Consider the following 45,781-nt stretch of genomic DNA (forward strand, 5'->3'; position numbering starts at 1 on the left):
AAATGGGAAGAAACTAATCTATACAAGTTTGATGAAAACAACTTAGAAAAGAAACTATATGTTCTTGAAATGTTTTCTTATCCTTCAGGTGCAAAACTTCATGCTGGTCATTGGTTCAACTATGGCCCTGTAGATTCTTGGGCAAGATTTAAAAGAATGCAGGGATATAATATATTCCAGCCTATGGGTTTTGATGCTTTTGGACTTCCAGCTGAAAATTATGCAATAAAAACTGGTATACATCCAAAAGATTCAACTTTCAAAAATATTGATACAATGGAAAAACAACTTAAGGCTATGGGCGCTATGTTTGATTGGAACCACGAAGTAATAACATGCATGCCAGATTACTATAAATGGACTCAGTGGCTATTCCTCAAGCTTTATGAAAAAGGATTAGCTTATAGAAAAAAAGCACCAGTAAATTGGTGCCCTAGCTGTAACACCGTTCTTGCAAATGAACAAGTTATCGACGGATGCTGTGAAAGATGCAGCACTGAAGTTGTAAAAAAAGATTTAACTCAATGGTTCTTTAAAATAACTGATTATGCTGATGAACTTTTAGAAAAGCTTGACGATATCGATTGGCCTGAAAAAACAAAGGCAATGCAAAGACACTGGATAGGTAAATCTAAAGGTGCAGAAGTTACTTTTAAAATATGTGACAGTGACAAAACCTTTGATGTATTCACAACAAGAGTAGATACACTATATGGTGTAACTTATGTTGTACTCGCTCCTGAAAGCCCACTTGCTAATGAACTTACAAAACCTGAATTTAAAGAAGCCGTTGAAGAATATAAAAACCATTCCCAAAAACAATCTGAAATTGAAAGACAATCTGTAACTAGAGAAAAAACGGGAGTATTTACAGGCTCTTATGCTATAAACCCCGTAAACGGAAAAAAAGTTCCTATATGGATTGCAGATTACGTAATATACAGTTATGGTACTGGTGCAGTTATGGCCGTTCCTTCACATGATGAAAGAGATTTTGCTTTTGCTACAAAATATAATCTTCCTATTATAAGGGTCGTTGAAGGTGGAGAAGAACTTCCTTACGCAGGTTATGGAAAACTTGTTAACAGTGAAGAATTCAATGGTCTTAAAGGTAATGAAGCTAAGGAAGCTATCGTTGCAAAATTATCCAAAGAGAACTTAGGAAGATGGAAAGTAAATTATAGACTTCGTGATTGGCTTGTATCAAGACAAAGATATTGGGGTGCTCCTATTCCCGTAGTTTATTGTGACAAGTGCGGTATAGTACCTGTTCCAGAAGAGCAGCTTCCAGTTGAACTTCCTTATAACGTTGAATTTGCTCCTGATGGTAAATCCCCTCTTTTAAAGTCCGAGGAATTCATCAACACTACATGTCCTAAATGTGGTGGTCATGCAAGAAGAGAAGCTGATACATTAGATACATTTGTATGTTCATCATGGTACTATTTAAGATATGCAGACAATAAAAATAATGATAAAGCCTTTGATAAGGACGTAATTGATAAAATGCTTCCTGTAGATAAATATGTAGGTGGTCCTGAACATGCTTGTATGCATTTGTTATATGCAAGATTTATGACAAAAGCCCTTAGAGATATGGGATATCTTAATTTCGATGAACCATTCTTGTCACTAAGACATCAAGGTTTAATTCTAGGTCCTGACGGTCAAAAGATGAGTAAATCAAAAGGAAATACCATCTCTCCAGACGATTGTATAACTGAATTTGGCTCCGATGTTTTCAGAATGTATTTAATGTTTGGCTTTGATTATGCTGAAGGTGGCGCTTGGAGCGATGACGGCATAAAATCAATTGCTAAATTTGTTGACAGAATAGATAGAATAGTTTCTTCTTATAAAGAAGAAATGAGCAAAAAATCTAACTCAAACTCCAATTTAGGAAATGCTGAGAAAGAACTTAATTACACAAGAAATCATTCAATAAAATCAATTACAAATGATATGGATAAATTTCAATTTAATACCTGCATAGCAAGAATGATGGAATTTGCAAATGCTCTATCAAAATACTTGAATACAGAAAATAAAAATCTTGCATTTTTAAAAGAAGCAATGGTAGACTTTATAAGACTTCTCGCTCCTTTTGCTCCTCATTTTAGTGAAGAACAGTGGGAAGCTATTGGTATGGATTACTCCGTATTTAATGAAAAATGGCCTAAATATAATGAAGCTGCTTTAGTTAAAGATGAAGTAGAAATTGCAATTCAGGTTAATGGAAAAATTAAAGCAAGAATCACTATTCCAAGTAACCTTAAAGATGAAGAAATAAAAAGTATTTCTCTAGATAATGAAACTGTAAAAGCTGCTACAACAGGAAAAAATATTGTTAAAGTAATTGTTATAAAAGGAAGACTTGTAAATATAGTTGTTAAATAAAGAATTAGGAAGTAACGGTATTTTTTAATGTTAAACACTGTTACTTCTCTTAAATTTTAATGCAATTTTAATATTCTAAAGTTAATATGGGAGAACAAAATATTTTTAAAATTTTATATATAGTAAAACTTGAAAATTGTAAATTCGGAGTTTATCAAGACAAATTAGAAATGTAGGCTTTTCAATAATATATGTTGGAAATCATTATCCTTCAAATATTATTTATGTATATATTATGGTATTTGTTACAAACTATTTATATAATTTATTATTTATTTTAAGCCGTAATGAGAGTAGGTGTATGTTATTATATCAAATTCAAAAAAAAGCAGTGTAAATCGCAATGTATTCCATAAAGGTTTTGAAATTGCAATATTATTAAAAGCTATAGATGGTATTTTAGAAATTATAGGTGGAATTTTGTTAGTCTTTCTAAATCCAAGTAGATTAAATAATTTATTAGTTTGGTTAACACAGCATGAGTTATCAGAAGATCCAAGGGATGTTATTGCCAATTTTATGATAAAGTTAAGTGCAAAATTTACTATGAGTACGCAATACTTTGGAATTTTTTACTTGATCTCCCACGGAATAATTAAATTAATTCTTATAATCTTTTTATATAAAAGAAAAATTTGGGCTTATCCACTTACTATAATATCATTAATTATGTTTATAATATATCAAATTTATAGATATATACTAAATCCTTCTATTGGGCTACTAATACTAACTATTTTTGATGTTATAATGATAATATTAACCTTTATAGAATATAGAAGAATAAAAAGCGCTTTTATCTAATCAGAAGAAGCTATTGATGATAACTTAAAGTGGATAAAATTTAAAGATTTTACCCACTTTTGTCTCGTCATGTGTTTTGCTGGTAATATTCATCGTATTCCTAATAGAATGATGCTGATTTTCCACCTCCCTCAATTGTAACTACTGGTTCAATATTAAGCTGTGTTTTTTGTATCAAATTTTTCCTTCTAATTTTATATTTGTTTTCGAAATCATCCTCAATATTAAATATATCTATACCCTTTTTCTTAAATTTATTAAAAATCTTATTAGCATTATTAATTAAATTTTTATCAGCATTTATTTCTATTTTTTTAATATTTTCTTTACTTAAATTTATCTCTTGCTGACTTTCAGCTATAGATGCCCTTACATTCATTTTCTTAGTTAAGTACACCTTATTTTTATCATAACTTATATCTGTTTTAGTATTATTCCTAAGTACTTCAAGTGAGATAAATTTACTTTTGTTTGTCGGACTTATAACTTCCATTACTCCTGAACTAATTCTGTTAACAATAAAGTTATATGCTTCTGTTTCCGATTTTTCGATAACATCAATCATTTTATCATTTACAAAAACAGCTCCACCATTAAGTTCAACAGAATTTTTATATTTATTTTTCCCATGACTTATGACAGTCATTATACTTGCCCTATCAAGTTCAGTTCTTTGATTTAAAAAATCTGCATATTGAATTCTTACTGCTCTCGCTGAAACTCTTACATTTTTCATCAAGTCATTTATTAGAATACCTACATACTGTTCTTCTTTAAAACCACCTTGTAAAATTTCTTCAACATTTCCTGTATAAACAGCCATATATGGCTTTAAATAAAATTGAGGATTTCTTGTCAAAACATCTATAAATTGCTTAATTCCGGCTCTTGCTGCCTTTTCAGAAAATATTATAGCCTTAATTTGAGTATAATTTATTTCATATCCAGATTGTAAACTTATATCCCTTATTGCCTCAAATACAGTCTTTCCTCTTCCTCTAAATATCAATCTTTGAGACTTTTCACTGCCTTTAGTTAAAGTTCTTTGTGATTCGAATGCCTCTAAATAAACCAAAACATTATTGTCTGGATCTATATCATATACTAAAGCAGTGGCAAAAACAATTTTATCAATATCTCTATAATTAAAACATCCCGTAAACGTAGTAATATAAATTAAAATTAAAAATATAGATAAATATCTTTTCTTCATATGTTATCATCCTTTTTCAATGATTGATTACTTATTTCATCAAGATCACCTCTTAACACTTGATCATCATTTCTAACATCCCTCATTGTTTTTATTGGATATATATAAGGATAGCCCATTGTTTTAAGAGAACCTACATGTGAAATAAATACAAAAAAACCAACATAAAGCCCAGGAAGTCCACAAAATCCCGCAAGTAATGTTATTAATAATGACCAAATAGAAATAGCTCCATATAGTTTTGGAATCAAAAATGATGATATAGAACTAAGTGCTACAACTATGATTGTTATTTCTGATGCTAAGCCTGCACCAACTGCGGATTCACCTAAGATTAAAGCACCGACTATGCTCATTGCCTGACCAACAGGCTGCGGAAGTCTTATTCCGGCTTCTCTTAATATTTGAAAAAACAATGCCATCATAAGTATTTCAACTATTGTAGGAAATGGAACTCCTGCCCTTGAAAGAGACAATCTAAAAATAAATAATGATGGAATCAAAGAAAAATGATAAGTCGTAATTGCAATATACAGTGCCGGCAATAGTAAAGTTATCATAAATGCAACCCACCTTAAAACTCTTGTGCAATTAACAACATATTTATTGAGATAATAATCATCTGCTGCTTGAAAGTTCTCATAAAAAAAATACGGTGCAGTTATTACAAATGGTGTTCCATCAACTATTACTCCAACCTTTCCTTTTAGAATTTTAGCTGCTGCTATATCTGCCTTCTCTGTATAACCAACCGTATCAAATACTGTGCCTCTACTTTTTAGCTTATCTTCTATATAGTTAGTATCAAGAATATACTCTGTACTAATTTGCTTAATTTTATTTTTCACATCATTTACAAGTCCTTCTGGAGCAGTACCTTTTAAATATGCTACAACCACTACTGTCTGTGACTTATCTCCAACCATAACACTTTCAAATTTTAAATTTCCATCTCTTATTTTTCTTCTTATAAGTGAAATGTTATCTACAAAAGCTTCTGTAAATCCTTCTCTTGGTCCTTTTAGAACATTCTCTGTTATTGGTATACTTACAGATCTTCTTACGAATCCTTTAGCCTCACAGAACATCATTCCTTCACAAAAATCACATATTATAACCACATCACCAAGTAATATATGAAGGATTGCATCCCCTTTATCCTTAACATCACCTATAGAAAATGCAAAAAGTGAATTATTTTTAATATCCTCCAAACTCTTAATATTATCTTTATATTCAAGTATTGGAGCTACTATATATTCACTTATAAAATGTGAATCACAAAGATTATCTATAAAAATCATAGTTATAGTTCCATTTTCAGATTCAATAATTCTATACTTTACATCTACATTTCCCTTGAATTTTTCCTTTATATATTTGAGTTTATCTTCATTCATATTTACCACCCAAACTTATTATCCTCTAGAAATTTGAATAATATTCATTGGGTTAGAAAATAATAAATCCATACTGAATTTTTATTGAAAGGAACGTTTCAAATATGAAAAGCCTTAACAAAAATTATCTTATACCAATTATTATAGCGGTCCCAATGCTTTCAATGAAAACATATCCGACAATTATGACAGCACTAGGTGGAAGAGATACTTGGATAGCTGTTATTGTTGCGACAATGCTTTTACTATTATTTTGCTTATTAGTAATAAAAGCATTTAAATGTAATAATCATGATGATGACTTAAAAGCTATATATTGCACTTCTTTAGGAAAACCATTAGGTGTGCTTTTTCTTACGCTATTTGCAATATGTCTAATTTTAACCTTAATCGAATGTTCGTCGGTTGAAGCAAACCTTTTACATGTTAATATCTTATTTGAAACGCCTCAGTGGTATTTTGTCATATTTTTTATACTTCCAACATTATATACTGTCTATAAGGGGGAAGGAGCAATATTATCAGTAACTTTAATTGGAATTCCTCTTATAATGTTATCAGGAATAAACTTATCTTCATTGCTTATAAAATACAGGCATGCTAGGTATCTCTTTCCAATTTTAAAAAATGGATTTGATAAAAATTTGCTTATGTGCTCCTTAAAAGGTTTTGCAATGTATTCAGGATTCGGAATAATATTTCCTATAATAAATAAAATTAAAACAAAAAATAAATTGGCTAAACCTATCTTGATAGGCTTAACCATACTCGCAGAAATTCAAATTTTTACATCTATAGGCCTTTTAATGACATTTTCAGAGAAAAGATTAACTAACATGTATTATCCAAGACTTATACAAACACAACTTATAAATTATTTTGATTTTATTGAAAGCGGTGAATTTTATGTTCTCTTTCAAGTAGTTGGAGGTTGGTTTATAAAATATATATTAACTTTTTATTCGCTGCTAATACTGCTAAAAGGCACCAAACTCGATGGTAAATATACTGTATATATCATAAGTGCCATTGTCTTTGTTTTTTCTTGTATTCTAAGCCAAAATACAGTTACACTTTTTAAGATACTAAATTACTACACATACATATCATTTGCAAATTTCATACTGCTTCCAGCTATAGTATTTATAATTTACATTTCGAAAAGTAAAAGTGGCAAACCAAAAACGCTTTCTAAATAGCACAAAGATTTATTTGTGAAGCAATTTTTCAGTATCCTTTAATAAATTATTTAGCTCATTTACCTCTCCTTTTTCAATGAGCAAATTAAGCTTATTTCTAAATCTTGAAGCATCCTTAGCCTTGCCTGTAGATGAAATGAGTGAAATATTATTTATAATGTTAGAAATGAGACTTGATTTTATTTCAAATAATTTTTGAGCATCCATAATTTCATCTTTTATTTCAAGCATTTGCTCATCTAACTGAAAAGCAGCATCTGCAGCCATTTTTAATTTTCCCTTTATATTTTCAGGAATATCTTGTTTATATTTATAATTCAACGAATGTTCTATAGTTGCCCAAAAGTTCATAGCCAAAGTTCTTATTTGTAATTCTGCAAGTATTTCTTTTGGTCCATCTGCCATATTTATTGGATATTTTATAACCATATGATAGCTTCTATATCCACTTTTTTTTACATTAGCAACATAATCCTTCTCATACATTATCTGCATATCTTTTCTTCCACGTATTATATTAACAACTTTATTTATATCATCAACAAATTGGCACATTATCCTTATGCCAGTTATATCCTCCATTTCATATCCAATTCTATCCATAGGAATATTAAATTTATTGGCCTTTTCAAGTATACTAGAAATTTCCTTTACCCTTCCTGTTACAAATTCTATTGGTGAATACTCGTTTCTCCTCCTATATTCTTTTCTTATGCTTTTAAACTTAACTTTTAGCTCTTCTACTGCCTGCTCATAAGGTATTAAAAATGCCTTCCACTCAAATTTTGTCATACAGCTTTCTCCCTCTTAAACAAATATTTTAAATAAATACTATAATATATTATAATATATGGATTATTTTTTCAATGTAATTAAATATAAAATTATATACATATAGAAAATACTGAACTCCTATCAAAAACTTGTGTCATATAAATTATTTTTTGTTATAATAATATTATGCATTATTAAACATTTTTGCATGGTAACTTAAATAAATTAACTATTATGTAATCCATTTGATGAGGTGATTTTGTGGACAACAATATTAATACAAAGAATGAAATTGATCAATCAATTTATTTATATGATAAAACTGTAACTTGTCCTGTTTGTGGAAATGTATTTAAGGCAAGATCTGTAAAAAAATCTTCTTATAGAATTTTAAAACAAGATAGTGATTTCTTTTATGAATATAAAAATATAAATCCATATTTTTATGATGTTTGGTTATGTAATATATGTGGATATGCTTCCATGAAAACTGATTTTAATAAAATAAGAGAATCACAAAAGCAGCTTATTATGGAAAAAATATCAATGAAATGGCATGCTAAAAATTATCCAGAAGTCTACAATATAAATATAGCCATAGAAAGATTTAAGATTTCTTTATTAAATTATGTAACACTAGATGCTAAAAGCAGTAGTAAAGCAATGAACTGTTTAAAAATTGCCTGGATGTATCGTATGCTCGGAAATTCTAAACTTGAGACTTCCTACATGAAAAACTCAATTGATGAATTTAACAAGGCATATTTTAATGAGATGTTTCCAATATACGGCATGTCAAAATTTGCTATGATGTATTTAATTGGTGAATTAAACAGAAGAGTTGGTAATAATAAAGATGCCTTAATCTGGTTTGGAAGAGTACTAGGTGAAACGAACGCTCCTCAACGATTAAAAAATAAAATTAGAGATCAAAAGGATTTAATAAAATCCACATCAAAAAACGATTCTGATTTAGAAGAGCATCATGATCCGAACGATGAAAAGAAAAAAAGTCTTTTTTCAAAATTTTTCTAATCCCCCTGTTCAGTTTATATTTTATTATACGAATATTTTATAAAGAGTAAAATATATAATTCGGAGGAAAAATTATGTTTTTTAAAAAAAGTTCCACAAATAAATCTTCAAATTTGCAGGTATCAACATCTGTAGAAGAAAATGATGAACCATCTAAAACTGAAGCTTCCCGTAATGACGTGTTAGATAAAGCTCTCGATGAAATTTCCAAAAGTAGTGAAGAGATTTCTTCTAAAAATTCATCGATATGTTCCTCATTTGATAAGCTCTATTCATTAAGTGAATCTAAATCAACTCGTGTTTCAGATTTTCTTACTATGCTAGATGGGCTTGGTAAAAATATTAATAATTTATCTGGGAAAACACAAAAAGTTCTTGAAACAATAGAAAAAAGTGATTCTTTAGCTGATAACGGACTCCAAAGCATAGAAGATTTACATTCATCTTTAAATGAGTTTGAAACTGTTTTCAAAACTTCTTTTTCCATCGTTAATGACATGGTATCGAAAATAGAATCAGTTAACTTAATAACAGACTCTATAAGTGAAATAGCAGGTCAAACAAATTTATTAGCGTTAAATGCCGCTATTGAAGCTGCAAGAGCCGGTGAAGCTGGCAAAGGATTTGGAGTTGTTGCCGATGAAATAAGAAAACTTGCTGAAAATACAAAATCAGCTGTTGAAAACAGTACAAAAATATTAGGTGAAATAAAAAATGACATAATGAACGCATCTACTTCTATGTCGTCAGCTGAAGATAGTATTAAAACTCAAAATACTACTATAACTAGTACAAAGGAAACTTTATCATCAATGAAGTCTTCAATTGATTATTCTAAATCTGAAACTTCAAATGTATGTGAATCACTTTCTGAATTTTTAGGTACAAAACAAATAATGTATGATGGTATAAATAATTTATCAAATGTATCTAATGAATTTGATGAGTTAATTTCTACGGTTTCTACTGAATTAGATTCTCAAAATTCTAATGTAATTAATTTAAGTACATATATAAATAATTTAAAACAAAAATAAAGCTAGTGTTAAACTAGCTTTATTTTCATAGGGTTAAAATTAAGATAATCACAGGATGTTAATATATATTCAACATTATTCTTGATTAAATAGCCATTAACACTTTTTAATGCTGGTCCATGAATATGACCATAAATCACCTTTTTAACTCCATAACTTTCCATAACATCTGTAAGATCAGAATCCTCATATTTATCGTTAAATGGAGGGTAATGAAGCATAACTATAATTTTCTTATATCCAGCTTTTACTGCCGAGTCTAAAGATAGTTTAAGTCTTAAAATCTCCCTATTGTATATTTTATCATCGTGCTCATCGAAACCATCCGAATCTCTACTTACCCAGCCTCTTGTTCCACAAATAGCATAATCTTTATAACAAAAAAAATTGTTCTGTATAAATGATATATTTTCATACATATTATTTAGTTTACTTATACTTGTCCACCAGTAATCATGATTTCCCTTTGAAATTATTTTTTTCCCAGGAAGCATATTTATCCAATCAAAATCTTTTTTTCCTTCGTCAATATTGATAGACCATGATATATCCCCTGCAATAAGGATAGTATCTTCATCATTTATACAATTGATCCAATTTGTTTTTATTTTCTCATCATGATTATTCCAAAACTCGCCAAATACATTCATAGGCTTATTTCCGTTAAAATCTAAATGTAAATCTGAGATTGCATATAACGCCATTAATTCACCTTCTTACATTGCTATCTATATCCATAATATAACCAATTATTTCAGCTACTACATCGTATAATTCATAAGGTATATCAGTACCAACTTCAACATTTGAGAGCAAATTTGCAAGTTCCTTGTTGTACACAACTGGCACTTCATTTTCAGCGGCTTTTTCAATTATTTTATCAGCAACAAAGCCCATTCCCACAGCGGTGACAATAGGAGCTTTATATCCAATTTCATATTTTAATGCTGCTGCTTTTTTTCTTTCTTTCTCCATAAAATCACCTCATTACATGCACTGTGTTATACCCTTACATCAATTTTACTATAAGAACTATTGTCATTAAAAAAGCTTCTGCAACTGACTATATTTACTTCCTCTTTTTCTTCTTTTTTATCAACTCGCATACTAATATTATATCCCATATTTGATATTTTACCAATTATAGTGTCTTTAGATTTATTTAAAATTTTTACCCACTCTTTTTCGCATTTTAAATTAACATTCATATTATTATCAAATAACTTTATATATGCATCTACAACACCCATATTCACGGTTTTCACGGAAGTAATCAATTTAACATTTCTGCTATCTATTCTTTTTCCTGATTTTCTATCATCTTTGATTATAAGCTTACATTGATAATCTTTTTGATTATTAGTTACAGGTATATCCATATAATAATATTCATTGCTTATGTTGTTAAACACCTTAAAATCATTTATATTATTTTTTATAATATCATATACTCTTTGACTCAAATTTACATTATCGCCTTTATTAGCTTCAACTAAATTACTTATGAAACTTTTCATATTTTCTATTTTAAGATTTATCTGTTCTTTAACATTTTGAGCAGAATTAACTTCTACTTTGCTTCCACTTACTGGCTTAACTAAGTTTTTTATTAAATTTGCAGTTTCTTCAAGTTTAATATTGCTTGTAGTGTTTTTAACCTCACCTTCTTTAAGTACATTTTTGTTTGTTTCTTGCATATCTAAATTTTGAAGTGATTTTAAAATATCATTTGCACTGTTATCACTAAGTTCTAAATTAGACTCAACGCTTTCCATCAATTGTTTTATTACATCTTTACTGTCAATATTTTGAAGTTCACTGGCATTTTGAAGTATATAGCTTTTTATCCTTCCAATAACTTCTTCATTATTATTACTAAAAATATTATTAGAATTCTCAACTACCTTGCTTAAATTGTCTAATACTTTTATATTATTAATCAAATTTAATTTTTTATCTTCATTTATATTTTCACTTGACTGATTAATCAAATTTATAATTTCTTCTGAACTCACTGCTTTTGAATTATTGCCTTTATCTATAGTTAGATTAGGCTTTATATTATTTTCTTTATCTAAGATATTTGATTCTATGTTTTTATTGTGATTCTTAATGCCTTCAAAAATATCCTTAGCCACATTTTCAACAGTATTCTTACCATTTAAATTTTTATTATCCACATGTGATTTTAAATTATACTCATCTATTGATTTATTTATATCTTCTAATTCTTTATATAGTGATACTTCTCCTTTAAAAAGTTTATTAAAACTTTTTATATTTTCTTCATTTAACTCAATCTTATTTTCAAAAAATGTAATTATATCTTCTGAACTGAGTTTTTTAAAATCTTCAAAAAAATCCTTTAACTTACTGTAAATAGCTTGACCTTCATCACTTTTTATATCTATATTTCTATTTTCAAGAAACTTGACTATAAACTCATCCGCCTTATTAGGGTTATCATTTAGCTCTTTCTTAAAATCTACTATACTTTTCATCTTAGAAATATTTTCTTGAGTTAGTGGCATATTATGTTCAATTAAAGCTTTTAACAAATCAATATTTTCTTTTGAATCCGTAAGCCCTAATTCCTTAAGCAATTCATTGTCTATTATTTGCTGTCCATCCGACTTCTTTTCTTGCATATCAAGAAGTTTTATCATTATCTTGCCATCTTTTACACCGTCTACTACAAACTTGCCGTTTCCACTAAAGCTTTCCATTTGGTTGAAATTTTCAACCTTTGCATTAAACTTCCATCCATCTGAAGTCCTTAAAACAACTTCACCTGAATCATTATCTCCATCTAAAATTTGAGCTGTAAAAACTTCTCCTATATCAAAAGAAATCTTTTTCTTTGTTATTAAATTATCGCTCTTAGAATAATTATTTACATTTGTAATATTTGCCATAATACCACCTCTAAACCTATAGATATACATAAACCACTTCAACTATTAAAATTCATTTGTATTATAATCCCAGAAGATGGCATTTTGGTACAAATAATTTTCAAGTTTCAGTGTGATTTATCTTTAAAACATCTAATCATATTATCGTAAATACATTAATACAAATCAATACCCATTATATAAAAATATGAAGGAATAGTATTTCAAAATGTCAAATACCATTCCTTCATCTAAACGGAAATCAATGAAAATTTTTATAATTTCTTATAGAAAAACTTATAGATTCTAAAGATGTTTTCATTAATATACTTTATTTAATACTTAATTTAAAGAATTTTTTCTTTCCTTTTTTTATAATAGCATATCCGTTCTCTTTAAAATCTTCTTCTGAAAGAACTCTATTAAAGTCTTCAACCTTTTCATTATTTAAAGTAAGTCCACCCTGCTGAATTAACCTTCTACCTTCACCTTTTGATGGTAAAATTTTGGTATAAACCATAACATCAAGTATACCTGTATTCTCCATATCTTTAGGTATAAACACCATAGGAACATTCTCCATGTTGCTTCCGCTGCCAAATAAAGCTTCAGATGCACTTGCCGCCTTTTTAGCTTCTTCTTCTCCATGAACAAGTTTTGTTACTTCATACGCTAAAACTTTCTTTGCCTCATTTATTTCTTTATCTTGGAGAGCTGAAAGCCTTCTAACCTCATCCATGGGTAAAAATGTAAGCATTGCAAGACATTTCCCAACATCAGAATCATCTATATTTCTCCAGTACTGATAAAAATCATATGGAGATGTTTTCTTTGGATCAAGCCATAGAGCTCCCTTTTCAGTCTTACCCATTTTCTTGCCTTCGCTGTTTGTAAGAAGTGATGAAGTCATTGCATAAGCAGATTTATTTTCTTTTCTTCTTACTAATTCTACTCCTGCTATCATATTAGACCACTGATCATCTCCACCAAGCTCCATTATGCAATCATAATCCTTATTTAATTTATAAAAATCATATCCTTGCATAAGCATATAGTTAAACTCAAGGAAAGAAAGTCCTTTTTCTAGTCTCTGCTTAAAACATTCTGCTGTAAGCATTCTATTAACTGAAAAATGCACTCCTATATCCCTTAAAAATTCTATATAATTTAATCCCATAAGCCATTCAGCATTATTTGCAAGAATGGCCTTACCTTCGCTAAAATCTATAAATCTTTCCATTTGTTTTTTTATACTTTTAACATTACTTTCAATTTCTTCTCTGGTAAGCATTTTTCTCATATCTGTTTTTCCACTTGGATCTCCTACCATCGCAGTTCCACCACCCATAAGTACAATAGGTCTATGTCCTGCCTTCTGCATATGAGACATAAGCATAAGTGCTATGAAATGACCTACGTGAAGGCTATCTGCTGTTGGATCAAATCCTATATAAAAAGTTATCTTCTTTTTTTCAAGTAACTCTCTTATTTCAGTTTCATGAGTATATTGTTTTATATATCCACGCTCTATTAATTCATCGAGAACATTTGCCATAATAAATACCACTCCTTTTAATGCATTCACCTATATATTAAATCATAATAGCATAAAAATTTCAAATTTTAAGTGTTAGGCTGAAACAATCTTATTCCTTCCAGACTTTTTAGCTTTGTAAAGCATAGAATCTGATACATTTAAAACTTTTTCAACAGTACTACCATTTTCAGGATAATAGCTTATTCCAAAACTTGCCGTTACAGATTTCTCTATTTCGCCATACTTTACTATATTATCATTAAGTTTTCTTCTCATATCATCAACAATTCTAAAAACAGTTTCATGAGAACTTGCATCATCTATATATATTACTATCTCTTCTCCACCATATCTGGCTATTTCATCTTTTTTCTGGTCAATATTCTTAGATAATATTCTAGCAGTTTCTATTAAAACCTTGTCTCCAAATTGATGTCCATAGGAATCGTTAAAGCTTTTGAAGAAATCTATATCCACCATTACAATTGCGAAACTTTTCTTAGGATACTTTAACACTTTTTCCTCTATTACATCAAAGAAGTGCTTTCTATTACTTATTCCAAGCAAGGCATCCCTAATTGAAGCTTCCTTAATTCTTTTATAAAGAATATTATTTTCTATAGCAATACCTATCTGATTAGCAATTGCTGATATAAATTTTATGTGACCATGTCCAAAAAAATCAAATAAAGTATGCTCAACAACTATATAGCCCATAAATCTATCCCTTAAAGTTATAGGCACTCCTATAACAGAATGTATGTTAAGTTTACCTTTAAAGCCATTAAATATTGGTTCTCTCGAATTTATGACTATGGGATCTTCTGATCCAAGCAGTGAAAAGATTGTATTTGCTATTATATTATAATTTGCTACCTTGATATTACAAGCCTTAACAATAAAATCTCCCTTAGCTTCTTTTAGATATATGGTTGAATATGTAACTCCCAAAATTCCTATAATCATATCATTAATCATTGGTATTAAATTATCATCACTTATATTGGAGTTTATATACTTGCTTACTTCTACTACATTAGTAAGTACATCCAGCTTTTTTTCTAACTCTGTATTTTTTTCGCTCATTGTTTGTATTTGTTTTTCAGCAAAGTTTTGATAAGTGCTAAATTCTTGTTTTAGCTTTAAATACTTTTCATAGAGTTCTTCATGATTTTCCACATTAATCTCCCTTTTCTTAATCAAAATAACTACATCACCATATCTTATTACAGCCCTATCACATATATATTATTATATTAAATTCTGCAATTTATCACAAAATCCTTTATTGCCTTACTAATATTTTACCATTAATTGTACTCTTATTATATTGAATTTTATCTATTTTGTGATATAATAACATTATATTTATATTATTAGGTTAATTATCAAGGTATTGTTTTATTGACTCCTTAAATTTATAGGAGATAGAAACTTTGTCCAAGATTAATTATTCCTATGGTTTAAGGAGGATTTATCATGGCAGATAAAGTAATTGTTTGTAAAGATTGTGGAAAGGAATTTACTTTTACAGAGGGTGAGCAGGAATTTTATAAAGAAAAAGGATTTGAAAATGATCCTGTAAGATGTCCTGAATGCAGAAAAGCTAGAAAAAATAAGAGAAATAGTTTCCACAAAGATTTTTCTAGATAGTAAAAGAGAGGTTATCCTCTCTTTTTATTTTAGCTTTTTTAACCTAGCTTTGTTTTATTATATTAGCTTTTTTAATTATTTTACTTACTGGTACAGCTATTATTATTCCCACTACTACTTGAGCTACGTCTGGCGCTATATGAGTTGCTTGTATAAACCAAGCTTGGCTCCAAGGAAAGTTCATTAAATAATGATCTAATACCACTCCAGATAAATAATAAGCTCCTATCATCCATATTCCACCAAGAATAAAACCAAATATATTGTTAATCATACTTTCACCTTTATAATCATTTCTATATGCAATACTAGCTGCAATATAAGCCATTCCCCCTTTTATAACAAGCGTAAATGGCGTCCACATAGGAGCTGTTGATAATAAATCAAATAATCCCATTCCAATAGCCGAAGCTAAAACTGCATTTCTTCTTTTAAAAATTATAGCGGCTATAAATATCATGCTATCTCCAACATGTACAACTCCTTTATATCCAAGTCCAACTGGTATACCAGTAAGCTTAGTTGCTACAAAAACTATTGCGGCCATAACCGATATTTCAGCAATATCTCTTATACTATACTTTGTGTTAGTAACTCTCTGTTCCATTTATTTATCCTCACCTTACCTTATTATTTACAAATGAATTCATTTAATAATTATATTATAATTTTATAAATGTTATTGCAAATGTATCCATACAATTTTATGAATATTAATTTTTATAATACAAATACTATAGTTGATTTACTTTGAAAATGACATAATTTCTAGAACAGGAGATGATTTCATGAATATATTCAGATGGATTTGCAGTTTCAGTTTTTTAATATGGATTTCAGTCTTAATAATAGGAACAGGAATTAATGCTATAAATGTATTATTATCTATATCAGCATTTGTTTTCATTGTAGATGCTATGCTGCATGAAAGAAAAAGTTCATAATTAAATTTTTTCATTTCAACGGCTGTTGTAAAAATTTTTTATAGTATTAATTTCTTTTCTTATTTTACAACAGCCTTAATTTTAATTAATTCCATTATATTACATATAGTCTTTATGGAACTTAATGTAAATTCAATTATAAAAATGGTTAATGTAATCAAAGTGTAAATATTTGTTACTCATCTGTTAATTCCCCTACTAAATCCCGTATTTATCCCAAATTTTTAAGCATATTTGTTTTATTTATACTAATTTCCACAATTCAATAGTCAAATTTTATTGCTATTTTAGTTAACTTTACATATTTAATATGTTATAATTTACTCTGTCATGGAGGTGAATTAATGTTAAGTTTAAACAGACAAGCTACATTAAATAATTTTAAGAAGATTTTTAACTTTGTAGAAGAATATTATCCTATAATTATCGGAACAATACTTTTTATAAATACACTACATGTTTATTTGGTTAATGCAACTCCTGGTTATAAAGTTATTGCATCAATTTATTGGTTTATCTTTCTTACTGCATATAAAGACATGAGAAAAGATGTTAAGTGGCTTCCATTTATTCTTCTTTGTATACCACTTGCAATTTTTTTATGGTATATAAATAAAAATGGCTATGCAATTTGGGGACAAATGCTAAACCTAGAAAGAAAACTTAAAATAGTCGTAGATTTTAACCCTATATTTAAAAAAATACCTTTTAATAATGGTGCCATTTTTAGAATGTATAAAAGCGATAACTTAACTTGGTTTTTTAGGCTAGTTTATAATAATGGTTTTATACTTCCACCAATGATATGCATATTAAGATCTGCAATAATACGAGATTATAAGAAAATGATTAAATATATTTGTTCTGCTCATGTATTTCAAATTTTCCTTATAAGCCCATTTTATATAACTTTTCATCTTCAAGAAGTATGGTTCGTATTAGGTGAACCTGATGGTCTTGCAAGACATTTTCATTCATTCGCCGAAAAGTCTGGTACTGCACTTAATTGTTTTCCATCAATGCATACTTCTATAGCTTTTGCAGCATTTTTACTTGTTTTGCGTGAAAAGGATAAATTATTTAAATGTGTATGGGGATTTTTCTGCTTAAGTGTTATTTACTCAACACTATATCTTGAAATACATTGGGTACTTGATGTATTCGGCGGTTTGATTTTAGCATACTGTTCTGTTAAATTAACAGATTTTGTTATTGGAAAGATGCAGAAAAAGGTACAGCCTCTACTCGATAAATACTACTACAGAAACAATACTTCAGCTTTTGAAATAGACAACAATTCTATTTCATCTTAAGAAATTACGAAGTAACAACGCTTCGTCGCGTTAAAAAAATCCTATAAATCTAAGATTTATTAGGATTTTTTTAAATCGTTCCTTCAGCATTGTTACTTCGCTCCTACGGTGGTACAAGGAAAAAATTCCTCCGTGCCTACAGAATTTAGACGTGAATCTTTATAATGTATTATTTATGCTTTTATTGTTAAAACTTATTCTCAGCGTATTTTTCGTAAAAAAACTGAGAAAGCTTTTACCTAAACCTCCAGTTATATAAAGTAATAATATAGCAGAACAGTTTAAATAAAGGTCATAAATCTTGGAAGCTTTTAATAATTAGCCTCTTAGATTTATGGCTTTCATTTAATATCTTTCAATAGAGTGAATCACATGGGCTTCGCCCAAACCTCCCAGCTTAATATGACTAATTTATTAGTTTTTCCTCTATTATAGTGAGGACTAATTTATTGTTCTCAAATCACATGGGCTTCGCCCAAACCTCTATATGTTTACTCATCACTTTTCGCGACACCGGATAATGTTAAACCTTTGTTATGCTCAAGTGCCCATCCTATTGACCATTCACTTTGGAATAGCAAAAGATTTCTATCTTTCATATCTTTTACACGTTTGGTATCTGAAGTTAACGTTAAATCGTCCATGTTTACATCTTCATTTTCTATCCATCTTATGCTTTTATATGGAAGCATATCCATTTTAATTTCAACATTGTATTCACTCTTGAGTCTATATTGAAGAACTTCAAATTGAAGTACACCAACTACACCAACAATTAATTCTTCTATTCCTATATTTGTTTCCTTAAATACTTGTATTGCGCCTTCCTGTGCTATCTGTGTTACACCTTTAATAAATTGCTTTCTCTTCATTGTATCTATTGTTCTAACCCTTGCAAAATGCTCTGGCGCAAACACTGGAATTCCCTCAAACTTAAATTTATCGCTGCTTTCACAAAGTGTATCTCCTATACTAAAAATTCCTGGATCAAACACACCTATTATATCACCAGCATAAGCCTCCTCTATTATTTCTCTATCCTGTGCTAAAAACTGCTGAGGCTGTGTAAGTCTAATTTTAGTATTTTTCTGTACATGAAATACTTCCATGCCCTTTTTAAACTTACCAGAACAAATTCTCATAAAGGCAATTCTATCTCTATGTGCTTTATTCATATTTGCCTGTATTTTAAATATAAAAGCTGAAAACTTTTCATCAAATACATCTATTTCACCTTTATCAGATGTTCTTGGAAGAGGTGGCGAAGTTAATTTTAAAAATTCCTCAAGAAAAGGCTTAACACCAAAGTTAGTAAGAGCACTTCCAAAAAATACAGGAGTAAGTTCACCTTTTCTTACTTTCTCTATATCAAACTTATCACCAGCAACATTTAATAATTCTATATCTTCTATAAGCTTATCATGAAGTGAATCACCTAGTAGATCTCTGAAAATATTATCATCTACATTTCCTTCTAATGCTTCAACTTCAGTTTGACCATGATTTCCACCATCAAACACTTGTACAAGCTTATTTTCTCTGTCATATACTCCTTTAAAATCTTTACCTGAACCAATTGGCCAATTAATAGGATAAGACTTTATTCCAAGTTCATTTTCAATATCCTGTAAAAGTTCAAATGGGTCTCTGCTCTCTCTATCCATTTTATTTATAAAAGTAAATATAGGTATTCCTCTAAGACTACATACATTAAATAGCTTTTTAGTTTGAGCCTCTATACCTTTAGCAGCATCGATTACCATTACCGCACAGTCGGCGGCCATTAATGTTCTATACGTATCTTCACTAAAATCCTGATGTCCTGGAGTATCGAGAATATTGATACAATACCCTTCATAATTAAATTGCATAACGGATGAAGTTACAGATATTCCTCTTTGTTTTTCTATTTCCATCCAATCTGAAACTGCGTGCTTTGAAGCTTTTCTTGCTTTAACAGAACCTGCTAGCCTTATAGCTCCACCATATAACAATAACTTTTCTGTAAGAGTTGTTTTTCCTGCATCTGGGTGAGATATTATAGCAAAAGTACGTCTTTTTTCTATTTCATTTATAAGATCAGCCATTTTTTCTCTCCTTTACATATAGATAAACCATTTCAACTGTCAAAATCAATTTACAGCATAATACTCAGAAGACAGCATTTTAGTACAAATTAATTTCGAAGTTTCAAATGGTTTATCTTTATTTCATTACAACAAAAAAGCCTGAATCAATACAGACTTTAATAAAGTGAAAACACTGTGAAACTTAATCTGTATGTGCTCCAAAATACCAATATTTAATGGATCATGGTACATATATAGATTGTAGTTGAACTAGTTTCACTATATATCTATATAATAATTCTAAATCAATGCAATCTCAATTTAATATTCATCTCCTAATTAATTACGATTCAGCATCAACTAAATTTTCTAGCTAAACAAAGTAATTATATCAGTTTATTATTTTTTTTTCAATAAAAAAGATTAGTAAACGTGCACATTAAAACTTTGGGGTTATCTTAGCCTTATATATGATGATATAATATTATTATGTAGAAACATGCAATTTAACTTTAGCAGTTTAAAAATATTGCTAAGTAACAATGCTTCGTCACATTAAAAAAATTCTACAAATCTAAATGGTAATTTTAAGCGATTATTTGCTTAATGTATAGAAGGATAATGATCATGCACGGGGTTTGGGATGTAAGCCCATTATCCTTCTTTAACTTGTATTGCGCATATATATATTAGCCCAAACCTCATGTATGTTCACTTTCAATATACGAAAATCTTATATTAAATTAATTGGAGGATTTGCTATGTACAAACTAATTGCACTTGATATGGATGGAACTCTCCTGAAAGACGATAAAACAATATCTAAAGCGAATTTTGACGCAATAAAAACAGCGAAAGAAAATGGATATAAAGTAGTTCTTGCTACTGGAAGACCAGCAAAAGGAATTGAAAAATATTTAAAGCAACTAGATTTAATGGGAGATGACGATTATGCAGTAGCCTTTAATGGTGCTGTAGTTCAAAAAACAAAAACTGGCCATATAATAGCTGAGAATTTAATGAAATATGAAGATTTACAGGAAATATACGATTTAAGCTTAAAACTAAACTTAAATGTTCATACACTTACTACCAATGAATGTATTACTCCAAAAATAAACCCTTACAGCGAGCGTGAAGCTTACATGAATAACCTTTCTCTCATTGAAAAGCCATTTGATGCTATTGACAGAAATGAAAGCATAATAAAAATAATGCTTGTAGATTCAAAAGAAAACTTGGATAGAGCAGAAAAATTGGTACCTCAAAAATTTCATAACAAATATACTGTTGTGAGAAGTGAAGATATTTTTCTAGAATTTTTAAATAAAAAAGTAGACAAGGGATTTGGGGTAAGCCTTTTAGCCAAAAATCTAGGTTTGAGCCCTGATGAAATTATATGTGTAGGCGATGCTGGTAACGATATTGCTATGGTAAAGTATGCAGGACTTGGAGTCGCTATGGGCAATGCTTTTCCAGAAGTAAAAAAAATATGCGACTATGTTACAAAATCAAATGAAGAAGACGGAGTAGCTCATGTAATTCATAAGTTTATGTTGAGCCAAGCATCCTAAAAAAATATGACGAAGTAGCAGTATCTTGAAATATTAAATACTGTTACTTCGACTAAACTGAAATCATTGAAGAAATTATTTAATAAGCCCTTTGCTTCTTAAGAAATCATCTGCAACTTTTTCTGGTTTTTCGCCACTATCCACTCTATAATTTAATTCTCTCATTTCACTATCAGTTATCTTATCCTGAAGCTTTTCTAACACACCTTTGAGTTTAGGATATTTCTCTAATGTTTCTTTCTTTACTAAAGGAACTGCATAATAAGGTGGAAAAAAGTTTTTGTCATCTTTAAGAGTTTTTAAATCAAACTTTTTAAGAAGCCCATCCGTTGAAAAGGCATCAGTAACTTGAGTTTCGTTTTTATTAAGTGCAGAATATCTAAGTCCTCCATCAAGTCCCTTCGTATTTTTGAAATTAATATTATACGTTTTTTGAAGTCCTAAATATCCATCAGCTCTATTTAAGAACTCCATGGTACTTCCTAATGTAAAGTTATTACTCATCTTCGATAAATCTGATATTGTATTTATATTATATTTATTGGCAAGTTCTTTTTTCATAGATAAAACATAAGTGTTATTAAAACCAATTGGTTTAAGCCACTCCATATTATATTCTTTATCAAAATAATCTTTTACCATGTTATAAACCTTATCTTTATCTGAAATACTATTTCGTTTCATTATATCCACAAGTCCTGTTCCTGTGTATTCAACATATAAATCCACATCACCACTTTTCATAGCGCTAAAGACAACATTGGTTCCCCCTAAGTTCAACTTTTTTTCTACTTTATAATCTGTATCATGTTCTATAAGTGATGCAACCATATTTCCAAGTATAAGCTGCTCATTAAAATTCTTAGAACCTATTACTATAACTTTTTTATTTCTAGAATTATAAAATGCAACACAACTCACCACAACTATTATCACCGCAAGTACTGCAGCTAAAATTTTATTAAACTTTCTATTTTTAATCTTTCTCCTCTTGATTTTTTCACCCTTAGAAATTCTAATTCCTTCTGGAACAACATGTTCTTCAACTTTTCCTATTATAAAATCTAAAAATAAAGCAAGAAAACAAGCTGGAATTGCACCTGCAAGTATCATATAGTTATTTACTGTCTGCACCCCTGAAAATACTAAATATCCAAGACCACCTGCGCCAACAAATGCTGCTATTGTCATAAGTCCCACTGCTGTTACAGCAGATATTCTTATACCTGACATTATAATTGGCATAGCAAGAGGAATACTTATTTTTAAAAGGATCTGGCTTTTTGTAAGCCCAACCCCTGTCGCCGCTTCTATTATAGGCGCATCTATATTTATAAGTCCTGTATAAGTATTTTTTATAATTGGGAGCAGAGAATATATAACTACCATTATTATTGATGGTTTACTACCTATTCCAAACACAGGAATTAAAAATCCTAAAAGTGCCAAGCTTGGTATTGATTGAGCTATATTAGCAACTGCTATTACAGGAGTAGAAAGCTTCCTTACTCTTGTTATTAAAATACCTAGTGGAACCCCTACAATTATTGAGACTAAAACTGCAAATATTGTGAGTTCTATATGCTGCAAAAATAGAGTGAATATTTGGTCTTTTCTCTCTAATATAAAATTAACAAAATTACTCAAAAGCTTCCACCTCACCTTCAATAAACTGAGTAGTTAAAACTGACAAAAGACTACTTTTAGTAACAAGTCCAACTAATTTAGATTCATCATCTGTAACTGGGACGTATCCTATCTTTTCATAACGCATTTTCTTCATAATATTTACTATTGATTCCTCAGCATTAATTGTTATAATATTTCTGTTCATAATTTCGCTAACCCTTATATTTCTGTCAATGTTTCTTCTTATATCCTTTAAGGTAACAAGTCCATCTAGCTTACCTTCCTTATCTAATATTAGCAAGCTATCAACATGACTAGACTTCATTATCTCCAAGGCTTGAAGCACAGTTCTTTCACTTCCTGACTTTACTGGATCCTTTATCATTATATCTTTAACCTTAATTAACTCAGGTTGATTCCATATTCTATTCTCACCAACAAAATTCTTAACAAAATCATTTATAGGATTTTTAAGTATTTTATCTGGTGTATCATATTGCATTACTGAACCATCTTTCATTATACAAATTCTATCTGCTAATTTTAATGCTTCATCCATATCATGAGTAACAAATACTATTGTCTTCTTGAAAGTTTGTTGTATATTAAATACCTCATCTTGAAGCTGATTTCTTGTTATAGGATCTAATGCACTAAATGGCTCGTCCATAAGTATTATTTCTGGATTCATTGCAAATGCTCTAGCTATGCCTATTCTCTGCTGCTGGCCTCCACTAAGTTCACTCGGATATTTATCCATATAAACTGAAGCTTCCATGCCAACCAACTTCAAAAGTTTTTCTATCCTATCATCTATTTCATTCCTATCAATTTTTTCCAGTGAAGGTATAAGCATAATATTCTCCCTAACCGTCATATGTGGAAAAAGACCTGTTTGCTGTATTACATATCCAATGTTTCTTCTAAGCTTAATTATATTTTCATCTTCTATCCTATTTCCATTAATCAATATTTCACCTGAACTTTGCTTAATAAGCCTGTTTATCATTTTCAATGTCGTTGTCTTTCCACAGCCGCTAGGTCCAATAAAAGTTATAAATTCTCCATCATTTATAGTAATATTTACATTCTTTATTATTGGTTTTCCTCCTATACTTTTACATACGTTTTTAAATTCTATCATCTAACTCCTCCTTTTCTACAGATAAACAACTTTTTTTTATTTTAAAGTTGTTTCTTTGATTATAAAAACTTCTAAATACTATACCCACATAATATTAAAACAAGCAACTTGTTGCAAAGTAAGAGTTGTTTCTTTAATTATATTATAATATATTAGTTATGTAAATAGCAATATTTTACATGTTTTTTTCTAATAAAAATAAATCTTAAAATAAAATGCCATAAAACCATTGTTCATGGTATTACGGCACTTTATTTTCATTAATTCTCTTTATATAAAAACTTTCTTAAACGATAGTAACTCGTTTCATCTCCTATTGCTATAATTGTATCCTTATGTTCAAAAGTAGCATAAGGTCCCGGTGAAAGTATCAGTTTTTCACCACGTCTTATTGCTATAATTGTAGCACCTGTATTCTGCCAAAACTTTGTTTCAGATATACTCTTGCCTACGATTTCCATATTACTATATATTTCAAATTCAAAAGGAGTAAATGGATCACTCTTGCTAAATCTACTTGAGTAATCTACCAATTCATTTATTACGCTGTTTATTTTTCTTTCATACTCATCTTTTTTATGTATTAAATTTTCGACCTCCTTTTTTAAAGACTGCATAGAATCTATTTCTTTATATTTATCGATAAACTTCAAACAATTATCTACTGATTTTATTGTAATTCCACTACCTTTAACAACTTCAACTATACCCATATCACTTAATATAGCTATAGCTCTTCTTATAGTTTCAGGTGACACATTATATTTACTTGCAAGAACAGACCTTCCATATAATTTATCGTCAACTTTAAGATCTCCATCCACTATTCTATTTGCAATATCAATTGCTATTTTCTGATAAACTGGTTTAACTATAGATTCAGCCATTTTTTATTGTCAGAATATGCTCTGACTTATTCCTCCCATATCTAAAAGTTTTTATGCATACTTAGTATAAATCATTATATTAATGGTGTAAATATATAGTTTTCATCTAAAAGAAGTAATTAGCAATCCTATATCTAATCCTGTAACAATTATTCCTATTATTATGAGAAGTGATTTATCCAACAAACTATTTACAAATTTGCCCATGACCTTTTTAGATGAAGTAAGATATATTTGGGTAAATATAGTTATTGGAAGCTGTATACTTAAAAGCATTTGAGAATATATTAACCCCTTAAATGGATCTGTTATAAAAAATATTACAACAGCTGACAATACAAGTGTTATTAAAACACCAACTTTTGTATGACTATCCTTTATATCATATGGCTCCTTGTATATACCTGCAAATATACTTCCTCCTGCCATTCCAGCTGTAACCGTCGATGATATACCCGAAAATAATAATGCCACTGCAAATATTATTGAAGCACGACTTCCAAGAATAGGCCTAAGCATACTTTGTGCTTGAGTTAATTCATTAACTTTAATACCACTTGAAAAAAATGTACCTGCTGCAAGTAATATCATTGAACTATTTATTGCCCAACCTACAAGCATGGAAAAAATTGTATCAAAGAATTCGTACCTAAGCTGTTTTTTTATAACTTCTTCTTTTTGTATATTCCACTGCCTACTCTGTATAATTTCAGAATGTAAAAATAAATTATGCGGCATAACAACAGCTCCTAAAACACTCATTATGATTGGCATTGACCCTACAGGTATTTCTGGCTTTATAAAACTAATAGCAGCAATCTTCCAATCTATATTTACCAGTGTAATTTCTAATATAAATGAAATTCCTATAATTGAAACAAAACCAATTATCCATCTCTCAAGTTTTTTATAAGAATTTGAAAAAAGCATCCACATTACAACAAATAACATTATCAAAGTTCCTATTTTTATTGGAATTTTAAAAAGCATATTTAAAGCTATTGCTCCTCCCAAAAGTTCTGCCATAGCTGTAGATATTGCTGCCCCCACTCCACTAAATAATATAAATCTATTTAACCCAGGTTTCACGTTTTTTGTAGTTGCTTCTGATAAACAATCTCCTGTAACTATTCCAAGATGAGCTGCATTGTGCTGCAATATTATAAGCATAATAGTAGAAAGTGTTACCATCCACAATAACTTATATCCATAATCAGCACCAGCTGATACATTGGAAGCCCAGTTTCCAGGATCTACAAAACCTACGGTGACAAGAAGTCCAGGACCTACATATTTTAAAAAATCTCTAGCTCCAAAACCTGGCTTATGTTCTCCTTTAAATATATTAAATTTATGCTTCATAAAATCACCTCGTAAAAATATTGCTTTCTACTTTTATTATAACAGTATTTTAGTATTATTTATAAATATATGTATATAATCTAAATTTATAGATATACTATTAATTAGATGAATGAATTTTCATTTTATATTTTATTTTGGAGGTCTTTATATGGTAGGAACAGTTAAATGGTTTAATTCTCAAAAAGGGTTTGGATTTATTACAACCCAGGAAGGAAATGACGTATTCGTACATTATTCAGGTATTAAAGAAGATGGATTTAAAACTCTTGAAGAAGGTCAGGAAGTTGAATTTGATGTAACTGAAGGTCAAAAGGGTGAACAGGCGATTAATGTAAAAAGACATTAAGCCTTTAAATATATAATCTTCTAAATAAAATCCTCTACAATTAAATTTAATTATAGAGGATTTTATCAATCAATTTTATCAGGAATATATGAGACATTTTCCTTTCTTATAAATATAATAAAATTCCAGAGAGTTATGTATTCTCTGGAATTTTATTATACTTATCTTACCACACTTCCAGTTGGAAGCTCACCATCTATAGTTGCTGCAAATAATTTGCTGTCATCTTCATTAGAAGCAGCAAGTATCATGCCTTGTGATAATTCTCCTCTAAGTTTTACAGATTTTAAGTTAGCGACAAGTATTACAGATTTTCCAACTAATTCTTCTGGCTTATAAAATTTTGCTATTCCTGATACCACCTGTCGTTCTTCTCCACCCAAATCAACTTTGAGTTTGAGGAGTTTATCTGATTTCTTCACTGGTTCACACTCCAACACCTTAACAATTCTAAAATCAAGTTTTTCAAAGTCTTCTATTGTTACTTCAGGTTTTATTGGTTCAGCCTTTGCTTCCTGTCCTTGTGCTGCCTTTTTCATCTGCTCTTCCTTTAATTTGTTAAGTTCTTCAAGCGCTTTATCAAGGTCTATTCTAGGAAATATTACATTTCCTTTTTTAACTTTTGTTCCTGCTCTTGTTCCATCAAAGGCAGAAAGACTATTCCAAGTTGCAGTTTCAATGTTAAGTTGAGCGTTTATTTTTTCACTTGTTTCAGGTAAGAAAGCAGAAAGTACAGTTGATACTATTCTAAGTGTTTCTACTAAATTATATAAAACTGTTCCAAGCCTCTCCTTTTTAGAAAGATCCTTAGCTAAAACCCATGGTGCTGTTTCATCTATATATTTATTTGCTCTTTTTATAACATCCCATATATGATCAAGTGCCTCAGGTATCTTTAAATCTTTTATGTCTGCATCAAGCTTTTCTGGAAGTCCAAGTGCCAAATCTATAAGTTCATTGTCTAGTTCTTCCTTTTCTAAAGGTGGTTGAATAATTCCATCAAAATACTTTTCAAGCATAGCCACAGTTCTTGAAACTAAATTTCCAAGGTCATTTGCAAGATCAGAGTTTATCTTCTTTATAAAAATTTCGTTATTAAAAAGTCCATCTGCTCCAAATGGTATCTCATGTAAAAGATAATATCTTACAGGATCTGTGCCAAAATGATTAACTAATAATACAGGGTCTACAACATTTCCCTTTGATTTTGACATTTTCCCCCCATCAACTAAAAGCCAGCCATGGCCAAAAACCTGTTTTGGAAGTTCAAGGCCGAGAGCCATAAGCATAATTGGCCAATAAATTGTATGGAATCTTATTATATCTTTTCCTACAAGATGAACATCACAAGGCCAATACTTTTTAAAGTTTTCATCATTTTCACTTCCATAACCAAGAGCTGTTATATAATTTGAAAGCGCATCTATCCAAACATAAATGACATGTTTTTCATCAAAAGTAACTGGTATTCCCCAATTAAATGATGTTCTTGAAATACACAAATCTTGAAGTCCTGGCCTTAAAAAATTATTTAACATCTCATTTTTTCTTGATTCAGGTTGAATAAAATGTGGATGATCTTCTATATATTTTATAAGTTTATCAGCATATTTTGACATTTTAAAGAAATATGCTTCTTCCTTAGTTTTTTCTACAGGTCTTCCGCAGTCTGGACACTTACCATCTTGAAGCTGAGTTTCAGTCCAGAAAGATTCACAAGGTGTGCAGTACCAGCCTTCATATGAACCTTTATATATATCTCCTTGATCATAAAGTTTCTTAAATATTTTTTGTACAGTCTCTACATGATAATCATCTGTTGTCCTTATGAATTTATCATAGCTTATATTCATCATTTTCCATAAGTCTTTTATACCTGCAACTATTTTATCAACATATTGTTTTGGAGTAACTCCTTCTTTTTCTGCTATCCTCTGTATTTTCTGTCCGTGTTCATCTGAACCTGTTAGAAAAAATACATCATAGCCCTGAAGTCTTTTAAATCTTGCAATAGCATCTGCTGCAACCGTTGTATACGTGTTTCCTATGTGTAATTTTGCAGATGGATAATAAATCGGTGTTGTAATATAAAATGGTTTTTTTTCTGACATTGTAAAAGCCTCCTCTAAAATATAAAAACCTCTAAATAAAAACTTTTACGTTTTTATTTAGAGGCGAATTCACGCGTTACCACTCTATTTTATTTTTATCTCACGACAAAAATCTCACTAAGTGACTCATAAATTCATAATTTATTTTATCACCCTGCATTTTAACGTATGCTTACGTAATACCCTACTAAATTTCAGATATTCTGCTCCGGGTCCATGTTCATAAACTTTTACACCACTGAATTTCACCATACATCAGCTCTCTTTGCATGCGTCCATTTATTACTCTTCCCATCAATGCATTTATAGATTATATATTAGTACATAAACTTATTATTGTCAACTATACATTATTTTATACTAATTCGTAATATATATTTTTTATATAAAACACCATAATTATCAACAGAATAACGTACAGTTAAGAGACAATTAATATGGAATTCATCACATAGTATTTTATTTTTGTTACTTGCGCTTTACTTAATATTTGATGTCAGTTCTTTTTTGTTTTATAATACTAAACTATACAATAAATTTATAATAGGAGTTCTGATAAAATATGAAGATGATATTTTTTGATACCGAAACAACTGGTTTAAGACCAGGCAACATATGCCAGTTAAGCTACATCCTAGTAGATACAAATATAAAACCAAACAAAACCATTGGAAAAAACATATTTTTTTCCGTAGATTACGTAGAGCCAAGTGCAGAAGATGTACACGGCTTCAGTGTAGAAATTTTAAACGAATTGAGCGGCGGCAAGTTTTTTAAAGATAATCTGGAATTTTTCTTAGACGATTTTAAAACAGCAGATATACTTATAGGTCATAATGTTAATTTTGATATAAAATTTTTAACTCACGAATTGGCTTGCTGCGGAGAGATTTTTAACCCTAACCATATCTTTTGTACCATGAACTATTACAAAAACATATGCAAAATAATAAATAATAATGGAAATTATAAAAATCCTAGACTTGAAGAAGCTGTAAGATTTTTAAATATAAACTCATCTCATATTAAAGATTTAAGTAAAAAGCTTTTTCAAGGAGACGGCAATTTCCATGACGCTAGATTTGATACTACAGCTACTTATTTACTAGTCACTGAAGGAATTAAAAAAGGTTACATTCCCCAAAGATACTTCTCAAAAATTGTTAAAACCTCTTAAACAGGGCAAATAATATCAAAAAACTTCGTTGTAAATAAATGTAAAAAGCAAATATTTATGCAAAAAAAATTCTAATGTTATTTCTCAAAACAGTAGAATTTTTTTATTATGTCATAATTTATAACTAACAAACTTATTTTCATTCGTCCTTTTTGCCATAAAATTCAAATATAATCCGTTTAATGCCAATTAAAAGCTTTTCATAGTACATTATATTTTAAATTTTGGATAATTTATAAACTTAATCTTGTAATTGTAAGCTCATGAAACAATATGCGTATTTTGTTTCATAAATATGTATATATAATAACATATATTTTTTAAAATTTCTACACAATTATTAAATTTATGACAATAAGGCAATTATTTATAAAAAGCTACAGTTTATTCAAAATTGCACAAGGGAATACAATTCATCTTTCTGCTCTTGATTAATTCCTATATATCTAAGAGTAATACCCTGAGAACTATGATTAAATGTATCCATAATTAATCCTATATTATATTTTGATGCTTTGTATGTCCAATATCCCCATGTTTTACGTAAACTATGTGTGCCAAAATTTTCCACATAGCAAATATTAGCAGCTTCTTTTAAAACTTTATAAGCTTGTATACGCTTTAAATGACCGCCTTTACGACTATAAAATAAATATGAATCTTGCGTTAATTCTTGTTGTTTTACAAATGAATTTATAGCTTTTTTAATGGCATTGTTCAATTTTATTTTTTTTATTTTTCCAGTTTTCTTTTCTTTTAATATAAGGTAATATCTATATTCTCCACGTTCATTAAAAATATCTTTTACCTTTATAGGCAAAATATCACTGATTCTAAGTCCTGTATTTAGTCCAAATTTAAAGAGCAAACCATACTTAGGATTTTTTCCATTTAAATAATAATACAATTGTTTTATTTTTATTTTATCTTTTATTGGTTCAACTACCATAGTATTCCTCCAAACTATTTTTATACAGTGTATCAAAAAACGTTTCATAACATTTTTTGATATTATACTAATAAATTATATCACATTAAGCGTAAAAGCCTATAGTTATTATCATTATCATAGGTACGTTATGAAACAAAATACGCAAATTGTTTTATAAGTATTTTGATAGTTACAATAACCAATCTTCAACTATGGTCGCAAAATTAACTTATGCATTCGTATAACCCAACTTCCAATTATCCCTTATCATATGCATAAGTTAATTTTGCATTTTACATTAAAAATAAAACTTAATTTAAAGGGGGAAGCTTAATTTGCCAAATGATTCTTTTAACTTAGAGAATATAAAACTTAAAGATATAATTGACTTAGATTTTTTACAAAAATTCCAAGATGATTTTGGAGAAAGTATGGAAATAGCTAGTATCACTGTTAATATGGATGGTGTTCCTATTACAAAACCGACAAGATATACAAATTTCTGTTCTAAATATACTCAATCAAATGAAAAAGGAATTAAAAAATGTGCAGAATCACATAGAATTGGAGGCGAAGAAGCCGCTAGAACTGGCAAGCCTTATATATATACCTGCCATGCGGGATTAATCGATTTTGCAGTTCCAATTATAATTGATGGAAAACAATTCGGCACAATTCTTGGAGGTCAAATTGTTTTTTCAAAAGTCGATGAAGAGAAAATTTTAAAAACAGCCAGTGAACTTGGGCTAGATAGTGAAAAATACAAAGAGGAAGCCAATAAAATAACTTCATTAGCTGAAAATAAAGTTAAAGCTGCTGCAAATATTTTATTTACTGTTGTAAACGCCTTATCACAGATTGGACACCAGCAACTTAAAATAAAAGAAATGACTAATATCCTTTCAGAGAATTTTAGCCAAATATCCGCTGCCATGGAAGAACTAGCAGCTTCATCTGTACAAGTCGCAGAAAATCAAGAAAGTTTGAATAATGAAATATTAAATGTTGATAAATTATCAAATGAGATCAATTCTATTTTGACGTACATAAAAGACATTGCCAATCAAACAAAAATGCTTGGATTAAATGCATCAATTGAAGCAGCACGTGCTGGCGATGCTGGAAAGGGCTTTGGAGTTGTTGCTAATGAAATACGTAAATTATCGGAAACCTCTAAAGAAACTGCTGCAAAAATAAGCGCCTTAACTGAGAAAATACAAAATTCAGTTCATGTAACATTGGATACCTCTGATGCAACTTTGAATACAACTCAACAACAATCTGCTGCCGTACAAGAAACCAATGCAAGCGTAGAAGAAATCATGAGTCTAGCCGATGAATTAAATAGTTTGGCAAATAAATAAAACAAATTATACATACGTTTTTATGGGACTGTCGCGCTAAACATAAATATTACGAAGTAACAGTGACTTGTAACATTAAAAAGAATCCATAAATCTAAGGTGGAAAAATCGTAAAATCCTAAGATATTTCAATAACTCGCTAGGCGCTCAGACAGATTGAAATATCTAAGTATTTTATGATTTTTTCACCAAGATTTATTGGATTCTTTTTAAATTGTTCCATCATCACTGCTACTTCGCTTTTACGGTAGTTCAAGGAAAAAATTCCTCCGTACCTACGGAATTTTGGGTGTGAACTTGTCCACTCATTTATTGATTAACAGTGATTATAGAGTATTTTTCATAGGGAACCGGAAAAAAATTTACCTTGCATTTCCGGTTTAGCGAAGTAACAGTATTGAAGGAATAGTTTAAATAAAATTTTATAAATCTTAGTGGCAAATTGTTAAAAGCTTTAGAGATTTCGATTTGTTTGAACGATTAGTGAGTAAACATACCCGGGGTTTGGGCTCTGCCCATTATCCTTCTAGAACTCAAAGCAACCACTTTTTTTAAATAACCACTTAGATTTATTAATTTTATTTAATATTCCAAAATACTGTTACTTCGCAATATTTTTAAATGGCGAAAGGATGTTTAGATTGGACACTAAAAAATTTTTAACAAATAAAAAAATCATAATCATACTCGCAACCATATGCTGCTTATTATGGGGAAGTGCCTTTCCTGGAGTTAAAACTGGATATTCTCTTTTTAAAATATCAGCTAATGATATCCCTTCAAAATTTGTTTTTGCAGGATATAGATTTACACTGGCTGGTATTATTGTACTTATTATAGCAGTTATAAGTGGAAAAAACATACTAATATTTAATAAAAAAAATATATTACAAATTATTATACTTGGCTTAACACAAACTACTATACAATACGTATTTTTTTACATAGGTTTAGGTTATACTACAGGTTCAAAAGGTTCAATTGTTAATGCCACGCTCACTTTTTTCAGTATTATACTTGCACATTTTATATATAGGAACGACAGGTTAAATTTCAACAAGGTAATTGGATGCACATTAGGGTTTATTGGAGTAATTGCTGCCAATCTTTCTTCTGATGTATTGAAACTTTCTTTTTCTTTTAAAGGTGAAGGTCTTGTAATGTTCTCTGCTTTTGCGGCTTCCGCTTCCAGTATATATGGAAAGAAAATAACTCAATCTCTTGACTCTATAATAGTGACGGGCTATCAACTTTTCATAGGTGGTTTTATTTTGACTGCACTAGGCTTATTAAATAGAGGAAGCTTATCAACTTTTACACCAGAATCAACCTTACTCTTATTTTATCTTGCAATTTTATCTTCAACTGCTTTTTCAATATGGACAGCGCTTTTAAAATACAATAAAGTTGGTTTTGTATCAATGTTTAACTTCCTGGTGCCTGTTTTTGGGGTGCTTTTATCTGCAATTATATTAAAAGAAAATATCCTTGATATAAAAAACTTAGTAGCATTAATTCTGGTTTGCATTGGAATAATATTAGCTAACAGTGAAAAAGCTTATTCAAATTAATGTTTATCTTATATATTATAATTTGTTTTTTTTTGATATAATGTTAATAATAAAAATATGAGCAACTATATTTATTTGGGGAGGAAATTGGCGAATGTCCGGTTTAAACGAAGAAAATAATGAATTTCATAATCAAAGAACAGAAACAGACGCATTTCGTGCAACTGAAGAATTTAAAAAGATGTTCCACGATAATGAATCATTTTGTTATGAGCCATGGCAATTTGCAGATTATGAAGTTTGTGCTGATACTTTAAAAACTACATATGACGAAATAAACATATGGGGAAAACAAGAGGCAGTTATAAGACCTGGTTGGAAGGTTTCAAAAGACAATAGCAAGGTTTATATTCCAAATTTATTTTCTAAAATAAGTGGAATATATCAAGATACTATTCAATACAGGGAAGATATAAGCGCACTTTTAGAACAAGACAATACTTTGTTTTTCAAGCATTTTCCTTTGTTTCATATAAAAAAACATAGTAGTATGTCTAAAACTTATTCATCGCTTTTAGATAAAAAAGGTCTGGTAAGTAAAAATAAACTTATTACATCTAAATACTGGAAATACTCAAACTTAAAGCCTGGTCTTCAAGAAAATATAGCCGAAAAAATAATAGAATTTTGCAAGCTTCCTGATTTTTGGAAATATAGGCGTTTCAATACAAATGTAAAATTATCTGTAATGGATAAAATATCAACTTTTTTAACATGTATAGATGATAAGTCAGCAAGAGATGAATTTATCATGAAAGTAGCTACACTGAATGTCTTAATGAATCTTGACGTTAAGCTTCTTAATTTACTCCAAAACTTTGATTATCCTCTTCATGTTCCTAAAATAATAGTATTTAATAATTATAAAAGTGGTCATTTTTCTTTTTCCGATGCTGTAAGCCTCATGTTTATGAATTCAATGGGGGTTGACATATTGATTTATAATCCAGGAGCCACAAGTGACATTGAAAATTTTGTGAAAGATGGTTATTTCGACATTCATAAACTTCAGTTTACAAATTCAAATTTTAAATACAAGAGAGTAAACTTTTTTATAAGATGGATAAGAAAACTTCGTGCTAAAAAGAAACTCTTAAAGGAGATGAAATAATTGAGATTCAAAGAGGAAAATTCAGTTTACAATAACGCAGTTCCAGAAAACAATGAAATTCCTAATAATACTAAAAGAGAAATGGAAGAAAAGCTCGAGAATATAAAGAAGGAATTAAAAAATTCACCTGAAGTAATTCAAATTTCAAAAAAATTAGATGTTTCTAATATTAACGCAATAATGGAATTTGGAAGCGAACCTGCATCTGAAATTTCAAAGTTCTCAGATAAAATATTAAACACCATGAAAGTCAGCAGTGTAGAAAATTCTGGTGCTCTATTAAAAGAACTTACAGTTATTATGAAAAGATTTGATAAAGAGGAATTAGAGGAAAAGCCAGAAAGTTTCTTCTCTCGTATTTTTAATTCCAGCAAAAAAACAATACAAAGCATTTTAAGTAAATATCAAAGCCTTGGAGGAGAAATTGATAAAATTTATTCAAGAATAACTTCCTATAAATCAGAAATAGAAAAAACAAATAAAATGCTTGAAGAAATGTTTTCTCAGAATTTTAATTATTATACAGAACTAGAAAAATATTGTGCTGCCTGTGAGCTTGCAATAAATGAGATACAAAATGAGGATTTACCTTACTATGAAGAAAAAGCTGCCTCCGGGACTCCAGATGACAATTTAAAGCTTCAAGAAATTAAATATTCACTTGAAATGCTAAACCAAAGACTTTATGATCTCAATATGGCAAAAGTTGTATCACTTCAAACAGCTCCACAAATAAGAACAATACAAAAAGGAAATTACAAACTTATAGGTAAGATTCATTCTGCCTTTATAGTTACAATTCCTGTATTTAAAAATGGTCTTATACAAGCAGTTACCTTAAAAAGACAAAAACTTGTTGCTAAATCCATGGAAGCTCTTGATAATGCAACAAATGAGCTACTTTTAAAAAATGCTCAAAATTTAAAAGATCAAAGTATAGATATAGCAAAATTAACTGGTGCTCCGTCTATAAAAATAGAAACCCTTGAAAATACTTGGAAAATTATAATGGATGGAATAAATGAAACAGAAAAAATAGAAGAGGAAAATAAAAAACTTAGAAAAGAAGGCATGGAAAAGCTAAATAAGCTTCAAGTCGAATATATGGAAAAGGTGAATAAGTAGTACTGCAACGCTTTAAATAAAATTAATAAATGTAAGGGGTACATTTTAAAAAGGCTTAGAAATGTACCCCTTACATTTATAAAAATTTTATTTAAATATAGCTTATCATTTTTCATTTTTTCCTTAATTGCCATAATAGCCTTCATACTTTTCAAACAATCTTCACTTATGTTTTTTACTTATGCAAGTATATCTCTAAGCTCATCTTCAGTTATTTTGGAAAGTATATTTTTATCACTGTTTTTATCATTTATTACATCGTTTATTATTTTTTTCTTTTTTTCTTGAAGATCATATATTTTCTCCTCAATAGTTCCTCTCGCTATAAGTTTTATAACCTCTACGCTTTTCTTCTGACCAATTCTATGAACTCTATCGGAAGCTTGTTCTTCTACCGCTGGATTCCACCATGGATCAAAATGAATAACCACATCTGCTCCTGTAAGATTGAGTCCTGTTCCACCAGCTTTTAAAGATATTAAAAATACATCTCCAACACCATTATTAAAATTCATTACAATGTCTGTTCTATCCTTAATATTAGTCTGTCCATCAAGGTACATATATTTAATCTTATCATTTTTAAGCATTTTACCTATAGCTTTAAGTACCGTGGTAAATTGAGAAAATATAAGTATTCTATGATTATTATTTATACTTTCCTCTAAGATATCATGAAGCGCTAAAATTTTTCCACTTTTCCCATCAAAATTTTCAATAAAAGATGATGGATTGCAGCATATTTGCCTAAGGCGCGTTAAAAGTGACAAAATTGAAAATTTGCTTTTATTAAATCCATTTTCATTTATCTCACGCTCTATTTCGCGCTTTGTATTAGTTAAATATGAAGCATAAACTTTTTTCTGTTCTTCAGTCATTTCAACAATAACCTTATGCTCTATCTTAGGTGGAAGCTCTTTTATTACATCTTTCTTTAATCTTCTTAATATAAAAGGCTGTATATGCTTAGATAATTCTTTTAGTACTTTTTGATTTTTGTCCTTTACTATAGGCACTTCATATTTCTTCATGAATTTAGAATGACTTAAAAGATATCCAGGCATTATAAAATCAAAAATAGACCAAAGCTCAGTAAGAGAGTTTTCCATAGGAGTTCCCGTAAGTGCAAAATAATTTCTCGCTTTTATTCTTTTCACTGATTTTGCATTAATAGAATTTGGATTTTTTATTTGCTGCGCTTCATCTAAAAAACAGTATTTAAAATTTATTTTTTCATAATCATCTATATCATTTCTTATTAGTGGATAAGAGGTTAATAACACATCATATTCCAAGGCATTTTTTAAGAGTTCCTCTCTTTCAGTCTTACTTCCTATAACAACTAAAGTTTTTAAACTAGGAGAAAATTTTTCTATTTCATTCTTCCAGTTATATACTAAAGAAGTAGGCGATATTACAATAAATGGGCATCCTTTTTCAATTTCAGAAGTAATAAAAGCTATAGTTTGAATTGTTTTTCCAAGGCCCATTTCATCTGCAAGTATTCCTCCAAATCCGCCTACTGTAAGCGTTTGAAACCAATTAAATCCAACTTTTTGGTATCGTCTTAATATTTTTGAAAATTCTTTTGGAAGCTTGCTATTTGCATTTTTTATTTCCTTTATAGAACTTACTATTTTATTAAACTCACTGCTTTTTTGAAAAAAACTTAGGTTTGATTTTTCCAGTGCATTATCAATATAAAAAGCATTATATTTAGAAAGTTTTACATTTTCGTTAGAAAGCTCGGAATAATTAATATCAAGATATTCCATGAAATTTGCAATATCTCTTATAGTGTCATTGTCTAAAGAAACGATACCACCTTTTTTTAATCTATAATATTTCTTTTTAAGCTTAAGTGCTTCGAAAACATCTTTAAGTTCAGCTTTGTCAACACCTTCTATATCAAAAGAAATCTCAAGGAAATTTTGATCATTAATTCTTATTCCACCTCTATAACTATTTGGTGAATATACTTTTAAATTTTTAAGACTATGCGAATAAAAAACTTGAGACATATTCTGAAGTTTTTCAAGTCCATCAATAAAAAAATCTATTGTTTGTTCTTCAGAATTATTTATATAACTTTCTCCGTACTTTTGAAAACCATAATTTTCAAACAATTTCATTATATTAAGTTCTTTATCTACATCTCTAATAAAAATCTCATCTTTTTCCGACTCTTTAATTTTACTCCTTCTAAGCGGATTTATACTTAGTTCATTGTATTTAAACTTTATATTTACAATTATACAGTCATTAAGTTTATCAAGAAAAACTTCTGCATTTAAAGGTACTTTAACGAGTTTCTCTTTTAAACTCTTATTTACGTTAAGCTTGATATTAATTTTATTAAGCATAGTAATAATATACGATATAACCTCATTAGCACGATTTCCACTTAGTTTTATATTCTCCCCATTTTTTTCAAATTCTTCATAAAAAGGTTCAAATACATCCCTGCTTTTTTCATCTATGCTATAAATACATCCATCATAGAAAATAATATCGTGACTACTATTTAAAAACACAGGCATTTCTCCATCAATACCTACTTCAATCGTTTTTTCGCTTTCATTCAAATGCATCTTAAGTTCCGGAAAAATACATTTTATTTTAATATTAGAATACTGAACTTTATCAATTACTGCATCAAATTTCCTGTTTTCCATTATTCTAAAAAATTGCTTAAGATTAATTTCTGAAAGATAGATTTTTTTACCACTTATAGTTCCTGTTAAATCTTGAAAACTTTCATATTCACTTAAATAAATTTCCTTGAAAAAATTAATTAAATCCTTATCTTCATCTTTTATATAATACTTTTTAGGATTATAAGTAAATTTTTTGCCATATTCTATTACTTCTTGTTTTCTTGTAATTGCCTTTAAAAATTGTTCTACATCTTTTACAATATATAATTTATCCTCACCTATTTTAAATTCAATAGAAGATTTTTTAGTATTTACTTGTGAATATTCATATTTCACTTCAATATTCAAAGGTTTCCCAGAAGCATTATCATCTAAAATAGAATTCTTAAGCTTTCCAATAAACTTTTTGGTATACACATCTTTTGAACCTTCAATTACCTGTTCTTTATCCCTTGCATACTTTATAAGTACCGCTGCTATATGCTCACATATGTTATCATTACTGTGCTTTTTTTTAACATCCATGCAGTCACAACTTATAGAAACTATACCTGTCTTATCATTAAACAGTATAAATACATTGTGAATGATAGAATTATTATCCTTAACTTCAGCATTGATATTAGTAAAATTGGCATTATACAGTGGATTAAAATGTCTTTTTATTTGTACATTATTAACCATAGAATTTTCATAATATTTAACAGCTTCCTTATAACATTCATCGCTAGCCCAATACTTTACTGTTATATCACTAATGTCAAACAAACTGACTCACCTCATAATTCATCATATTTGACCTTAATTTTTTTTAAATCCTCCCAAAATACTTTTTTCTTACTTTCATCTCTAAAAAGTGCAGCAGGATGAAATGTCGACATAATATATAATCCATTAAATTCTATCCACTTTCCTCTATCCCTTGTAATTCTCATTTCTCTACTTTTACTTGCAATTTTCCATTCCTCTGGTATGCTATCTTCGCTTAAGCTATCACAAAATTTTATAAATATAGGTTCCATCAAATATTTCATTGCTGTTGCCCCTAAACATACCACAATTTTAGGTTTTATAAGTGCAAACTGATTTCTAAGATAAGTAATACATTCTCTAGCCTCATCTTCATATGGCGTCCTGTTTTTTTCTGGTCTGCACTTGCATATATTGGCTATGTAATAATCATTTTCCCTTGTAATATTTAAGGCTGTTAACCCCTTTGTCAAAAGCTGTCCTGCTCTTCCCACAAAAGGTCTTCCAAGTCTATCTTCATCTGCTCCAGGTGCTTCCCCTACAAACAATATCTTTGCTTTTAAATTTCCTTCTCCAAACACCATATTTGTTCTTTTATTTCCAAGTTCACATTTATGACAATTCAAACATTCATTATATAATTCTTTCCAACCAAACACTTTTTACACACCCTTCAAAAAACATTGCAATTTAACTTTAGTATACCATAATTAATATCTTAAAACAGCCATGCCATTGATTAAGTAAACGTTTGATATAAATATACTTTTAATATATAATTAAAGTATATTTATATCAAAATATATTTTTGGGGGTGGTCTTTATGCGCCATAAAAAATTTTCATTTTGCATTTTAATTATTTTTACAATTGCCATTCTTTCATCATGCACATCAGTAAGCGAAAACTATTTAAAAAAAGGAGATACTGCCACCGCTAATAAAAAATATAATGATGCCATTAACTATTATTCAAAAGCTATAAATGCAGATAAAACAAATACAAAAGCTTTTGTTAATAAAAGTTATGTATTAATATTAGATGAACAATATGCCAACGCTATTTCTTGTGCAGAAAGTGCCATAAAACTCAATCCAAAATATGGTGAAGCTTATGCATATAAAGGTTTAGCTTTATTTAAACAGCAGAATAATGCCAATGCAATTAAATATTTTGATAAATCAATAGAACTTGGATATAAAAGTGCTGAAATCTATAATGAAAAAGGAGTATGCTTAACTCTTTCTAATAAATATTCCTTAGCAATAAACTCCTTTGACGAAGCTCTAAAATTAAATCCTAAATTTTCTAGTGCATTAGTCAATAAAGCTTCATGTCTTGTGTATCTTGGCAAATATGATGATGCAAATAAAGTCTTTGATATGGCCTTAAGTATTGACAAAAACAGTGTAAAAATTTACAACGAAAAAGGGTTATCCTTTAAACTTGCCAAAAGGTATGATGATGCAATTGCTGCTTTTGATAAGGCAATTTCATTATCCACAAAAGATCCTATCTTATACTACAATAAGGGACTAGCTTTGTATGCCAAAGAAAGTTATCCAGAGGCCATACAGTGTTTTGATAAAGCTATTTCATTTAATTCAAAATATTCAAATGCCTATGATGCTAAAGGATTATGTTTAGCTTCTATGGGGAAAGATAATGATGCAATAATAGAATATGATAAAGCTATAAAAACTGATCCTAATAATAGTTATGCCTATAATGATAAAGCTTGTTCTTTAGTTAATTTAAACAAGCTTCAGGATGCTTTACCTTATTACAATAAGGCGCTTAACATCGCTCCCAATTCAAAAGAAATATATAGAAACAAAGGCTCACTTCTTCAAATGCTTGGAAAAGAAAAAGAGGCCCAAGAATGTTTTGCAAAGGCCGGGGATTAATCGTTCTCCTCATGAGATGCTAAGTTTCAATAACTAATTTTATTACAAGCTTTTTTCATACATATACTATTATAATTTCCGGCATATGCTTTATAATTTTATATTTTGGCATATCCGGAATTTTTACTGTCTGTTTTTATCATTTCTAAATTTATTTCATGTGCCCCCCATATAAATATCTTATTCTGTAGTTCTAATTACATATTTATATAAGTTTTCATTTTCTTCTTTATCAAAAATAGTACCTAATAGCCTACCATTATTTTTTTCTATAATCTTTCTTGAAGCTGTATTTTCTACGTTACAAGTCACTATCACATCTTTTATCCCTATTTTTTCAGCTTCCCTCAAGGCTAATTTAAGAATTTGAGTGCCATAGCCCTTCTTTCTGTAAATTGGCGATATATCATATCCTATATGACCTGCACCTTCCACTTCTTCATGCCTAACTCTCGTTACTCCAACAACTTCATTATTATCAATTAACCAAAAGGTTGAAGTATTAACAAATCCATCCTTCAAGTCTATACCTTTAATCCAATTATTTAGGTACTTTAAATATCCACCAAAATTCTGTAAAGCTTGTTTATACATACTGAAATAATAAGTTTCACCAGCCTCTCTATATGCAATAACATATTTTTCAAAGCTTTTTTTATATTTTATATCTGGCTTAGCTAAAAATAAATCTGTCATAGACAATCACACCCCTTTTTATAGATAGACAATCTGTATGATGCTTTTAATTATAATATTAATCTAAATATATACAACAAATTATATAATTTTATTTTAATATTTTTAGCATTTTTATTTACAGCGTAACAATGTTATGTTACACTAAGTTTAAAAGGAGGCAAAAAAATGGATGAAGATAATTTAATATCAAAAAAAGAATTACTTGACCTCATGAGTATATCCTATGGTCAATTATATAGATGGAAACGCAAAGAACTTATACCTGAAGATTGGTTTATAAAAAAATCTTCCTTCACAGGACAAGAAACTTTCTTTCCTAGAGATAAAATAATCGATAGAATAAAAAAAATTAAAGACCTGAAAGATGATGCTTCTCTAGATGATTTAGCTAATTTATTTTCAAATAAAGCTGCTGAGATTAAATTAAGCTATGAAAACTTACTTAGTCAAAACATTATTACAAATGAAACCTTGAATATATGTAAAGAATTACTGCCAAAAATTCATGAGTTATCCTTTGAAGAAGTTCTTTATATGTATGTATGCGATAAATTTTTATTATCAGGTAATATATCACTTGACGAAAGTAAGACTCTCTTTAATACTCTTATGAAAAATTATTTAACCTTTAATGGTGAAGATTTTGACGTAATTTTTATAAGAAAAATGGGAGTAGGCTTTTGCATTTTATGCTCTGCCAAAAATAAATTTTATATAGAGGATTTTGCAAAAGTCATTATGAATTTAAATATTGCTAAATGTGTTGAAGAGTTAAAATTGAAATTGAAATAAGTATATGGAGGTTTTAGTCATGGAGAATGAAAGAAGAAATTTAAAATTATCTGGTGCTGGAATTGCTAACGGAGGTTTTTATAATGAGGTTAAATTAAGTGGTGGATGCAAAATTAACGGCGACATTGATTGCAATTTTATGAAAACCAGTGGTGCTTGCAATGTTAAAGGAAATATTACTTCAAAACAATTATTAACCTCTGGCAGCTTTAGTGAAACAGGTAACATAGATACTGAAATTTTTAAAAGCAGCGGTTCATCAAAAATTGATGGCAATTTAAAAGGCGATGAGGTTACTATAAGCGGCAGTGGTAGTGTTTATGGTGATATAAAGGTTTCTAAACTAAATATATCGGGGGGTTTTAAAACAGATGGTAAAATTAGCGGAGGAGAAATAAAGCTATCTGGAGGTGTAAAAATCGAAAAAGACTGTGAATGCGATAAATTTTTCTCTAAAGGCAGCTTTAACATCGGTGGTACTTTAAATGCAGATGAAATAAATATAACAATATATGATTATTGCTCTGCAGAGGAAATTGTAGGACAAAATATAGATATTAGATACTCTTCAGATATTTCCTCTTCAATATTTCACATTATTAAAGATATGCTTTCAAGCTCATCAAATAGTCTTACAGCTCAAACCATAGAAGGTGACAACATTTATCTTGAGCATACCACTGCCAAAATAGTTCGTGGAAATAAAATAACCATTGGCGACAACTGTAATATTGATAAAATTGAATATAAAGATGATTTAGATATAACTGGCAATTCTAAAATAGGTTCTAAAACACAAATATAATATAGATTTTTACCATATATATTTTACAATTACAAATTATATGATAATATGTATTTTATTTAAAAATCATATAGAAAATTTCTATTATTTATACGTAAAGTAAAATTTAAAATCCGTATAAGAATTAATTAAAATAATAAAACAATATTAACTGACAGTTTTGCAAGAGTAAACACAAGAGAGTTTAAAAATTAGCAACTTCATTTAATAAATAGAGGCTCTTGATAGTTTTGTGTGATTAACATATTTGTTATTGAACTATTACTGGAAATTTAGCTTTTTCAGTAATAGTTTATTATTTTTGGGTGTATCATCATTTTTTCTTATCATAGTTTCTACTCTCATCCTTTTCATTCCTTGTACTCTACCTCTTAATTTTTATATGTATATTAATAATCATCTAGTAAAAAATACATAAGTATAAGATTCATATAATTCGGAGGTAGCAAAAGTGAAAAAATTTCTTAAAATATTTTTGGTTATCGTAGTTATACTTACTGTAATTTGCTTTTTTTTTATTAGGAATTTAGCTGAAACTGGCCATGGAAAGCTTAATACATATGTTGCATTAAATTTACAGTTAAATAAGCTACTCAATCCCAAGCCAAGCAATAATTATAGTTCAATAAAAGGAACTAGAAAATACCTAGACAGTCAATCAAACAAATCGGATACTACTATACCATTTTCCAATATCAAAAATACTGTTATAAATATAAACTCTTACAAAATTCCTGTACGTATATATACGCCTCAAGGTAAAGGTAAATTTCCTATAATTATTTACTCTCACGGGGGCTTCTGGATTGCAGGAAGTGTTAATACTCATGACAGCGTTTGTAGAAAACTTTCCAAAAACACAAATGCAATTGTAATATCTGTGAATTATCGTCTTGCTCCTGAAAATCCTTTTCCAGCTGCTGTCAATGATATATACTCTGTCCTTCAATGGACTTATAAAAACGCAGAAAGCATAAATGGAGATAGAAACCGTATTGCTATTGCAGGAGATAGTTCAGGTGGAAATCTTTCTGCGGCTGTTTCCTTAATGGCAAGAGATAAGAATGGTCCTCCTATAGCTTGTGAGGCTCTAATATATCCACCTACAAATATCTATAAATTAAATAGTAATTCTTGGTCTTATTATGCTAATAGTGCTAAACTATCTATACAAGATATGGAAAAATATATATCATTATATGTACCAAGGAAAGAAGACAGAAAAAATCCTTATGCTTCTCCTCTTTTAGCTAAAGATTTTAGAAAATTACCAGATACGCTTATCATAGTAGCGGAAATTGATCCTCTTCATGGTGAAGATATTGCCTATGCCAATAAACTAAAAAATGCAGGAATTAAAGTAAAAGTTAATGTATATAAAGGTGTTCCTCATGGTTTTATCACAATGAGTAAAATTACAAATAAATCAAATGAAGCCTTAAACGACATCTGTTCTTATATACGAAAGGAATTTCAAATATCTAAATATAGATAGACAAACTGGAATTTGTCGAGCTGAGTGAAGGGTTTTAATTCGCCCTGCTCATTAAAAAACTAACTTTTTCACT

The 45,781-nt window shown here is 29.1% G+C and carries 38 protein-coding genes and 1 other annotated feature (1 of these 39 running past the window's edge); of the genes, 19 read left to right on the plus strand and 19 right to left on the minus strand.

Features of this window, described 5'->3' with window-relative positions:
• Nucleotides 1-2,397: the 3' portion of a leucine--tRNA ligase gene (leuS, locus tag LQK79_RS07855; protein WP_231016144.1), read on the plus strand. 42 nt of this gene lie to the left of the window's left edge; the window shows 2,397 of its 2,439 coding nt (coding positions 43-2,439); its start codon lies off the left edge, out of view; the stop codon is at nt 2,395-2,397.
• 297 nt (nt 2,398-2,694) lie between these two features.
• On the plus strand, nt 2,695-3,201 hold the full coding sequence (locus LQK79_RS07860; RefSeq protein ID WP_231016145.1) for a DUF2127 domain-containing protein: 507 nt from the start codon (nt 2,695-2,697) through the stop codon (nt 3,199-3,201).
• 100 nt (nt 3,202-3,301) lie between these two features.
• Here the strand turns inward: LQK79_RS07860 and LQK79_RS07865 are convergent, their stop codons facing one another.
• Both LQK79_RS07865 and LQK79_RS07870 read right to left on the minus strand, forming a co-directional pair.
• Nucleotides 3,302-4,414, minus strand: a complete 1,113-nt coding sequence (locus LQK79_RS07865) for a Ger(x)C family spore germination protein (protein ID WP_053243364.1) — start codon at nt 4,412-4,414, stop codon at nt 3,302-3,304.
• The gene (locus tag LQK79_RS07870) at nt 4,411-5,814 is read right to left on the minus strand and encodes a spore germination protein (RefSeq protein ID WP_053243365.1); all 1,404 of its coding nucleotides are present in this window, start codon (nt 5,812-5,814) and stop codon (nt 4,411-4,413) included. The genes LQK79_RS07865 and LQK79_RS07870 overlap by 4 nt, the downstream gene beginning before the upstream one ends.
• Before the next feature lie 104 nt (nt 5,815-5,918).
• On the opposite strand from LQK79_RS07870, the gene LQK79_RS07875 reads away from it, so the two are divergent.
• On the plus strand, nt 5,919-7,013 hold the full coding sequence (locus LQK79_RS07875) for a GerAB/ArcD/ProY family transporter (RefSeq protein ID WP_231016146.1): 1,095 nt from the start codon (nt 5,919-5,921) through the stop codon (nt 7,011-7,013).
• Between the two features lie 9 nt (nt 7,014-7,022).
• On the opposite strand, the gene LQK79_RS07880 is transcribed toward LQK79_RS07875, so the two are convergent.
• Entirely contained in the window at nt 7,023-7,805 is a 783-nt protein-coding gene (locus LQK79_RS07880) for a GTP pyrophosphokinase (RefSeq protein WP_231016147.1), read from the minus strand.
• A gap of 243 nt (nt 7,806-8,048) precedes the next feature.
• On the opposite strand from LQK79_RS07880, the gene LQK79_RS07885 reads away from it, so the two are divergent.
• Nucleotides 8,049-8,822 (plus strand): DUF2225 domain-containing protein, encoded by a 774-nt coding sequence (locus LQK79_RS07885; protein ID WP_231016148.1) that lies wholly within the window; start codon nt 8,049-8,051, stop codon nt 8,820-8,822.
• Nucleotides 8,823-8,896: 74 nt separating this feature from the next.
• On the plus strand, nt 8,897-9,859 hold the full coding sequence (locus LQK79_RS07890; RefSeq protein WP_231016149.1) for a methyl-accepting chemotaxis protein: 963 nt from the start codon (nt 8,897-8,899) through the stop codon (nt 9,857-9,859).
• An 8-nt stretch (nt 9,860-9,867) separates the two neighbouring features.
• On the opposite strand, the gene LQK79_RS07895 is transcribed toward LQK79_RS07890, so the two are convergent.
• The 5 genes from LQK79_RS07895 to LQK79_RS07915 form a co-directional block, all read right to left on the minus strand.
• Nucleotides 9,868-10,563: a metallophosphoesterase gene (locus LQK79_RS07895; protein ID WP_231016150.1), complete on the minus strand. Its 696-nt coding sequence runs from the start codon at nt 10,561-10,563 to the stop codon at nt 9,868-9,870.
• 4 nt (nt 10,564-10,567) lie between these two features.
• On the minus strand, nt 10,568-10,834 hold the full coding sequence (locus tag LQK79_RS07900) for an EscU/YscU/HrcU family type III secretion system export apparatus switch protein (protein ID WP_231016151.1): 267 nt from the start codon (nt 10,832-10,834) through the stop codon (nt 10,568-10,570).
• A gap of 26 nt (nt 10,835-10,860) precedes the next feature.
• The gene (locus LQK79_RS07905; protein WP_053242523.1) at nt 10,861-12,774 is read right to left on the minus strand and encodes a DUF6240 domain-containing protein; all 1,914 of its coding nucleotides are present in this window, start codon (nt 12,772-12,774) and stop codon (nt 10,861-10,863) included.
• Between the two features lie 310 nt (nt 12,775-13,084).
• Nucleotides 13,085-14,308 (minus strand): tyrosine--tRNA ligase, encoded by a 1,224-nt coding sequence (tyrS, locus tag LQK79_RS07910; RefSeq protein ID WP_231016152.1) that lies wholly within the window; start codon nt 14,306-14,308, stop codon nt 13,085-13,087.
• 75 nt (nt 14,309-14,383) lie between these two features.
• A complete protein-coding gene (locus LQK79_RS07915; RefSeq protein WP_231016153.1) occupies nt 14,384-15,493 on the minus strand; it encodes a sensor domain-containing diguanylate cyclase in 1,110 nt (369 codons plus the stop codon).
• A 276-nt stretch (nt 15,494-15,769) separates the two neighbouring features.
• On the opposite strand from LQK79_RS07915, the gene LQK79_RS07920 reads away from it, so the two are divergent.
• The gene (locus LQK79_RS07920) at nt 15,770-15,943 is read left to right on the plus strand and encodes a zinc-ribbon domain-containing protein (RefSeq protein ID WP_053242520.1); all 174 of its coding nucleotides are present in this window, start codon (nt 15,770-15,772) and stop codon (nt 15,941-15,943) included.
• Nucleotides 15,944-15,986: 43 nt separating this feature from the next.
• Here the strand turns inward: LQK79_RS07920 and LQK79_RS07925 are convergent, their stop codons facing one another.
• Nucleotides 15,987-16,550: an ECF transporter S component gene (locus LQK79_RS07925; protein ID WP_053242519.1), complete on the minus strand. Its 564-nt coding sequence runs from the start codon at nt 16,548-16,550 to the stop codon at nt 15,987-15,989.
• A 181-nt stretch (nt 16,551-16,731) separates the two neighbouring features.
• On the opposite strand from LQK79_RS07925, the gene LQK79_RS07930 reads away from it, so the two are divergent.
• Nucleotides 16,732-16,887, plus strand: a complete 156-nt coding sequence (locus tag LQK79_RS07930) for a hypothetical protein (protein ID WP_157055766.1) — start codon at nt 16,732-16,734, stop codon at nt 16,885-16,887.
• Between the two features lie 344 nt (nt 16,888-17,231).
• Nucleotides 17,232-18,200 (plus strand): phosphatase PAP2 family protein, encoded by a 969-nt coding sequence (locus tag LQK79_RS07935; RefSeq protein WP_053242518.1) that lies wholly within the window; start codon nt 17,232-17,234, stop codon nt 18,198-18,200.
• A gap of 491 nt (nt 18,201-18,691) precedes the next feature.
• Here the strand turns inward: LQK79_RS07935 and LQK79_RS07940 are convergent, their stop codons facing one another.
• Nucleotides 18,692-20,287, minus strand: coding sequence for a peptide chain release factor 3 (locus tag LQK79_RS07940; RefSeq protein WP_053242517.1), 1,596 nt, complete (start codon nt 20,285-20,287; stop codon nt 18,692-18,694).
• Nucleotides 20,288-21,030: 743 nt separating this feature from the next.
• Here LQK79_RS07940 and yidA point away from each other — a divergent pair.
• The gene (gene yidA, locus LQK79_RS07945) at nt 21,031-21,843 is read left to right on the plus strand and encodes a sugar-phosphatase (RefSeq protein ID WP_231016154.1); all 813 of its coding nucleotides are present in this window, start codon (nt 21,031-21,033) and stop codon (nt 21,841-21,843) included.
• Between the two features lie 75 nt (nt 21,844-21,918).
• Here the strand turns inward: yidA and LQK79_RS07950 are convergent, their stop codons facing one another.
• The 4 genes from LQK79_RS07950 to LQK79_RS07965 all read right to left on the minus strand — a co-directional run bounded on the left by LQK79_RS07950 (nt 21,919) and on the right by LQK79_RS07965 (nt 26,865).
• Nucleotides 21,919-23,490 carry an ABC transporter permease/substrate-binding protein gene (locus tag LQK79_RS07950; RefSeq protein WP_053242516.1) on the minus strand — a complete coding sequence of 524 codons (1,572 nt, stop codon included), beginning with the start codon at nt 23,488-23,490 and terminating at the stop codon, nt 21,919-21,921.
• Nucleotides 23,483-24,616 carry a betaine/proline/choline family ABC transporter ATP-binding protein gene (locus LQK79_RS07955; RefSeq protein WP_053242515.1) on the minus strand — a complete coding sequence of 378 codons (1,134 nt, stop codon included), beginning with the start codon at nt 24,614-24,616 and terminating at the stop codon, nt 23,483-23,485. Before LQK79_RS07955 ends, LQK79_RS07950 begins: the two co-directional genes overlap by 8 nt.
• A gap of 260 nt (nt 24,617-24,876) precedes the next feature.
• Nucleotides 24,877-25,503, minus strand: coding sequence for a TrkA C-terminal domain-containing protein (locus LQK79_RS07960; RefSeq protein ID WP_053242514.1), 627 nt, complete (start codon nt 25,501-25,503; stop codon nt 24,877-24,879).
• Nucleotides 25,504-25,605: 102 nt separating this feature from the next.
• On the minus strand, nt 25,606-26,865 hold the full coding sequence (locus LQK79_RS07965) for an Nramp family divalent metal transporter (protein ID WP_053242513.1): 1,260 nt from the start codon (nt 26,863-26,865) through the stop codon (nt 25,606-25,608).
• Between the two features lie 151 nt (nt 26,866-27,016).
• On the opposite strand from LQK79_RS07965, the gene LQK79_RS07970 reads away from it, so the two are divergent.
• Entirely contained in the window at nt 27,017-27,214 is a 198-nt protein-coding gene (locus tag LQK79_RS07970; protein WP_053242512.1) for a cold-shock protein, read from the plus strand.
• 161 nt (nt 27,215-27,375) lie between these two features.
• Here LQK79_RS07970 and metG read toward each other — a convergent pair whose 3' ends face one another.
• On the minus strand, nt 27,376-29,325 hold the full coding sequence (gene metG, locus LQK79_RS07975; RefSeq protein WP_053242511.1) for a methionine--tRNA ligase: 1,950 nt from the start codon (nt 29,323-29,325) through the stop codon (nt 27,376-27,378).
• 56 nt (nt 29,326-29,381) lie between these two features.
• Nucleotides 29,382-29,632: a binding site (T-box leader), on the minus strand.
• 255 nt (nt 29,633-29,887) lie between these two features.
• Between metG and LQK79_RS07980 the strand changes: the two genes are divergently transcribed.
• Nucleotides 29,888-30,502: a 3'-5' exonuclease gene (locus tag LQK79_RS07980; protein WP_053242510.1), complete on the plus strand. Its 615-nt coding sequence runs from the start codon at nt 29,888-29,890 to the stop codon at nt 30,500-30,502.
• A gap of 388 nt (nt 30,503-30,890) precedes the next feature.
• Here the strand turns inward: LQK79_RS07980 and LQK79_RS07985 are convergent, their stop codons facing one another.
• On the minus strand, nt 30,891-31,451 hold the full coding sequence (locus tag LQK79_RS07985; RefSeq protein WP_231016155.1) for a tyrosine-type recombinase/integrase: 561 nt from the start codon (nt 31,449-31,451) through the stop codon (nt 30,891-30,893).
• A gap of 317 nt (nt 31,452-31,768) precedes the next feature.
• Between LQK79_RS07985 and LQK79_RS07990 the strand changes: the two genes are divergently transcribed.
• The 4 genes from LQK79_RS07990 to LQK79_RS08005 all read left to right on the plus strand — a co-directional run bounded on the left by LQK79_RS07990 (nt 31,769) and on the right by LQK79_RS08005 (nt 36,604).
• Entirely contained in the window at nt 31,769-32,797 is a 1,029-nt protein-coding gene (locus LQK79_RS07990) for a PocR ligand-binding domain-containing protein (protein ID WP_231016156.1), read from the plus strand.
• Between the two features lie 641 nt (nt 32,798-33,438).
• Nucleotides 33,439-34,368 carry a DMT family transporter gene (locus LQK79_RS07995; RefSeq protein ID WP_231016157.1) on the plus strand — a complete coding sequence of 310 codons (930 nt, stop codon included), beginning with the start codon at nt 33,439-33,441 and terminating at the stop codon, nt 34,366-34,368.
• 94 nt (nt 34,369-34,462) lie between these two features.
• Nucleotides 34,463-35,479 carry a YceG family protein gene (locus tag LQK79_RS08000; protein ID WP_231016158.1) on the plus strand — a complete coding sequence of 339 codons (1,017 nt, stop codon included), beginning with the start codon at nt 34,463-34,465 and terminating at the stop codon, nt 35,477-35,479.
• Nucleotides 35,480-36,604: a toxic anion resistance protein gene (locus LQK79_RS08005; protein ID WP_231016159.1), complete on the plus strand. Its 1,125-nt coding sequence runs from the start codon at nt 35,480-35,482 to the stop codon at nt 36,602-36,604. It begins immediately after the preceding gene.
• Nucleotides 36,605-36,783: 179 nt separating this feature from the next.
• On the opposite strand, the gene LQK79_RS08010 is transcribed toward LQK79_RS08005, so the two are convergent.
• Both LQK79_RS08010 and LQK79_RS08015 read right to left on the minus strand, forming a co-directional pair.
• A complete protein-coding gene (locus LQK79_RS08010) occupies nt 36,784-40,029 on the minus strand; it encodes a DEAD/DEAH box helicase (RefSeq protein WP_231016160.1) in 3,246 nt (1,081 codons plus the stop codon).
• Between the two features lie 11 nt (nt 40,030-40,040).
• Nucleotides 40,041-40,670, minus strand: coding sequence for a uracil-DNA glycosylase (locus LQK79_RS08015; protein WP_053243034.1), 630 nt, complete (start codon nt 40,668-40,670; stop codon nt 40,041-40,043).
• Nucleotides 40,671-40,834: 164 nt separating this feature from the next.
• On the opposite strand from LQK79_RS08015, the gene LQK79_RS08020 reads away from it, so the two are divergent.
• Nucleotides 40,835-41,917, plus strand: a complete 1,083-nt coding sequence (locus LQK79_RS08020) for a tetratricopeptide repeat protein (protein WP_231016161.1) — start codon at nt 40,835-40,837, stop codon at nt 41,915-41,917.
• A gap of 180 nt (nt 41,918-42,097) precedes the next feature.
• On the opposite strand, the gene LQK79_RS08025 is transcribed toward LQK79_RS08020, so the two are convergent.
• The gene (locus LQK79_RS08025; RefSeq protein WP_231016162.1) at nt 42,098-42,613 is read right to left on the minus strand and encodes a GNAT family N-acetyltransferase; all 516 of its coding nucleotides are present in this window, start codon (nt 42,611-42,613) and stop codon (nt 42,098-42,100) included.
• Between the two features lie 168 nt (nt 42,614-42,781).
• Between LQK79_RS08025 and LQK79_RS08030 the strand changes: the two genes are divergently transcribed.
• The 3 genes from LQK79_RS08030 to LQK79_RS08040 all read left to right on the plus strand — a co-directional run bounded on the left by LQK79_RS08030 (nt 42,782) and on the right by LQK79_RS08040 (nt 45,708).
• Complete coding sequence (locus LQK79_RS08030) at nt 42,782-43,408, plus strand: YhbD family protein (protein ID WP_231016163.1); 627 nt, start codon at nt 42,782-42,784, stop codon at nt 43,406-43,408.
• A gap of 19 nt (nt 43,409-43,427) precedes the next feature.
• On the plus strand, nt 43,428-44,213 hold the full coding sequence (locus LQK79_RS08035; protein ID WP_231016164.1) for a polymer-forming cytoskeletal protein: 786 nt from the start codon (nt 43,428-43,430) through the stop codon (nt 44,211-44,213).
• Nucleotides 44,214-44,664: 451 nt separating this feature from the next.
• On the plus strand, nt 44,665-45,708 hold the full coding sequence (locus LQK79_RS08040; RefSeq protein ID WP_053243038.1) for an alpha/beta hydrolase: 1,044 nt from the start codon (nt 44,665-44,667) through the stop codon (nt 45,706-45,708).
• Nucleotides 45,709-45,781: the final 73 nt, after the last annotated feature.

The organism is Clostridium guangxiense (genome assembly GCF_021043395.1).
Lineage (GTDB): Bacteria > Bacillota > Clostridia > Clostridiales > Clostridiaceae > Clostridium_S > Clostridium_S guangxiense.

Coding starts and splice junctions, on each gene's coding strand:
- LQK79_RS07895 (WP_231016150.1), bottom strand. CDS start 10,563: ATGGCGTTATATGCAATCTCAGATTTACATTTAGATTTTAACGGAAAT.
- LQK79_RS07930 (WP_157055766.1), top strand. CDS start 16,732: ATGAATATATTCAGATGGATTTGCAGTTTCAGTTTTTTAATATGGATT.
- LQK79_RS07985 (WP_231016155.1), bottom strand. CDS start 31,451: ATGGTAGTTGAACCAATAAAAGATAAAATAAAAATAAAACAATTGTAT.
- LQK79_RS07980 (WP_053242510.1), top strand. CDS start 29,888: ATGAAGATGATATTTTTTGATACCGAAACAACTGGTTTAAGACCAGGC.
- LQK79_RS07900 (WP_231016151.1), bottom strand. CDS start 10,834: ATGGAGAAAGAAAGAAAAAAAGCAGCAGCATTAAAATATGAAATTGGA.
- LQK79_RS07890 (WP_231016149.1), top strand. CDS start 8,897: ATGTTTTTTAAAAAAAGTTCCACAAATAAATCTTCAAATTTGCAGGTA.
- LQK79_RS07970 (WP_053242512.1), top strand. CDS start 27,017: ATGGTAGGAACAGTTAAATGGTTTAATTCTCAAAAAGGGTTTGGATTT.
- LQK79_RS07935 (WP_053242518.1), top strand. CDS start 17,232: ATGTTAAGTTTAAACAGACAAGCTACATTAAATAATTTTAAGAAGATT.
- LQK79_RS08020 (WP_231016161.1), top strand. CDS start 40,835: ATGCGCCATAAAAAATTTTCATTTTGCATTTTAATTATTTTTACAATT.
- LQK79_RS07920 (WP_053242520.1), top strand. CDS start 15,770: ATGGCAGATAAAGTAATTGTTTGTAAAGATTGTGGAAAGGAATTTACT.
- LQK79_RS07880 (WP_231016147.1), bottom strand. CDS start 7,805: ATGACAAAATTTGAGTGGAAGGCATTTTTAATACCTTATGAGCAGGCA.
- LQK79_RS07940 (WP_053242517.1), bottom strand. CDS start 20,287: ATGGCTGATCTTATAAATGAAATAGAAAAAAGACGTACTTTTGCTATA.
- LQK79_RS07965 (WP_053242513.1), bottom strand. CDS start 26,865: ATGAAGCATAAATTTAATATATTTAAAGGAGAACATAAGCCAGGTTTT.
- LQK79_RS07925 (WP_053242519.1), bottom strand. CDS start 16,550: ATGGAACAGAGAGTTACTAACACAAAGTATAGTATAAGAGATATTGCT.
- yidA (WP_231016154.1), top strand. CDS start 21,031: ATGTACAAACTAATTGCACTTGATATGGATGGAACTCTCCTGAAAGAC.
- LQK79_RS08030 (WP_231016163.1), top strand. CDS start 42,782: ATGGATGAAGATAATTTAATATCAAAAAAAGAATTACTTGACCTCATG.
- LQK79_RS07905 (WP_053242523.1), bottom strand. CDS start 12,774: ATGGCAAATATTACAAATGTAAATAATTATTCTAAGAGCGATAATTTA.
- LQK79_RS07870 (WP_053243365.1), bottom strand. CDS start 5,814: ATGAATGAAGATAAACTCAAATATATAAAGGAAAAATTCAAGGGAAAT.
- tyrS (WP_231016152.1), bottom strand. CDS start 14,308: ATGGCAAATGTTCTCGATGAATTAATAGAGCGTGGATATATAAAACAA.
- LQK79_RS08000 (WP_231016158.1), top strand. CDS start 34,463: ATGTCCGGTTTAAACGAAGAAAATAATGAATTTCATAATCAAAGAACA.
- LQK79_RS08035 (WP_231016164.1), top strand. CDS start 43,428: ATGGAGAATGAAAGAAGAAATTTAAAATTATCTGGTGCTGGAATTGCT.
- LQK79_RS07865 (WP_053243364.1), bottom strand. CDS start 4,414: ATGAAGAAAAGATATTTATCTATATTTTTAATTTTAATTTATATTACT.
- LQK79_RS07960 (WP_053242514.1), bottom strand. CDS start 25,503: ATGGCTGAATCTATAGTTAAACCAGTTTATCAGAAAATAGCAATTGAT.
- LQK79_RS07875 (WP_231016146.1), top strand. CDS start 5,919: ATGAAAAGCCTTAACAAAAATTATCTTATACCAATTATTATAGCGGTC.
- metG (WP_053242511.1), bottom strand. CDS start 29,325: ATGTCAGAAAAAAAACCATTTTATATTACAACACCGATTTATTATCCA.
- LQK79_RS08025 (WP_231016162.1), bottom strand. CDS start 42,613: ATGACAGATTTATTTTTAGCTAAGCCAGATATAAAATATAAAAAAAGC.
- LQK79_RS07955 (WP_053242515.1), bottom strand. CDS start 24,616: ATGATAGAATTTAAAAACGTATGTAAAAGTATAGGAGGAAAACCAATA.